Raw genomic sequence first — 57423 nt, forward strand, 5'->3', positions numbered from 1 at the left:
CGCGTTCATGTCCGACTCCGGCGCCGGCTCCATCGGCGACATGATGCGCGCGGTCCGTGACTCGTCGGCGATTCCCGCCCTCATCGACCTCTCTCTCAAAAACCCCGTCGGCTTCGGCTACGCCATCGCCCTCGGCGAACTCGCGGTGGGCATCGGCACCCTGATCGGCCTGCTCGCCCGCCTCGCCGCGCTCGGCGGGGCACTGATCTCGCTCAGCCTCTGGCTGACGATGAGCTGGGCCGCGGACCCGTACTACTACGGCAACGATCTTCCTTACCTGATGGCCTGGCTGCCCCTGGTACTCGCCGGGGCGGGCGTCTTCTCCGTCGACGCGACACTCCGCTCCCGCCGAAGGCGCAGGGCGAGCTCCGCCTACTAGACGCGCCTGCGGGCGGGCTTGCGTGCCGTCGGGTCTGCGGCCCGCCGGGCCGACACGGTTGGCCCGGCTGGCCTGAGCTGGGGCCTGGTCGGTGCGGTCTGCCGGGGCTTACCTGGTCGGTGCTGCCTTCACGAGGCTGTCGATTCGAGCCGACCGTTTGAGTCGGGTGTTCTCCCTGGCCTGCCGGCCCGGCGTGTTCGTGTTGACCTCCCCTCTCGGACTTGCGCTCTCAGACCTGCCCGGGTTCGGCGTGCCTGCCGGCTGTTCGGGCTTGGCCTCACCGGCTCGGCCCGGCCGCCCGCTCGACGCCCGGTTCCGGCGCCGAACTCCGTACGGGTCCGGTACGGGCTGGTTCTCGGGCCGACCCGCGCCTCGGACCGACGCAGGGGCCAGTCCCAGGATCGCCGAGCCTGAGGTCGGGCCCAGCCGGGCGCCGCGCTCAGCCCGGCGTACCCGCGCTGTCTCGTGCGGGCGGCGTACGGCGGCGGTGGCGGCGTCGGATTCCGTGGGCCACGCTGCCCGTGACAGCCGCCAGGCACAGGCCTCCCGTGACTAGCGGGATCACCGCGAACCACGGGGTCTCCCAGAGGCCGCCCGCGTCGCCCGCGTAGATGACTCCCGTGAGGGTGAGGAAGAGACCCGCTATGAGCCGGCCGGGCTTGAACTCATGACGTCGCACGGGCCACCTCCGCCTGTCCGAGGCCGACCTGGAGAGTGAGGTCCAGCGTGCCGCCGTCCTTGCTCCCGTCCGCGGGCGCCAGTATCAGTTCCTTGTGCTTGCCGGGAGCCACGTCCACATCCTGCGTGTCGTCACCCGGCAACTGGATGTCCCCGACGCCCACATCGATGTTCAGTCTCACCGTCACACCCTTCGGTACGACGACCTTGAGCTGGCCCATGCCCACCTCGGCGTTCGTCGTCACGGTCCCGCCCTTGCCGAGGTCGATGCGGCTGAGATCGAGCGTGCCGACGCCCGTACCGAGGTCGTACTGCTCCCGTACGGCGGTCGCCGTGGCCGGTGTCCAGTCCACTCGCTCCCACTGGGTGGTGATGTCCGCCGGCAGCGCCGCCGAGCAGGCCAGCAGCCCCGCCGTGACGATCGCGAGGAAGACCGAGCCCGCTCCCGTACGCCCGCGGATCGAGCTGACCGTGATGCCCAGACCGAACACGACGAGCGCACAGGCCAGGCCGGCTTGCAGACTGGTGCCGAGAGTGTGGTCGTCCCAGGTCAGACGCGTACCGAGCGCGCCCGCGACGAGGGCGAGCAGGAATATGCGGCCACCGATCCCGCGGGGACCGCGCGGCTTGACGTCCCGCGTCCGTATGTCCCGGTCGGAGCCGCCGCCGTGCGCGATGGTGATCGCCGCCGCGATGTCCCGGTCCCACGTGCCCCTGGGACCCCACAGATACCCCGTGCCGCCCTCGTACGTACCGTCCTTGACGATGGGCTCCCGCCACCAGGAGGGGAAGGCGCCGGGCACGGGCGGTGCCTGCGCCTCGGGCGGAGCGTCGGCGACGGCCTGCGCGGCTATGGGCCCACCCCTGCCCGAGCGCGCCCGGGAGCTGGGGGACGGGTCGGGGACGTCGGTGCCGCGCTGCCGCGACCAGTATCCGGCGCCCGCGAGGAGCAGCGAGAGCGTCGCCGCGAAGGTGAGCACGCTCGCGTTGTTCAGCATGGAGAGGAACACGCCGCAGCCGACCAGGGCGAACAGCACGCCCGCCAGCGCCTGGCCGTCGACGCGGCCGGTGAGGAGCTTGCGCACCTCGTTCTCCTCCTCGTTGTCGTACGGGACGAAGAGCCAGGCGAAGCCGTAGAAGATGAGGCCGAGGCCGCCGGTCGCGGAGAGCACCGCGAGCACGATCCGGAAGATCACCGGGTCCATGTCGCACTGCCGCCCGAGCCCCGCGCACACACCGCCCAGCATCCGGTGCCGCCGGTCGCGCCGGAACCTGCGCGGAACCTCGGGCACCACCGGGTCCTCGTACGCGCGCCTCTCCCCGGGCGCACGCGGCTCCTCACCGGCGGTGGGTGCGGTGGGCGCCGCTGCGTCCGGTCGGGCGTCCGGCCGGGCGTCCGCCGCCGGCACGGAGTCCTGCGGCCCGCTGCCCGGACCCGGGGCCGCACTCGCGCCGGGGCCGGGGCCCGGCCCGGGCCCCGGATGCGCCGCGGCGTGCTGCTGATCGCTCATACGTCCATGGTGACGGCCAGGACGGCCCGACGGCAGTCGGAACAACCCTGGCCGAACCCTGAATTCGACCCCGGGACGACCCGCAGAGCCGCTCGGACACCGGCGCCCGGGCCGTTCGGACACCGGCGCCCAGGCCGCTCGGACACGGGTGGCGGCGCCACGCGGCTCCGGTCGCCGCGGCCCCGCGGACACCCGCCGGGATCGGATTCGAAGATCAGGGGAGTCTCGGGGGTCGACCCTGATGCCCGGTGGCGCCCGGCGTGTGAACATCGATGGCATGCCGGACGCCGCAGCCTTGACCATCGAGGACCTACGGCCTCCGCGCAAGCTCTACCGCAGCAGCGACGGACGCTGGCTCGGGGGCGTGGCGCGGGGGCTCGCTGGGCATCTCGGCCTGCCCGTGATCTGGGTCCGGCTGGTCTTCGCGGGCCTGTTCATGGCGGACGGCCTGGGAGCCTTGCTGTACGCGGCGTTCTGGTTCTTCGTCCCCCTCGGCGTCGGCGGCGTGGACGCCGAAAGGCCCCCCGCCCTCGCCACCGAGACCGCCCCCGACGGCCGCCGCAGGCTCGTGGCCCGCAAGCCCGACAAGGGCCAGATCGTCGCACTGCTCGCCATGGTCGTGGTGGCCATGATCTTCGTGGGGAACGTGGACCTGAGCGGCGGCGCCAAGGCCTACCTCTGGCCCACCGTCCTCGTCGGCGCGGGCGTGGCCCTGGTCTGGCGCCAGGCGGACAATGCCCGCCGGGCCCGCTGGATGGAGGTGGGCCGCCGCAAGCGCACGATCAGCCTGCTCCGCTCCGCGGCCGGTGTCCTGCTCGTCGCCGCGGGAGTCTCCGGGATATTCGTTCTGCAGGGCTCCGCCGCCCACCTCGGTTCGGTCCTGCAGGCCGCACTCGCCGTCCTCGTCGGGATAGCGCTGCTGGCCGGCCCATATCTCGTGCGCATGACCCAGGACCTCTCCGAGGAGCGCCTGATGCGCATCCGCGCCCAGGAGCGGGCCGAAGTCGCCGCGCACGTCCACGACTCGGTGCTGCACACCCTCACACTGATACAGCGCAACGCGGAGAACGCGAGCGAGGTCCGGCGCCTCGCCCGCGCCCAGGAGCGCGACCTGCGCAACTGGCTCTACAAACCGGAGGGCACCGGCAAGGACGAGGCGGACGAGCCCGACACCCTCGCCGAGGCCGTCAAGCGCAGCGCTGCGGAGGTCGAGGACAAGCACGGGGTTCCCATAGAGGTCGTGGTCGTCGGCGACTGCCCGCTGGACGACAGGATCGGCGCCCAGATGCAGGCCGCGAGGGAGGCCATGGTGAACGCGGCCAAGTACGGTGGCGAGGGCGGCGCGGTGCAGGTCTTCGCCGAGGTCGAGGGAAGGACCGTCTTCGTGTCGGTCCGGGACCGCGGTCCCGGATTCGACCTGGACTCGATACCCACCGACCGCATGGGCGTCAGAGAATCGATCATCGGCCGCATGGAGCGCAACGGCGGTACCGCCAGGCTGCGCGCGGTGCCGGACGGCGGCACGGAGGTCGAGCTGGAGATGGAGAGGGCGGAGACATGAGCGACGCGAACGAACCGACCGGAGCGGCCGGAGCAGTCGGGCCGAACGCCGGCGTGGCCGGTGCGGGTGCGGCCGGCGCGGGCTCGGCGGAGGACCCGGCGGCTTCCGCGCCCGGGCGGCGGGTGCGCGTGGTGCTCGTCGACGACCACCGCATGTTCCGTACCGGAGTCCAGGCGGAGATCGGGCAGACCGAGCGGACCGGCGTCGAGGTCGTCGGCGAGGCCGCGGACGTCGACCAGGCGGTCACGGTCATCACGGCGACCCGTCCCGAAGTGGTCCTCCTCGACGTGCACCTGCCGGGCGGGGGCGGGGTCGAAGTGCTGCGCCGCTGCTCGCCGTTGATGGCCGACCCCGAACAGCCGGTGCGCTTCCTCGCGCTGTCCGTGTCGGACGCGGCGGAGGACGTCATCGGCGTGATCCGCGGCGGCGCCCGCGGCTACGTGACGAAGACGATCACCGGCACGGATCTCGTCGACTCCGTCTTCCGTGTCCAGGACGGCGACGCCGTCTTCTCGCCCCGTCTCGCCGGTTTCGTCCTCGACGCCTTCGCCTCCACCGACGCCCCGCCGGTCGACGAGGACCTCGACCGCCTCACCCAGCGCGAGCGCGAGGTCCTGCGCCTGATCGCCCGCGGGTACGCGTACAAGGAGATCGCGAAGCAGCTCTTCATCTCGGTCAAGACGGTCGAGTCCCATGTCTCGGCGGTCCTGCGGAAGCTCCAGCTCTCCAACCGCCACGAGCTGACCCGGTGGGCGACGGCACGACGACTGGTGTAAAACCAGCCGCCAGCCGCCAGCCGCCAGCCGCCAGCCGCCAGCCGCCAGCCGCCAGCCGCCAGCCGCCAGCCGCCTGCCGCCAGCCGCCGGGCGAGTGGCCGGGCGCCCGCTCAGGGCGGCGGGGGATGGCCGGGGGCCGGGGAGCCTCGGACAGATCGTCGCGGTGTCAGGGGTTCACGGCCACGGCCTTGAAGAACGTGTAGTGGAACGTGCCGTCCTCATCGGCCGTGCGTTTCAGGTCTGCGACGCCGCGGTCGAAGGCCTCCGGGGTCGTCAGGCCCGCGGCCACGGCGTCCTCCCGCACGGACTCGATCATGGAGACGAAGGTGTTGCGGGTGAAGCCCTCGACCAGGGCAGGGCAGGGCGGGAGCGGTCGGCGTAGACGGGGCAGGGGCGCACGTCGATGCCCGCGTACCCGGCGGCGGTGAGGAGCGGGTGGAGACGGCGGCCCAGCAGGGCGTCCCCGCCCGCCGTGTGCTGGAGTCGGATCAGGCAGTCGACGGCGGCACGCCGCTAGCGTGGCCCCCTCACGCCACCCGTGTCGCCCCCGCGAACGGCATCTCGTCGATGGGCGCGACCCGTACCGGGGCTGACGGGTTGGGTGCGTGGACCATCTGGCCGTTGCCCACGTACAGCCCCACATGGCTGATGCCCGAGTAGAAGAACACCAGGTCACCGGGCTGGAGTTCGGAACGGGAGACGCGTTGGCCCGCGTTGATCTGCGCGTACGTCGTCCGGGGCAGCGAGATGCCCGCGGAGCGGTACGCGGCCTGCATCAGACCCGAGCAGTCGAAGGCGTCGGGGCCGGTGGCACCCCACACGTACGGGCTGCCGAGCTTTCCGTAGGCGTACGAGACCGCTGCCCCGGCGCGGGAGTTGGGGGAGGCCGTGGAGGACGAGCCCGCGCCGAGGCCTCGGAGGGCCTGCCCGGAACGTGAGGCGCGTGCGGTGTCCGGGTCGTCCGCTCCGATGCGGGCCCGGTCCGCGTCCGGCAGCCGTGACAGCAGTCGGCGTGCCTCGCCGAGCTTGCCGGTGACGGCCTTCTTGTGACGTTTCAGGTCCGCCTGTCGTGCTGTGAGCGAGGTGAGTTCGATGTGTGCGGCGCCGCGCAACTGCTCGATGTCGCGCAGCTGTGCGCGTACGCGGGAGACGGCCGAGGCCTGCCTGTGGCCGGCCCGCTCGGCGAACGCGACCCCGTCCAGATACTGATCGGGGTCCGAGGAGAGCATCAGGCCCAGCGCGGCATCGACGCCGCCGTCCCGGTACTGGGCGGTCGCCAGCGAACCGAGTGCGGCCCGTTCGGAGTTGAGCCGTTCCGTCTTGCGCGCCGCCTCGTCCTGCAGCGTGCCGAGCCGGTCGGCCGCCTTCGTGGACTTCTCCTTCGCGCCGTTGTACTTCTCGGTGGCGACCTCCGCCTCCTGGTACAGCTTGTCGACTTTCGCCTTCACCTGGGCCGGCGTCAGCTCGGGTGCGGCGACCCCCGTCCCGTCGAACCCGGTCGCGCTCGCCGCGCCCGCGAGGGCGAGGGTGAAGGCGGTGCGGGCCGTACCGCCGCCGAGTGAGCGCTGTCTGGGCTTGCGGTGCGCTGCCACGTGCGATCCACGTTCCTTCCGTACGGCCGCCGGGGCACTGGAACGTCCACGGCGGTGGCCCTCGGGGGCTGATTGCACGTCCGGCGGCAGCCCGCACAGGGGGAGCGGGCCGCCGCCGGACCTCTTGGCGGTGGTACCGACTGCCGCCCTGGCCAGGGCGGCTGTGGTGGGGAGCCGGTCACCTGGGGAAGGACGCTAAACCTCGCGACGCGCCGGTGGTAACGGCATGTACGGAAGTGGTGGCACTCGGCCACGAGCTGACCGGGTGCGACCGTGATCCGGACCCGGTGCCACCGACTTGGCGTGATGGGGTGACCGATGGGCGCGTTGCGGGGGAGCGGCACGCGCGACGGTGCTATGGACTCCGCCTGGGTCCGCACGAGGCTCGGGGCGCGGGCCGGTGCGAGGCGGCATGCGGGCGTCCCGTTAGGGTCCGGGCTCATGGACGTACTCATTCATGTCTTCGTCGCCCTGCACATCATCGGCATCGCCTCGCTGCTGGGCGGCTTCCTCACCCAGATGAAGGCCATGGGCGACGGCACGGCCCGCTTCACCCCCGCCATGCTCCACGGCGCGCTGACCATGCTGGTCACCGGCGCGGTCCTCGTCGGCCTCAACCAGGCCGACGACCAGACCGTCAACAACATCAAGATCGGTGTGAAGCTGGCACTACTGGTCGTGATCCTCGGCCTCGTCTACGTGAAGCGCGACGACGAGAAGGTGGAGAAGGGCCTGTTCGCCCTGGTGGGCGGGCTGACCACGGTGAACGTCTTCATCGCGGTCCTCTGGATCTGAGCGACCCCAGCCCCCAGACCCCCCTCAGAAACCGCCCCGGAAACCGCCCCGGAACGCGACCGGGGTACGGCACGCACGCGCCGTACCCCGTCCCGATGGAGGCGGGCTCTTAGCCCGGCCGCACCACGCTGTGGATCGGCATGTAGTAGATCGACTCTTCGCGGACGTACGCGCCCGGCTTCGGAGCGTGGATCATCATGCCGTCGCCGATGTAGATGCCGACGTGGCTGATGTCGTCGTAGAAGAAGACCAGGTCGCCGGGCTGGGCGTTGTCCACGGAGACCGTCGTGCCGGCCTCGACCTGGTCCCAGGTGGTGCGCGGCAGGGTCACACCGGCGGCCTTCCAGGCGGCCTGGGTCAGACCGGAGCAGTCGTACGAACCGGGCCCGCTGGCGCCCCAGACGTACGGCTTGCCGATCTGGGCGCGGGCGAAGGCGAGCGCCTTGGCCGCCTTGGTGGAGGAGGCGGAGTCGGAGCCCGGCACGCTCCCGGTGCCCGTATCGGTACCCGTGGCGGCTCCCGTGCCCTGCGTCGCCGCCTCCTGGCGCCGGCGCTCCGCGTCGGCCGCCTGCCGCCGCGCCAGCTCGTCCGCCTTGCGCCGGGCCTCTTCCTGCTTCTTCCGCTCGATCGCGGCGAGGCGGGCCTTCTCCTCGGCGGTCAGCTTCGAGAGGAGCTCGCGCGCCTGGGCGAGCTTGCGCTGGACGTCCGCCTTGGACGTCTTCAGCGTGCTCTGCGTCGTGGTGAGCGTCTCCAGGCCCTCGGACGCCGCCTGCCGCTTCTTCGACGTCGTGGTCCGCTGGGTGACGTACTCGTCGACGGCCTGCTTCTGGCGGGCGGTCAGCCGGTTCATCAGCTGGGTCTGGTCGAAGTAGTCCTGCGGGTTGTCCGCGAGGAGGAGAGAGGCCGTGTCCGGGGCGGAGGCTCCCGTGCGGTACTGCGCTGCGGCGAACGTCCCGAGCGCCTCGCGCGCGGTGTTGAGCTTCTCCGTACGCTGCGCCACGTCGTCGAGGAGCGTGGCGACGCGCTTGCGCTGCTTGGTCGTCTTCTCCTTGGCGGCGTTGTACTTCTCGGTGGCCGTACCCGCCTGCTGGTAGAGGTCGTCGATCTTCTTCTGGACTTCCTCCGCGCTCGGCTGCGCTTCCTCCGTGCTCGGCCTGGGCTCCGCGGCCGGCGAGGCGTCCGCCGTCTGGGAGAGCAGGGCCACCGAGGTCAGGGCCGCGGTGGCAAGGGCCGGCGTCCGGATGCCGAGGGGGCTGGGGGGCCGCGACTTGCGGTGTGGCGCCACGAGGGCGTCTCCTTCCGTCATCCGCCTACCGAGTTAGCTGTCGGGTTCGGGCGAATGCTTCGGAAGGTTTGCCCTACGGTCCTTGTTCCCGCGAGGGAGGGCGGACCGATTCACCCCAGGATCGGTTGGGTCCCCGGTTCCGGAGGCCGCGAGGGCATGCCGGATTCGGCGGAGCCCGCTCGGCCCGGCGTTGTTCGCCGGTGCGGGTCGAGCGGCCTACGCGAAAGTTAGCCAATACGTGTGGCGCCTGTGAAGTTTGATGTGCGATATGCCCGATACATTTTCGTGACCTGGGCCACGAATGCCATCCACTGACGTCAATTGGTCGTGATCTGCTCCGAGTTGTCCCGGAGGGGGCGCGGGAGCGGAGTGGCCGAGGCGCGGAGCGGCGCCCGCGCCGACGGGCCGGTTCCGGTCGGCTCGGCAATTACCTCCGGCAGGTGGTGTGCAGGTGCGCCCTGTCTCCGCACGGTTGTACGGAGGTCGTCCACGCGCGGTTCAGATGCGGGGCGAAGTCGGCGCCCCGTGGCGGTATCGCCACGCGCCGTATCGCCACCGCGACGGCCACCGTGTGTAGTGACGTGCTCATCGCGGGTGAGGGCCCGCCTCGGTCGCCCGGCCGGTAATCCGCCGGCAATCCGCCGGGAGCCCGTCGGCAATCCGCCGGGAAGCCGCCGGCAACCCGCCGGGATTCCGTCGAGTTTCCGGGGTGGCGGCCGGGTGTCAGTGGGGGCGCCTAGACTCGGAGAGCAATGAGCAGCCTCTTTGATGACAGCTTCCTGGCGGACCTCAAGCCCTCCCGGGCCCACGAGGAAGAGCCCCCGCCGCCGCCCGAGGACGAGGCGCCGGACCACGGTCCGGACGACCTGTTCGGCGGGCGCTTCGACGTGCCCCCGAGCAGAGGGGGATCCCCCGGGGCGGGCGGAGCCGGGACTGGGGGAGGCTACTACCGCGACGGCGCCCCCCGGCCGCTCGTGGACCCGGCCGCGCTCCTGGACGGGCTGAACGAGAACCAGCGCGCGGCGGTGGTCCACCACGGCTCACCCCTGCTCATCGTGGCCGGCGCCGGCTCCGGCAAGACCCGTGTGCTCACCCACCGCATCGCGCACCTGCTGGGCGAGCGCAAGGTGCACCCCGGCCAGATCCTCGCGATCACCTTCACGAACAAGGCCGCGGGCGAGATGAAGGAGCGCGTCGAGCAGCTCGTGGGCCCGCGGGCGAACGCCATGTGGGTGATGACCTTCCACAGCGCCTGCGTGCGGATCCTGCGCAGGGAGAGCAAGAAGCTCGGCTTCACGTCGTCCTTCTCGATCTACGACGCCGCCGACAGCAAGCGGCTCATGGCCCTGGTCTGCCGTGACCTGGACCTCGATCCCAAGCGCTTCCCGCCGAAGTCCTTCAGCGCCAAGATCTCGAACCTGAAGAACGAGCTGATCGACGAGGAGGACTTCGCCGCCCAGGCCTCCGACGGCTTCGAGAAGACCGCCGCCCAGGCCTACGCGATGTACCAGTCGCGGCTGCGCGAGGCGAACGCGCTGGACTTCGACGACCTGATCATGACGACGGTCAACCTCCTCCGCGCCTTCCCGGACGTCGCCGAGCACTACCGCCGCCGCTTCCGGCACGTCCTCGTGGACGAGTACCAGGACACGAACCACGCGCAGTACTCCCTCGTCAGGGAGCTCGTCGGCAGCGCCACGGACCCCGTGGCGCACCCCGAGGACGTACCGCCGGGGGAGGGCGACCTCCCGCCGGCCGAGCTGTGCGTCGTCGGTGACGCCGACCAGTCGATCTACGCCTTCCGTGGCGCGACCATCCGCAACATCCTCCAGTTCGAGGAGGACTACCCGAACGCGACGACGATCCTGCTGGAGCAGAACTACCGCTCCACGCAGACGATCCTGACCGCCGCCAACGCGGTCATCGAGCGCAACGAATCGCGCCGCCCGAAGAACCTGTGGACGAACGCGGGCGCGGGCGCGCGCATCACCGGCTATGTCGCCGACACCGAGCACGACGAGGCGCAGTTCGTCGCCGAGGAGATAGACCGCCTCACCGACGCGGGCGACGCGAAGGCAGGCGACGTCGCCGTCTTCTACCGTACGAACGCCCAGTCCCGTGTCTTCGAAGAGATCTTCATCCGGGTCGGCCTGCCCTACAAGGTCGTCGGCGGCGTCCGCTTCTACGAGCGCAAGGAGGTCAGGGACGTCCTCGCGTACCTGCGGGTGCTCGCGAACCCGGAGGACTCCGTACCGCTGCGCCGCATTCTGAACGTGCCCAAGCGCGGCATCGGCGACCGCGCCGAGGCGATGATCGACGCGCTCTCCCAGCGCGAGAAGATCAGTTTCCCGCAGGCGCTGCGCCGCGTCGACGAGGCGTACGGCATGGCCGCCCGCTCGACGAACGCCGTCAAGCGGTTCAACACGCTGATGGAGGACCTCCGGACGATCGTCGAGTCCGGCGCGGGCCCCGCGACCGTCGTGGAGGCGATCCTCGAACGCACCGGCTATCTCGCGGAGTTGCAGGCCTCCACCGACCCCCAGGACGAGACCCGCATCGAGAACCTCCAGGAACTCGCCTCCGTGGCGCTGGAGTTCGAGCAGGAGGCGGCCGGCGTCGAGGGCGCGGGTACGGGCGCGGACACGGGTACGGGCGCGAACGAGGGCGAGGGTGAGGGTGAGGGTGAGGGTGAAGCCGAGGGTGAGGGCGAGGGCGGTACGCCGACCGGGCTCGCAGCCTTCCTGGAGCGGGTGGCCCTGGTCGCCGACTCCGACCAGATCCCCGACGAGGACGAGGACGGCTCCGGGGTCATCACCCTCATGACCCTGCACACCGCCAAGGGCCTGGAATTCCCGGTCGTCTTCCTGACCGGCATGGAGGACGGCGTGTTCCCGCACATGCGCGCCCTCGGCCAGACCAAGGAGCTGGAGGAGGAGCGGCGCCTCGCGTACGTCGGCATCACCCGCGCGCGAGAGCGGCTCTACCTGACGCGGGCGTCGATGCGCAGCGCGTGGGGGCAGCCCTCGTACAACCCGCCGTCCCGCTTCCTGGAGGAGATCCCCGAGGCGCATCTGGACTGGAAGCGCACGGGTTCGATGGGGGCGGTCGCCTCCGGTCCGGTCGGCGGCGTGGCGGCCTCCCTGTCCTCCTCCCGTTCGCGCTCGGCGGCGTCGGGCGCGTCCGGCTTCGCGACGCGGCGTGGTGCCGCGGAGAAGCCGGTGGTGTCGCTGGCGGTCGGAGACCGGGTCACCCATGACCAGTTCGGCCTCGGCACGGTGGTCGGAGTGAAGGGCATGGGGGCGAACTCGGAGGCGACGGTCGACTTCGGCGGAGAGAAGCCGAAGCGCCTGCTGCTGCGGTACGCGCCGGTGGAGAAGCTGTAGGCAGCGGGACTGGGAGCAGGGGTGGGGCCGCCGACCGGGTGGCTTCCGCCGGTCCCGGACCCCTTTGAGCAGGTGCTCGCAGGCCCTAGGTGGGGTCGATGCCGTGGCTGCGCAGCCACGGGAGCGGGTCGATCGCCGAACCGCCGCCGGGGCGCACCTCGAAGTGGAGGTGCGGGCCGGTGGAGTTGCCGGAGTTGCCGGAGTACGCGATCGGGTCGCCGGCCTTGACCACCGCTCCCGAGGCGACCTTGTACGTGGAGAGATGGCAGTACCAGGTCTCCGTACCGTCCTTGGCCGTCACGATGATCATGTTTCCGTAGGCGCTGTTCCACTGCGTACGGACGGTTCCGTCCGTCGCGGCCATCACCGTCGTGCCGTACGAGACCGGGAAGTCGATACCGGTGTGCACGGACATCCAGTTGATACCGGCCTGACCGTAGTAAGCGCTGAGCCCGTGCCGCGCGACCGGCAGCGCGAACTTCGGACGCAGCCGCTCCTTGCGGGCCGCGTCGGCCGCCGCCTTCTGCTTCTCGGCGGCCTGCTCGGCCTTCAAGTCGATACGTTCCTGCGTGCGGCTCGCCCGGTCCGCGAAGTCGTCCGCGTCGGCGGAAAGGCTTTCGAGCTGGGCGTCCAGCTTGTTGTTCGCGACCGACGGTTTCACGACGCTCGTATCGGGCGCGGCGGCCGTCGTCTGGACATCGTCTCCGCCGTCGCCACCGGTCACGGACGCGGCGGCGATGCCGGCGACACCCATCACACACGCCGACGGTACGGCGATCGTCAGCAGCGCGGAGCGCTTGGGCGGTGTGCGGCGACGCGACCGGGAAGCGGAACGGCCCGCCGCGCGGGACCCGGGCGGGGTGGCCGGCGCGCCGGCGGCGACGGGAGTGATCTCCTCGACGCCGTCGAGCAGTTCGGGCTCGTCGTCGGCGTGATCGTGATCATGGGTACGAGCGTGAGAGTCGGGGTCCGCGTCGGCGAGGGCGTCGGCATCGGTATGGCCGGAGTGTTCGAACTCGCTCTGCGCGGTGACCTGTTCCTCGAACGGCACCTGCTCGAACGTGGCGGTGGCCTGCTGGTGGAACGCTTCCCGCTGGTCGTACGCGTCCTGCTGGTCGTACGACTCGTGCTGCGCCTGCGGGTGGAGCTGGGTGTGGGACTGGGGCTGCTCGCCGCCGTCCGAGTTCCACGCCGTGGCGTCGTACGTGCCCGTCTCGAAGGTCGGCGCCGTCCACTGCTGGGTGGGGTCGGCCTGTTCGGCCTGGTGCCAGGCGTTCGCGTCCCACTGCCCGGTGCCGTCGGGGCTCGCGGCCTGCGGGGGGATCTCGCCGAGCTGCTGATAACCGGCATCCGGCCAGACACCGCCCGTGTCGTAGCTGCCGGTCTCGTAGGCGGCGTGGTGCCGGGCCGCGTACGGGTCGTAGTTCAGTGCCTGCTGACTGCCGGTGGAATCAGTCCAGTTACCGCTGTGGGACGCCCCGGCCGTGGTGCCGTACGAACCCGTTCCGCCGCCGCTCCCGTCGGTTCCGCTTCCGTTGCCGGGCAGATCGCCGAAGAGGGGGTCGGTGTCGAATGTGGTCGTCGCGTAGGCGCCCGTCATGTCGTAACCACCTGTCGTGCCGTACGAGCCGGTGGCGACCGGGTCGAAACCGGTGGCGGGATATCCGTCGTACGTGGTGAAGTCGCCGTGCTGGGCCCCTTGCTGGCCATGGGACGCGTAATGCGCCGCGGCGGCCTCGGGAGCCGGAGCCGGGGGAGTTACGGTCCCCGACGGGTGACGGTCGTTCACCAACTTCTCTTTCGCCTCGACAACAGGGGCTGGCAGAGCAGTGCGGCGACTGTACCCGGCGGTATGCGGGCGCGACAATCTTCAGCAGGTTTCCTCCTCGCGGGAAAGGGGCATTCGGATGCCTTTCGGCGGAGGATGGGCAGAGCTTTGGCCTTGCGTTCGATGAACGTTCGAATAAACGACGTCTCCGAAGCCGAACTCGGCTTCCGCTTAGGCGGCTTTCCGTTGCTCTGAGCGGGTCCGGGCCCACGGGCAGGCCCTCTCCGTTACGCCACCGTCAGGCCGCCGGTGTGGGCGGTGGCGCGGGCGGTTTCCTCCTCGACATCCAGGGCCTCGCGTATGCCGGCCGCGACCGCCGGGTGCACCGGCAGGGCGAGATGTCCGATTCCGCTCACGCGAACGTTCTGCGCGAGCAGATCCGGGTGCTCGATGCACGCCGTCTCCAGCGGGTCCATCAGCTGGTCTAGGTCGCTCCAGAAACTCACGAAGCGCGTACGGCAGTGCGGGGCAGGCTCGCGCAGCTCTTCCAGTACCCCGGAGCCCGGGCGCATCTGCCGGATGATCGGGTGCGCGTTCATCAGCGGCACGACGCGGGTGCCCGCGTGCGGTGTGCCGAGGGTGACCAGCGTCCGGACGCGGACGTCACCGCCCAGGCGCTGCACGTAATAGCGTGCGATCAGCCCGCCGAGGCTGTGCCCGACGATGTCCACCTGCCGGCGGCCGGTGCGCTCGCAGATCTCCTCGATGTGCCGGCCGAGCAACTCGGCGGCGGCCCGTATGTCACAGGTCAGCGGAGAGTAGTTGAGCGACTCGATCTGCTGTCGGCCGTGCTGGGCCAGGGAGCGGCGCAGCAGCACGAAGACCGAGCGGTTGTCTATGAAGCCGTGCAGCAGGACGACCGGGGGCTTGTCAGGGGTGGGCAGCCGGGCGGTGTCGGCGGTGCCGTCCGTGCCGAGGTCGGGGTCGGGCAGGTCGGCCAGGGATCGGGTCGGGATCGGGGACCGGCGGCGCTCCGGGGTGATGCCGGAGGGGTAGAGGACGAAATGCCCGGCGAGGATCGCGATCTCCAGGGCCGTCGCCTTCAGCAGGGTCAGTGAGAGCCCGGCCAGTCTGGTGGGAAGCAGGCGTTGGCACAGTGGAAGAAGGGGCAGCAGTGCCCTGGTGACCTTCATGGCCGACCTCCCGTCGGCGCACGGCAGGACCCCTCTGTCCCCCGTGTGCCCTCGTGGGAAGCCGATGGGTGAGGACGGCGCCGGCGCACGTGCGGCGTGGGTGACGCCGGTGGAGCGACGGGGTGCCCCGTCGCCGTGCGATCGCCGATGCGCCGCACCACCCCGTCGCGCGGCTGACGGCGCGGAGGTGCGGAGCCCTCGTAGCGGTTTCCCTTGCGCCCGTCCCGGGTGCGAACCGTGTGTCGCGGTGTGCGGGATCGATGCGCTGCGAACTTGTCCCACCGTGTGATTTCCCCCTCGGTCTGCACCGCGAAACTGCCGGTTGCGGGATGGTGGAGATAACGTTCGTTCACATCCCCGGACCGTGCGGTGCGGGGCGGCTGTGCCGGGCATGTCTGAGATGCGTGCTTGGGATGGGCGCGGTGGTGACAGGTCGCCGTCGCGGTCGGCTGGTGCTGTCAGTCGGTACGGGTACCGAGACCGGTAGCCGTGCAGGTGCAGGTATGGCGACCGTCGCTGGTCGAAACAGATCTCTGCAGATCGGTGTAGTCGGTTCATGGAGGCAGTGATGGGTGTGGCAACCGGTCCGATCCGCGTGGTGGTGGCCAAACCGGGGCTCGACGGACACGATCGCGGGGCGAAGGTGATCGCGCGGGCGCTGCGGGACGCTGGTATGGAGGTCATCTATACCGGCCTCCACCAGACGCCCGAGCAAATCGTGGGCACGGCGATCCAGGAGGATGCCGACGCCATCGGGCTGTCCATCCTGTCCGGCGCGCACAACACGCTGTTCGCCGCGGTCATCGAGCTCCTGAAGGAGCGCGACGCCGCGGACATCAAGGTGTTCGGCGGCGGGATCATCCCCGAGGCGGACATCGCGCCGCTCAAGGAGAAGGGCGTCGCGGAGATCTTCACGCCCGGGGCCACGACTACGGCGATCGTGGACTGGGTGCGGGCCAACGTGCGCCAGCCCGTTTAGGGCTCCGCCGGGTTGGCAGGGGGTCGGGGGGCTCAGTGTACGTGGCTGGGTGCGGGTCGGTTGTGGCTTGTTGCGCAGTTCCCCGCGCCCCTTGGTAGTGGGGGTGTGGGTGAGTGGGTTTGGTGCGGGTTCGGGTGCGTGGTGGCTGGTCGCGCGGTTCCCCGCGAGCCTGGGGGCGGGGTTTACGGGTGGGTGAGTTCCGTTTGGATTGCTGCTCGTAGGCGCAGTGTGGTGACCAGGCGTTGGAAGGACTCGGCCCAGTAGCCTCCGGCGCCCGGAGCCGCGTTCTCCGATTCGTCGGGGACGGCTGTGAGCGCTTCCAGGCGGCCCGCCTCCGCCGGGTCCAGACAGCGTTCGGCCAGCCCCATGACCCCGCTGAAACTCCATGGATAACTCCCCGCGTCCCGCGCGATGTTGAGCGCGTCCACCACCGCCCGCCCCAATGGGCCGGCCCAGGGCACCGCGCACACCCCGAGCAGCTGAAACGCCTCCGACAGTCCGTGCACGGAGATGAATCCCGCCACCCATTCGGCCCGCTCCTCGGCACCCAGGACGCCGAGCAGCTTCGCCCGCTCGGCCAGGGAGACCGCCCCCGGCCCGCCCGCCTCCGGCGCCGCCGGTGTCCCCAGCAGCGCTCTGGACCAGGAAGGATCGCGCTGCCGCACCGCCGCCCGGCACCACGCGGCATGCAGTTCGTCCTGCCAGTCGTCGGCCACGGGCAGCGCCACGATCTCCTCCGGCGTGCGTCCCCCGAGCCGCCGCGACCAGGTGCCGAGCGGGGCGGCCTCCACCAACTGTCCGAGCCACCACGACCGTTCGCCCCGGCCGGCCGGAGCCTTGGACACCACGCCGTCGCGCTCCATGCCGGCATCGCACTCGTGCGGCGCCTCCACCACCGTCGTCGGCGCGCCGAGCGTATGGTCGACCGCGACGCAGGACCCGGCCCGCTCCGCCATCCGCCCGGCGAGCGCCGAGTCGGGCAGCGCGGACAGCAGCTCCGCCGCGGTGGCCCGCACATTGCGGCTCCGGTCGGCCAACGCCCGCTCCAGGAAAGGCTCGTCCGCCGCGCACAGCCCCGTCCGCAACGAGTCGAGGAACATCAACCGGTCTTCGGCCCGCTCCGACGCCCACGTCCCGGCGAGCAGGTCCCGCGCGGCCCCCGCGTCCCGCGCCCGGACCGCCGACAGGAGCGCGACCCGCTCCGCGAACAGCCCCTCCTCCCACAACGCGCGCACCCGCTCCGGCTCCCCGGGCCCGGGCAGTACGGCACCGCCGCCCGGCGCCGCCCGCAGCGCGAACCGCCAGTCCGCGTTCAGCCGGGCCAGCCACAGTGCGCGCGGCCCCGCGAACGCCAGCACCGCCGGCCGGATGTCCGTACGCCCCCGGGCCGCGTCCAGCAGAGCGGGCAGTGCCTGGGGAGGAGCCGTGAAACCCTGCCGGTTCGCCGTGGCGAGCCACTGCGGCAGCAGCTCCATGAGGTCGGGGGCCGTTCCCCGGCGGCCACCGCTCCCCGCCCCCGGCCGGTCGGCGAGCAGCATCGTCAGCCGGCGCGCCGCCGCCGGCGGCAGCGCGGGACGGGAATCCTCCGCTGCGGGCTCGACCCGGGCCGCCGCCCGGCCCGGCCGCATCCCGGCCCGTCTCCGCACGGTCTCCACGGCCGCCGCGTCCAGCAATGCCGTCGGTGCGTCGCGCCGGGACGTGACCCCCGACGGCGTACGCCGCGTGGTCCCCAGCAGCGCCACGGTCACGAGCTCCTCCCAGTGGCTCCCGGTGGACGCGCCCGTTGAAACGGGAGTGGGGGAAGGGCCAGAGACAGGTACAGGTACAGAGGTGCTGGTCATGGGTGTCCCTTTCGGAGGGAGCGAGTCGTAAGGGAGGGGGGAAGACTGGAGCGCGGTGCCGTCAGCAGCGGTGCCGTCAGCACAGGGTCACCGCCTCGCCCGGACCCTCCGGCCAGGCCGTGAGAGGGGAGAAGCCGCGGTGGCCGCACTCTCCGAAGACCGTCACCGGAGCGCCGCCGGAGAGGGCGACCAGGCGCCACAGACCGGAACGGGACCGAGCGGCCGGAGTGAGCGGCAGGGCGAGCTCTCCGTCGGCGTCCGCCAGCTGCCAGTCGTCGCCGTCCGGAGTCGGTATGACGCGGGCGAGTGTCACGGGCCGCGATTCGAGCCACGGGTCGTCCCGCAGTGCCTCGCCGTACTGGGCAACGGCCCGAGCCACATCCACCCCGGGCGGCCGGAACTCCGTGGGCGCCGGAGCGGCGAACCGCTCGCCCAGCGCCGCCCGCAACTGCCCCGCACCCGGATACGCGGACAGCTCCGCGTCCAGCGTCAGCCCGACGGGCAACGTCAGCTCCGGTGCGCGCCCGGCGGCCCCGTAGGAAAGGAGCAGGGCCGTGCGCCCCGACCCGGCCCCGTACAGCCAGACGCGGCGGGTGGTGAGGCGGCTGTCCGCGGTGTCGTACTGGGACAGGACCAGCCACCGGTCACGCACCGGCGGGCCGTCCGCCGAGCCGGGCAGCCCGATCCGGGAACGGACCGTCGCGGCCAGCCCGTTGGGCAGCGCGGCACGGCGCAGCCACCCCTGGTCGAGGAGGTGGAGCAGCGCGCACTCCTCCAGCAGCCGCACCGGCCAACCGGGCCCCGACGACGGTATCGCCCCCAACTCCCGCACACGCGCGGCGAGTCCCGGCGCCTGCGCGTCGACCATGCGGGCCGCGGTCTCCTCCCACAGCCCGTATCCCCGCTGTTCCGCCGAGGCCAGACCGCCCCGCAGCAGATCGGTCAGCCGCTGCTCCAGCTCCGAGGCCCCCGCGGTGATCCACTCGGCCCGCCGCTCCGCCCTGCGCCGCGCCGCCTCCGGATCACCCGCGGACGGCGAACCGGCCGCGCCCTCCGCCCGCTTGTCGTCCGCGCGTTTCCTCCTGCCCTCGATCCACTCGTCCGCCCAGTCCGGCGCCTGCCCCCGCGGCGCCGCGCCGTCCTCGCCGGCCCAGAGCAGCAGCAGCCCCAGCGCGTGCTTGCACGGGAACTTCCGGCTCGGACAACTGCACTTGTACGCGGGCCCGGTGGCGTCCGCGACGTCGATCACCGTCCGGTACGGCTTGCTGCCGCTTCCCCTGCACAGGCCCCATACCGTCCCCTCCTCGGAACTGCCCGCCTCCGACCACGGCCCGGCCACGCCGAGCTTGCTGCCCGCCTTGCGTGACGCGGTGTCAGGCGCCAGTGCCAGCACCTGATCCGCAGTCCAGCGCACCCCCTGCTGAGTCATGTGAACGAAGGTAGATCCCGCCACTGACAATCGCCTGTGACGGATGCGTTTGCGCAGGTCAGAGTCGATTGTCAGTGGCGTGGTGCACGGTGGTACCAGATCCGAACCGGCCGAGCCGCAAGGGGGACCGCTCCATGTCCGTGTCCGTCGACCCGACGTTCGTCGACCCGAACCACCACCCGTCCCTGTCCGCGCCGGACAGGGGTGAGGAGTTGCGGCCGCACGCCGAGGACGCGTTCGCCTCCGAGCTGGCCGCGCTGGCCGCGCAGGACGACCGCCCGCGGCCCGCCCGCTGGCGGATGTCACCGTGGGCCGTCGCGACGTATCTGCTGGGCGGCACGCTGCCGGACGGCACGGTGATCACGCCGAAGTACGTGGGGCCGCGGCGCATCGTCGAAGTGGCCGTGACCACCCTCGCCACCGACCGGGCGCTGCTCCTGCTCGGCGTACCCGGCACGGCGAAGACGTGGGTGTCCGAGCATCTGGCCGCGGCGGTCAGCGGCGACTCCACCCTTCTCGTGCAGGGCACGGCCGGCACACCGGAGGAGGCGATCCGCTACGGCTGGAACTACGCGCAACTGCTCGCGCACGGCCCGAGCCGGGACGCCCTGGTGCCCAGCCCGGTCATGCGGGCCATGGCCGAGGGGATGACGGCACGGGTCGAGGAACTGACCCGCATCCCCGCCGACGTACAGGACACACTCATCACGATCCTGTCGGAGAAGAACCTGCCCATCCCGGAGCTGGGCTCGGAGGTTCAGGCCGTCCGGGGCTTCAACCTCATCGCGACGGCCAACGACCGCGACCGCGGGGTGAACGACCTGTCGAGCGCCCTGCGCCGCCGCTTCAACACGGTGGTCCTGCCCCTGCCCGAGAGCGCCGACGCCGAGGTCGACATCGTCTCGCGCCGCGTCGACCAGATCGGCCGCTCCCTGGACCTGCCCGCCGTGCCCGACGGCATCGACGAGATCCGCCGCGTCGTCACCGTCTTCCGCGAGCTGCGCGACGGCGTCACGGCCGACGGGCGTACGAAGCTCAAGTCGCCCAGCGGCACGCTGTCCACCGCCGAGGCGATCTCCGTCGTCACCAGCGGCCTCGCCCTGGCCGCCCACTTCGGGGACGGCGTCCTGCGCGCGGGCGATGTGGCGGCGGGCATCCTCGGCGCCGTCGTCCGCGACCCGGCGGCCGACCGTGTCATCTGGCAGGAGTACCTGGAGGCGGTCGTCCGCGAGCGCGACGGCTGGAAGGACTTCTACCGGGCGTGCCGGGAGGTGAGCGCGTGAGCGGATACGCCGCGGGGAGCGAGGCCGGGGTCCGCCGGCCGCCCGGGCCTCTGCTGCTCGGGGTGCGCCACCACGGGCCCGGTTCGGCGCGGGCCGTACGGGCGGCACTCGACGCGGCGCGCCCGCGCGTGGTGCTCCTCGAAGGGCCGCCGGAGGCCGACGCGTTGATCGCGCTCGCCGCCGACGAGGACATGCGGCCGCCCGTCGCGCTCCTAGCGCATGTCGTGGACGAGCCGGGACGGTCGGCGTTCTGGCCGCTCGCCGAGTTCTCGCCGGAGTGGGTGGCCATCCGCTGGGCCCTGGAGCACGAGGTGCCGGCCCGCTTCATCGACCTCCCGGCCACCCACACGCTCGCCCGGGAGAAGAGGGAAGAGGGGGAGGGGGTCGAGGAGGGGGAGCCGGACGGGGCCCGTTCCGAACCCGGCCGGGCCGTGCGGGTCGACCCGCTCGCCGTGCTCGCCGAGACCGCCGGATACGACGACCCCGAGCGCTGGTGGGAGGACGTGATCGAGCACCGCGGGGCGCGCGAAGGGGACGCGTTCGCACCGTTCGAGGTGCTCGGCGAGGCCATGGAGGCGCTGCGGGAGGTCTACGGGACGGGGGGACACGACCGGGATCTCGTGCGCGAGGCGTACATGCGGCTGCAGGTGCGGGCGGCCCAGCGGGAGTTCGAGGACGACGTGGCCGTGGTGTGCGGCGCCTGGCACGTTCCCGCGCTGCGGCAGCGGACCACCGTCGCCGCCGACCGGGCCCTGCTCAAGGGACTGCCCAAGGTGAAGGCCGACATGACCTGGGTGCCCTGGACCCACCGGCGGCTCTCGCGGAGAAGTGGATACGGAGCGGGCATCGACTCGCCCGGCTGGTACGGGCATCTGTTCACCGCCGCCGACCGTCCCATAGAGCGCTGGATGACGAAGGTGGCCCGGCTGCTGCGGGACGAGGACCAACCCGTGTCCCCCGCGCACGTCATCGAGGCGGTGCGGCTCGCCGACACACTCGCGGCCATGCGGGGCCGCCCCCTGCCGGGCCTCACCGAGACCACCGACGCCGTACGGGCCGTGATGTGCGAGGGCTCGGACGCCCCGCTCGCGCTCGTGCACGACCGGCTCGTCGTCGGCGACGTACTGGGAGAGGTACCCGCGACGGCGCCCGCCGTCCCGCTCCAGCGCGACCTCGCACGGCTCCAGCGACGGCTGCGGCTCAAGCCGGAGGCGCAGGACAGAGAGCTGGAGCTCGACCTGCGCAAGGAGACCGACGGCGGACGCAGCAGACTGCTGCACCGGCTGCGCCTCCTCGGCGTCGGGTGGGGAGAGCCGGTCGCGTCACGCGGCAGCACGGGTACGTTCCGGGAGACATGGCGGCTGCACTGGGAGCCGGAGCTCGCGGTGCGCGTCGCCGAGGCGGGGGTGTGGGGTACGACGGTGATCGCCGCCGCGACCGCCAAGGCCGAGACGGACGCGGTGGGCGCCCGGTCCCTGGCCGAGGTCACGGGCCTCGCCGAGCGCTGCCTCCTCGCCGAACTCCCGGACGCCCTCCCCGTGGTCATGCGGATCCTCGCCGACCGGGCCGCCCTGGACGCCGACGTCGGCCACCTCGCCCAGGCGCTGCCCGCCCTCGTCCGTTCCCTGCGCTACGGGGACGTACGCGGCACGGGCACCCAGGCCCTGGCCGAGGTCGCCGCCGGGCTCGCGGAGCGGGTCTTCGTCGGGCTGCCCCCGGCCTGCGCCGCCCTCGACGCGGACGCCGCCGAGGAGATGCGAGGCCACGTCGACGCGGTGCACGGCGCGGTGGGACTGCTGGCCGAGGGGGCCGAGGGGGCCGAGGAAGGCACGGACGACTCCCGGGCCGGCATACGCGGCCGGTGGCACTCCGTACTGGGCACGCTCTGCGCGCGGGACACCGTTCCGGGGGTCGTGCGGGGGCGGGCCGTCCGGTTGCTGCTGGACGACGGGGAGCTGGGGCAGGAGGAGGCGGCCCGGCTCATGGGACTCGTCCTGTCACCGGGGACCGCACCCGGTGACGCGGCGGCATGGATCGAGGGGTTCGTCGGCGGCGGCTCGGGGGGCGGCATGCTGCTCGTGCACGACGAGCGGCTGCTCGGCCTGGTCGACTCCTGGCTGACCGGTGTGCCGGGGGACGCGTTCACGGACGTACTCCCGCTGCTGCGGCGCACGTTCTCGGAGTACGAGCCCGGAGTGCGCCGCACCCTCGGCGAACTGGTCCGGCGCGGGCCGGGTCCGCGCGGCGGTGTCGCGGACACCGTCGCCGGGACACCCGGCTTCGGACCCGACCTGGACGAGGCCCGCGCCGGCGCCGTACTGCCGGTGCTGCGCCTGCTGCTGGGGCTGGACGAGGTCGACGGCGATGTCAGTGATCGCGCTGATCGCAGTGATCGCAGTGATCTCGGGGACAACGACCTTGTGGAGGCGGGCCGATGAGTACGGGAGCTGTGAACGCGGGAACGGCGGACCAGACCGACCGGACCGGGGTGACCGACCGGGCCGAGGTAACCGACCGGACCGGGGCGACCGATCAGGACGGTGCCACCGACGAGCGGCTCCGGCGCTGGCGGCTCGTGCTCGGCGGAGAGGACGCGGACGGTACGGGCTGCGCGCTCGCTGGGCAGGACGCCGCGATGGACGGGGCACTCGGTGCGCTGTACGGGAGGGGGAAGGGCGGCAGGCCGCGGGCGGGACAGGAGCGTTCGGCGGGGCTCGGGGCGTCCGCGCCGTCCGTCGCCCGGTGGCTGGGCGACATCCGGACGTACTTCCCGTCCTCCGTCGTCCAGGTCATGCAGCGGGACGCCATCGACCGCCTCGGCCTGTCCACCCTGCTCCTGGAACCGGAGATGCTGGAGGCCGTGGAGGCCGACGTCCATCTGGTCGGCACCCTGCTGTCCCTGAACAAGGTGATGCCCGAGACGACCAAGGAAACGGCACGGGCGGTCGTACGCAAAGTGGTCGAGGACCTGGAGAAGCGGCTCGCGACCCGCATCCGGGCGACCCTCACGGGGGCCCTGGACCGCAGTGCGCGTATCAGCCGGCCGCGCCACCACGACATCGACTGGAACCGCACCATCGCGGCCAACCTCAAGCACTATCTGCCCGAGTACCGCACGATCGTGCCCGAGCGGCTCATCGGCTACGGACGTGCCTCGCAGTCGGTGAAGAAGGAGGTCGTCCTCTGTATCGACCAGTCGGGTTCGATGGCGGCGTCGGTCGTGTACGCGTCGGTGTTCGGCGCGGTCCTCGCCTCGATGCGGTCGATCGACACCCGGCTCGTCGTCTTCGACACGGCGGTCGTCGATCTCACCGACCAGCTCGACGACCCGGTCGACGTCCTCTTCGGCACGCAGCTCGGCGGCGGCACGGACATCAACAGGGCCCTCGCGTACTGCCAGTCGCAGATCACGCGTCCCGCCGACACCGTGGTCGTGCTCATCAGCGACCTCTACGAAGGGGGCATCCGGAACGAGATGCTGAAGCGGGTCGCCGCGATGAAGGCGTCGGGGGTGCAGTTCGTGACGTTGCTCGCGCTGTCCGACGAGGGGGCCCCGGCGTACGACCGTGAACACGCGGCGGCCTTGGCGGGGCTGGGCGCGCCGGCGTTCGCCTGTACGCCCGACCTCTTTCCGGAGGTGATGGCGGCGGCGATCGAGAAGCGCCCGCTGCCGATACCGGACACCGGCAGTCCGGCGCGGTAGGGACGGCGGAGAAAGGAGACGGCGGAGGGAAGGCGGGGGAGGAGGGCGATGGAAAAAGCGGACATGAGTATCCATCGGTAACAGAGGACTTGCGCTACCTCGGGAGTCCCGTGCGAGGATCGGCGGGCCTTGGGGGCGTGCAGCCTTGCGGCCGCGCCCCACGCCGCTTCACCCCACGCCGCTTCACACCATGACGTCGGCGCACCCGCTCCGTCCTGTCCCTCCGCACGGGAGGCTCTGCCCGCCTTGGCCCTGTCAGTCGTACTGCCCGGTACCGATCTGCGTGTGACGCGTGGAGCGGCGGGGCGGCGTGCGCTGCGAGTGGTGCTGCTGGTGGGCGGGTTGTTCGTGCTGGGGCTTCTCTGCGGGGAGCGGGCGCACGCCGCGGACGGTGTCGGACCGGCCAAGAAGCCTGCTGAGCTGGTCCGTTCGGTGACGAGTTCGGCCGAGCGGTTGACGGCGGGTACGCCGCGAAAGGGGACCGGCGAGCAGTCGCCGGACCCGGACTCGCGGCCCCTGACCGACGAAGTCCAAGGCGTCGCACGGCCGGCGACCGAGAAGGCCCTTGTCACCGAGCACGTCGTACGGCCGGTCACCGAGCTCGTCATACCGCCGGTCACCGAGCACGTCGTCCAGCCCGTCGGGGATCTGGTGGATCAGATCACCGACGGAATAGCCGACGAGGTAGCTGACGAGATAGTCGACGGGATGGGCGGGCGAGTCGTCGAGCGGCCGGCGCCGCCGCAGTGGTGGCCGTCGGTGCCGCAACTGCCCACGCTGCCCGGTGTTCCCGGGCTGCCGGAGTCGCCGGTGCTGCCGTTGCCCGCGGTTCCCGGCCAGACCCTCCCGACCGGTTCGGCGGCGGAGCCGCAGCAGCCAGGCAGGGCTTCGGGCCGGCCCGGCGGGGCTTCGGACCAGCAGCAGGCAGCCGAGAAGCAGTCGAGCGGCGAAAGCGGCGAGAGCGGCGCGACGGTGTACGGGCCGCGGTTCGCCGGTGGCCTCGCGGCGGCCGGTGACGGCGTGCGCCCCCAGAAGCACGCCGGGAGCGCCCGCACCACCCAGGTGACGGGTGCCGTGCAGGCGCCCGTGCACCAGGTGCCCGACGGTGGCCCCACGGGTGCGCTGGCACATCATTCCGCGGTCGACAACGGGTCGCCGCGGCACGGCGACGCGCAGGCCGTCACTCTGGACGAGAGGGCCCGGCCGACGCTGGTGCCCGGCGCCGCCGCGGACGTCACCGCCGCCGGGCCGCGGGACCGGCACCGGGACATTCCGGCGTTCCCCGGCTAGAGCCGGCCTTTCCCTCCGCCGAACAGGTCTGTCCGCCTGCCCGAAGAGTGCGCCCGTCCCGGGCGTAGATGTCGGTGCGGCAACCCTCCCGGCAGTACAGCCCCCCGGACCAGACGTCCCGCAGACGTCCCGCGCCCCGCAGCCCTCCCGAACTCTCGGTATCCGAAGGATCTGACGTACGCATGCGCAAGCAAACCCTGGCCGAGGTACCGCCGACCGCGTACGGAGTGGCGGCCGGGTCGGCCCGTTCACCGAGGGCGCCGGTGATGCGGTGCGGCCGGTCGTGGAGACCGCCGTGCGGTACGTCCACTCCGTCGTGGACGGAGTGGGCGGCAGCGCCACGACGCTCGCGTACGGCGTGACGGGCGACATCCGGCCGTTCGCGTACGGCGTGGGCGGCGAGGCCGGAGAGGCGGCCCCGGTCGCGACCGAGGCGGCCGGCCGGACCGGTTCCGTCGCCCGTCACCTGACCGGAGCCGCCGGGCCCACCGCCGTCCAGGACATGGCCGAGTCCGTCACGCCGAGCCGTCCGCCGCCCGGGCGAGGCGGTTCCTCGTACGGCATCTGACCACCCCCGTCGTACGGCCGGGCCCGAAGGCCCGCCGTACGGCAGCCCTCCGAAAGGCCTCCGCACCGCATCCGACTCCGCAGGGCGCAGGCCCGTACGGCCGAAATCCGTTCGGTCCGTCCGGGCACGACCCCGCGGTCCGGGCCGGTGGTCCTCATTGGGGTGAGGACCGCCGGCTCACGCCCCTGGAACCGGATCCAGGGGCTGTTCGCGGGGCCTCACCAGGCAAACCCCAGCCTGGTGAGGCCCTTTACTCTGGCAATCTGTGACCGTAATCACCGCCCAGGTGTGATCTGCGATTTACGACCCCACGGTCGGCGGAGATAACCTGCGAGACGGACATGCCGCGTGTCGGCCACCGTGCTCACGCCCTCCTTGTGACCGCGCAGTCACGTTGCCCTCGCGGCACGCCCACGCAGACAACGAACCGCGAATTACCTGATAGGGACGGACGCGCGTGGACCTGTTCGAGTACCAGGCGAGGGACCTCTTCGCCAAGCACGGTGTACCGGTGCTGGCCGGTGAAGTCATCGACACGCCTGAAGGGGCGCGCGCGGCGACCGAGCGACTTGGCGGCAAGTCCGTCGTCAAGGCGCAGGTCAAGGTCGGTGGCCGCGGCAAGGCCGGCGGCGTGAAGCTGGCCGGCACCCCGGACGAGGCCGTCGCTCGTGCGACGGACATTCTCGGCATGGACATCAAGGGCCACACGGTCCACAAGGTGATGATCGCCGAGACGGCCCCGGAGATTCTTGAGGAGTACTACGTCTCGTACCTCCTCGACCGCACGAACCGCACCTTCCTCGCCATGGCGTCCGTACAGGGCGGCATGGACATCGAGGAGGTCGCGGAGAAGACCCCCGAGGCCCTCGCGAAGGTCCCGGTCGACGCCGTCGAGGGCGTTTCGATCGAGAAGGCCCGCGAGATCGTGGCCCTGGCGAAGTTCCCGGCCGAGGTGGCCGAGAAGGTCGCCGAGATCCTCGTGACCCTGTGGGAGACCTTCGTCGCGGAGGACGCGCTCCTCCTGGAGGTCAACCCCCTCGCCAAGGTCGCCTCCGGCGCCGTGCTGGCGCTGGACGGGAAGGTCTCCCTGGACGAGAACGCCGAGTTCCGCCAGGCGGACCACGCCGCTCTTGAGGACAAGGAGTCGGCCAACCCGCTGGAGGCCGCCGCCAAGGCGAAGAACCTCAACTACGTCAAGCTCGACGGCGAGGTCGGCATCATCGGCAACGGCGCGGGTCTCGTCATGAGCACCCTCGACGTCGTCGCGTACGCCGGTGAGGCCCACGGCGGCGTGAAGCCGGCCAACTTCCTCGACATCGGCGGCGGCGCCTCCGCCGCGGTCATGGCGAACGGCCTGGAGATCATCCTCGGCGACCCGGACGTCAAGTCCGTCTTCGTCAACGTCTTCGGTGGCATCACCGCCTGTGACGAGGTCGCCAACGGCATCGTCCAGGCGCTGCAGCTGCTCGCCGACAAGGGCGAGGAGGTCAGCAAGCCGCTGGTCGTGCGTCTCGACGGCAACAACGCCGAGCTGGGTCGCAAGATCCTCTCCGACGCCAACCACCCGCTGGTGCAGCGCGTGGACACCATGGACGGCGCGGCCGACAAGGCCGCCGAGCTCGCGGCCGCGAAGTAAGGGACGAGGGACAGAACAGCCATGGCTATCTTCCTCAACAAGGACAGCAAGGTCATCGTCCAGGGCATGACCGGTGCCACGGGCATGAAGCACACCAAGCTGATGCTCGCCGACGGTACGAACATCGTCGGCGGTGTGAACCCGCGCAAGGCCGGCACGTCGGTCGACTTCGACGGCACCGACATCCCCGTCTTCGGCACGGTCGCCGAGGCCATCGAGAAGACGGGCGCCAACGTGTCCGTCCTCTTCGTGCCGCCGGCCTTCTCCAAGGCCGCCGTCGTCGAGGCCATCGACGCCGAGATCCCCCTCGCGGTCGTCATCACCGAGGGCATCGCCGTCCACGACTCCGCCGCCTTCTGGGCGTACGCGAAGTCGAAGGGCAACAAAACCCGCATCATCGGCCCGAACTGCCCCGGTCTCATCACCCCGGGCCAGTCCAACGCCGGCATCATCCCGGGCGACATCACGAAGCCGGGCCGCATCGGCCTGGTCTCGAAGTCCGGCACGCTGACGTACCAGATGATGTACGAGCTGCGTGACATCGGCTTCTCGTCGGCCGTCGGCATCGGTGGCGACCCGGTCATCGGTACGACGCACATCGACGCGCTCGCCGCGTTCGAGGCCGACCCCGACACCGACCTGATCGTCATGATCGGTGAGATCGGCGGCGACGCCGAGGAGCGTGCGGCGGACTACATCGCGAAGAACGTGACGAAGCCGGTCGTCGGCTACGTCGCGGGCTTCACCGCGCCCGAGGGCAAGACCATGGGCCATGCCGGCGCCATCGTCTCCGGCTCCTCCGGCACGGCCGCCGCCAAGAAGGAGGCCCTTGAGGCCGCCGGTGTCAAGGTCGGCAAGACGCCGACCGAGACGGCGAAGCTGGCCCGCGCCATCCTGGCCGGCTGACCCGCCGGTTCACTGTTCGCCGGTACGCCGACGGGCCCGCACCCCCACCCGGGGTGCGGGCCCGTCCGCGTTGCCGGGTGGCCCGGCAGTTCAGCGGAGCTGCGGCAGCAGCCTCTCCGGGCCCTCGCCGAACATGCCGCGCAGCTTGGCGCGCAGCTCCAGGTCCCGCGCCGACAGCGGGGCGGGGCCGGAACGCGGCGGAACTCCGGGCACCTTCGTGGCCGGGGCCTGCGGTGCCTCGTAGTGGTCGGGGGCCGTGTGCAGCGTGAACGCGGTGGAACCGACGATCAGGACCGTGAAGGCGATGGCCGCGCGGGTCCAGCGGCGGGCCCGGCGCTCGCTGCCCGAGCGCACGACGACGGGCTTCGGGGTGGTCCGCAGCCGTTCCGTGCCGCCGAGCTCCTTGAGCCGCCGTCGCAGTTCCCCCTTCTCCGCCAGTTCGGGGAGGCGCCGGGCGACGGTCGCGCGCGCGTACAGCAGCCGGTTCGCCGCCGCCGGAGTGCTCGCCTCCGTCTCGGCCGCGGTCTCCGCCAGCCCGATCCCGACACCGTCGTAGAGGAGCAGGGTCCGCCGGTACACGGGCGGCAGGTTCAGCAGTGTCGACAACAGCCGGCGGTCGTCCAGGGCGGCCGGCGGCGGCTCCGGGGCCCGGTGGCGCAGTCGCAGCCGGTGCCAGGGGGACATCGCGTACTCGTACGCCGCCGCCCGCACCCAGCCCGCCGGATCCCGGTCGACCGCCACCTCGGGCCAACGCTGCCACGCCAGTTGGAAGGCCCGCTCGACGGACTCCCGCGCCAGCTCACGCCGTCCGGTGAGCAGATACGCCTGCCGTACGAGGGCGGGGGCGGCGTACGCGTAGAGGGCGTCGAAGGCCTGATCGGGCGTCAGGTCGGTGGCGGCGGGGGCAGCGGTCTGCGTCACCGGGCACCCTTTCGTACGTAAAAGTACATAAAACATATATTGGGCGACACATCCGAGGTTCGCCTGTTACGACGGGAAAGCGCGTGTCGTTGGGAGCATGGCGGGCGTGACCCAGATGACCGACCGCAGCCCCGATCGCAGCCCGGACCGCAGCCCGTCGTTGCCGCCGCCGCTCGCCCGGCTGCGCGAACGGTCGCCCGGACTGGCCGCGGGCCTGGCCGGCGGCGTGCTCGCCGCCGGCCTTGGGCTGGCGGCGCTCGCCGTCCTCGTGACGGTCCTGTGGATCAGTTCGCCCTACCCGGACAGCGGTCCCGACGGGGCCCTGCACGTCGCCGCCGCGCTGTGGCTGCTGGCGCACGGTGCCGAACTCGTCCGCACGGACACGCTGTCCGGCGTACCCGCACCCATTGGTGTGACTCCCCTGCTCCTGGTCGCGCTGCCCGTGTGGCTGCTGCACCGCGCGGCGCGCGACGCGGCGGACGGCAAGCCGGCCGACGGCGACGGGTCCGGGGGTTCGTCGTCCGCCGTTCGCGCGGCGTGGGCGGGAACCGTCACGGGCTATCTGACGGTCGGCGCCGCCGCCGCGGTGTACGCCTCGGGCGGCGAACCGGGCCCGTCGTGGACGTCCGTCGTCCTGTGGCCGCCGCTGCTCGCGGTGACCGCGGCGGGCGCGGGCGTCTGGACGGCGTACGGGCGACCGCTCGGGCCGCTGCCACGGTCTCTGCGCCACGCTCTCGACACCCTTCGCCTGGCGTCCGTCACGTCTTTCGAAGCCGGGTCGCGGCTCCTGGCCGCCGTACGTGCCGCCGCCGCCGGGGCCGCGGTGCTCGTCGGCGGCGGGGCGGTGCTCGTCGGGGTCTCGCTGGTGTGGCACGGAGGGCCGGCGCGACTGTCGTTCCTGCAGCTCACGGACAGTTGGTCGGGCCGGTTCGCGGTGCTGCTCCTGGCACTGGCCCTCGTCCCGAACGCGGCGGTGTGGGGGGCCGCGTACGCGCTCGGTCCCGGGTTCGCGCTCGGGACCGGGCATGCGGCGGGGCCGTTGCTGTCGGACCCCGGCTCGCGGCTGCCGCCCTTCCCCCTGCTGGCGGCTCTTCCGGACGCTGGCCCCGGGACGGCGCCGAACTGGGCGGCGGGAGCCGTGCCCCTGGTGGCCGGCGTGGTGGTGGCGTGGTTCACGGTCGGGGCGGGGGTGCCGGCCCGCAAGGGTGCGGGCGGGGGAGAGGACGCTGCTTCGGCTGCCGCCCGGCGCGCGGCGGCCTGGTCGGCCGGACGTACCGCCGGGGCACTGGCGCTCGCGGCGGCCCTGTGCGGCCTGGCCCTCGCGGTGCTCGCGGCCCTGGCGGGCGGGCCCCTCGGGGTGGCCGCGCTCGCCGACTTCGGCCCTGTCTGGTGGCAGACGGGGCCGGCCGCGGCGTTCTGGATCGCGGTGGTGGGCCTGCCGACGGGCCTGGCCCTGCGCTCCTGGCGCCTGCGCGAGCCCCGGACCCGGGCACCGCGTGTACGCGCCGCGGACCCGGGTGGCCTGCGAGGCCGGGCGCTCCGGGTACGGGGCTTCCGCGTACGCGGACGTGGGGTACGCGGACCTCGGGTACGGAACCTCCGCGTGCGGGGCCTCCGCGTACGGGGCCTCTGGGCTCTGCGCGCACGAGACCATGGGCAGTCCAAGGAGGGGCAGTCCACCGATGTGCAGCCCGCCGACGGGCAGGCGTCCGAGGGGCAGGCGTCCGAGGGACAGTCGGTCGAGGGACAGTCGGTCGAGGGACAGCCGGCCGGGGAGCGGGCGACCGGGGAGCACTCGATCTACGAGTTCCTGGTCCACGAGCCTCCGGCGGCTCCGGCGAACGGGTCTCCGAGCCCGGCGGCCCAGGTGCCGTCCGGCCAGGTGCCGTCCGGCCAGGCGCCGCCCGTTCAAGAGCCGCAGAGCCCTCCGACCTCGCCCGTACCTCCGGTGGAGCCCACGCCTACGCCCAAATCCACGCCCGTGCCCCCACCCTCGCTCAGGGATCCCTCCGGCTCCGCCGAACCGGAGTCGTCCTCGCGAACCCGCTGGTTCTCGCGGTTCCGGCGCGGGCGGCGGGCGGCGGGGGAGCCCGGTACGACCACCGGCACCCGTACGGGCCGTACGGCCCCCGATCCCGACTTCGAGCCCTACGACTTCCTGCCGCCCCCCGACCCCTACGGGTCCCTCTGGCAAGACGACCGGCAAGACGGCTGGCACGACGACGTCTCACGCGAGACCCGCTGGGCGGCGCTGAAGCAGGCGTCCACCCCCGTCGACCGGGTCGACCCCCCGGACTGACGGCCGACTGTCGGCCGACCGGGGGCCGACTGAACCCGGCCCGGCCCCCGGGTCAGTCGCGGGTGCCCAGGAACCCCTGCAGCTCGTCCGGCAGCAGGGTGTCGCAGGACTTCTCCGCCGTGTTGGTGAGGGAGTCGTTCACACAGGTGTAGTAGTCGCGGTACACGAGCTGTGCCGTGAACGTCATCGCGACCATGGCGAGCGCCAGGGACGCCGTGACGAGGCCGCTGATCGCCGCGGTCTTCTGGGGCTTGGAGCCCTGGCCGACCGGCGCCGGGGTGTCCGGGTCCGCCGAGCGCGGCTCGGCGCGCAGGGCGCTGATCGACCAGTACAGGGCCAGCGCGCCGAGCAGCAACGCCATGTACGGCCAGCTGAAGAGGGCGAAGAAGAACGCCCACATGCCGGACAGCAGCGCGTACCGGGCGCGCCGTTGCGCGGGGTCGGTCGGGTCCCAGCGCGTCCCCGCGCCCGGCCCGCCGGACCCTTCGGGACCGCCCTGGCCGCCACCGGGACCGCCCGAGTTGCCGGAGCCCGGTTTGTCACCGAAACGGCCGCCCTGCGCGGGCCCCGGCTGCCGGTCGCTCCACTGGCTGCCCCAGGGGGAGCTGCCGTCGTCCTGGCCGCCCCTGCCGTCCTGACTACGGCCGCCCGCGGGCCGCCGCGGCTGCCACGGCCGGTCGGGGGTGCCCTCCGGCGGCGGGGCGAAGGGGTTGTCGTCCGAGGGGCTTCCCGGCGCACTGGGCGGCTCGGGCCGCTGCCCGGAGTCCGGGGTGCCGGAGCCCTGCCCGTTCTCGGGCACGTCGTCGCTCTCCCGCGGTGGAGTGGGAGAGGAGCGCCGCTCGCGCAGCAGGAGCGGAGGGCGTCGGAGACTTCGGTCCGGCATCAGGTGTGCGTCTTCCCCTTGGTGGTGTCGGGCGGTGGTGTTCGGCGCTGGTGACCGGCGGGCAGCTGTCCACAGAGTCGGCTACGCCTCCGGGGCTCACTTCCCGGACATTCGTACCTGTACCTGTCCCTGGTCAACGTCCCGTGCGCGAAAGGCGTTCCCCTGCGCGGACCGTCTTCCGGGGGTGGTTCCTCCCCAGACGCTACCTTCCGGCCGCGCCCCCGTCCCGTGGGGGCCGCCCGGTGTGCCGGTATCGTTGCTGGCGGTCGGCCGCTTCGTAGACTTCCCCGTATCCGGGGGCGCGAAGCATTCGTACGACCATACAAAGGCACTCCCCGAGAAAGGGCCCCGCCGTGGCCAAGGCCAAGCGCCTCGTCGTGCTGGTCTCCGGATCAGGTACGAATCTGCAGGCCCTCCTCGACGCGATCGCGTCGCGTGGAGTGGCCGGCTACGGAGCCGAGATCGTCGCGGTCGGCGCGGACCGCGAGAACATCGCGGGGCTTGAGCGCGCCGAGCGTGCCGGGCTGCCGACCTTCGTCCGCCGGGTGAAGGACTACGGGACCCGTGACGAGTGGGACGCGGCACTGGCCGAGGCCACCGGGTCGTACGCACCGGATCTCGTCGTCTCGGCCGGGTTCATGAAGATCGTGGGCAAGGAGTTCCTGGCCCGCTTCGGCGGCCGGTGCGTGAACACCCACCCCGCCCTGCTGCCCAGCTTCCCGGGGGCGCACGGCGTCCGTGACGCCCTCGCCTACGGCGCGAAGGTCACCGGGTGCACCGTCCACTTCGTCGACGACGGCGTCGACACCGGCCCGATCATCGCCCAGGGCGTGGTCGAGGTCCGGAACGAGGACTACGAAGACGATGGGTCCGCTCTCCATGAGCGCATCAAGGAAGTCGAGCGAAGGCTGCTCGTCGATGTCGTGGGGCGGCTCGCCCGCAACGGCTATCGCATCGAGGGACGAAAGGTAGTTATCCAGTGACCGCCGAGAGCACAGGCAGCGCAGGCAGCGCCGGCAGCACAGACACGGCCGAGAGCGGCAAGCGGGTCATCCGGCGCGCGCTCGTCAGCGTCTACGACAAGACCGGACTCGAAGAGCTCGCCCGTGGCCTGCACGCGGCGGGCGTGGAGCTGGTCTCCACCGGTTCGACCGCCGCGAAGATCGCCGCCGCCGGGGTCCCCGTCACCAAGGTCGAGGAGCTCACCGGCTTCCCCGAGTGCCTGGACGGCCGGGTCAAGACGCTGCACCCCCGCGTGCACGCGGGCATCCTCGCCGACTTGCGTCTTGAGTCCCACCGGCAGCAGCTCGGCGAGCTGGGCGTCGAGCCGTTCCAGCTGGTCGTCGTGAACCTCTACCCGTTCCGGGAGACCGTCGCCTCGGGCGCCACCCCCGACGAGTGCGTCGAGCAGATCGACATCGGCGGCCCCTCGATGGTCCGTGCCGCCGCCAAGAACCACCCGTCCGTCTCCGTGGTGACCAGCCCCGAGCGGTACGCCGACGTGCTGTCCGCGGTCCGCGACGGCGGCTTCGACCTGCGCGCCCGCAAGCGGCTCGCCGCCGAGGCCTTCCAGCACACGGCCGCGTACGACGTCACCGTCGCCTCCTGGTTCGCGAGCGAGTACGCGCCCGCCGACGACTCGGGCTTCCCCGAGTTCATCGGCTCGACCTTCGAGAAGCGCAACACCCTGCGCTACGGGGAGAACCCGCACCAGGGTGCCGCCCTCTACGTCGACGGGACGGGCGGTCTGGCCGACGCCGAGCAGCTGCACGGCAAGGAGATGTCCTTCAACAACTACACGGACACGGATGCCGCGCGCCGTGCCGCGTACGACCACGACGACCCGTGCGTCGCGATCATCAAGCACGCCAACCCGTGCGGCATCGCGATCGGCGCGAACGTCGCCGAGGCGCACCGCAAGGCGCACGCCTGCGACCCGCTCTCCGCGTTCGGCGGCGTCATCGCCGTCAACCGTCCCGTCTCCAAGGAGATGGCGGAGCAGGTCGCCGAGATCTTCACCGAAGTCATCGTCGCGCCCGAGTACGAGGACGGCGCGCTGGAGGCCCTCGCCAAGAAGAAGAACATCCGCGTGCTCCGCGCCCACCAGGGTCCGGCCGCGCAGGTCGAGGTCAAGCAGATCGACGGCGGCCGGCTCCTCCAGGTCACCGACCGCCTCCAGGCCGACGGCGACGACCCGTCCTCCTGGACCCTGGCGACCGGCGACGCCCTCTCGCCCGGCGAGCTGGACGAGCTGGCCTTCGCCTGGCGCGCCTGCCGGGCCGTCAAGTCCAACGCGATCCTCCTCGCCAAGGACGGCGCCTCCGTCGGCGTCGGCATGGGCCAGGTCAACCGTGTCGACTCCGCCAAGCTCGCGGTCGAGCGCGCGGGCGCCGAGCGTGCCCGGGGCTCCTTCGCCGCCTCGGACGCCTTCTTCCCCTTCCCCGACGGCCTGGAGATCCTGACCGCGGCCGGCGTCAGGGCAGTGGTCCAGCCCGGCGGTTCGGTCCGTGACGAACTGGTCGTCGAGGCGGCCAGGAAGGCCGGCGTCACCATGTACTTCACGGGGACGCGGCACTTCTTCCACTGAGTCACGTGAGTCACGCGTGGGGCGGCCCGCCGGCAGTACCTTCCGGTACACCGGCGGGCCGTTGTCGTCGAAGTCCGGCCCCTCGCCGCCGGAGGCCTTCGACCGTCGCCGAGGTGTCCTCAGCAGTTCTTGCTGACGACGTCCTTCCACGTCTTGTTCTTCCCCGTGTAGCTCTTGCCGTTGAAGTGCACGGCCTTGCGGTTGGCCTCCGTGGGGATGCCGCCGGTCTTGTAGCGCTGCTCGTAGTGCAGGTGCGCCCAGTTGCCGCTGTTGCTGCCGGTCGCGCCGACGCGGCCGATCCTGGTCTTCGCGTTGACGCGGTCGCCCTTCTGGACGTACCTGCTGTGCTTGTCCTTGAGGTGGTAGTACGCCGTGTACCAGCCGCTGCCGTGGTGGACGATGATGACGTTGCCGGCGCCCCGGTCCCAGAACGTGCGGGCCACCTTGCCCTTGAAGCCGGGGTACACCGCCTTGCCCGACGATCCCGAGTTGTTCTTCACCACGATGTCCAGGGCCGGGTTGTGGCCGCTGCCGTAGGTGTCGAGCCGCCAGTGCGTGTTGCAGGCGAACGGCATCTGGAACTTGGGCTTGGCCGCCGCGACCAGGTCGGACGCCTTGGCCGGTGCCGGTGCCGCCGTGGCCGTACCGGCGGACTCAAGGCCGAACGAGAGCGCGAGCGCGCCCGCCGCGAGTGCCACGGCCGTCCTGCGGCCCCGGACTGTGACTGCTGTCTTCATCTGCATCTCCCCGCTGTCGTGCTTCCGTCGTCGTCCCGCTGTTCTCCTTTGCGGACACGTGAAGCATCTGGTGACAGCCGTCGACGCGGAACCTCGAAAGTTGTAGGGCGACCGGTACGGCAGCCGCCGGTTCAGCAGCTCCGCACCCATGCGTGGGAGCGGATCACCAGGCCGCCGGGGTCGGGGAAGTCGACCTTCTGGAGGGACTGGACACAGCCGAACGGCTTCTTCCTTCCGGGCTCGCGGAAGAGCTGGACGTCGTCGTGCGGGTCCCCGGTGTAGCCGTTGTTGAAGGCCGACCTCGGTTTGGTGGTCTTCGCCCAGTCGCAGGTGACGATGCCGCCGATCCAGTCGTCGTCGTACTCGTACCAGGCGCACATCTCGCCCTGTCCGTCCGGCTCCGTGAAGAAGCAGACGTCGCCCTGGTCGCAGCGCGCGTACCCCTGGGGCGCCGGTTCGCGCAGGGCGAGGAGGCCGGCGGTGGCCAGCGACACCGTCGTGATCGCCGCGAGCGAGCCGAGGACGGCCGGATGCGGGCCGCGCCTCGGCCTCAGCCGGGGCAGCCGCGGGGAACGGGCCGCCCCCGCCGCGGCCTCGACCCGGCGGAGCAGGGTCTGTGCGGAGTGCGGGGCCCGGTCGGCGTGGGTGGGGGCGAGGCAGTCGGTGACGATCTGCCGCCAGGCGTCCGGGAGTTCGGGCGAGAGGCGGAGCTCGTCACGGCCCTTGGCATAGCGCTGGACCGCTTCCCGGCGGGCGACCGGGTTCGTCCCGGGGAAGGGCAGGCCGCCGGTGAGTACCAGGTGGGCGACGATGCCGAAGGCCCAGATGTCGGCGGTGGGACGGGTCTGGTGGCCGCGGTCGCCGACCTCGGCCCACAGGAGTTCGGGCGGGGTGTAGTCGGTGGTCGTGAACGCGGGGGAGTACGCGTGGGTGCCGTCCAGTTCGGCGGCCAGGTTGAAGTCCGCGAGCCGGACCGAACCGTCCGCCATCAGCAGCACGTTGGCGGGTTTGAGGTCGCCGTGCACCCAGCCCGCGTGGTGCAGGTGGGCCACCCCCTCGCAGATCTGGGCAACCAGTGAGGGCCCTCCGGGGACGGCGACAGCGCGGCCGGCCGGAGCGTCCCCTCGACCCCGTGACCGGGTCGGCAGCCGGTCGAGCAGTTGGTCGAGGGAGCCCTCGGCGCGTTCCAGGACGAGGACGGTGGCGCCGTCGAGGCCGGGGCGAGCGGGGTCGTCCACGGTCAGGGTCTCGTACATGCGGACGAGACGTGGGCGCTGCAGTCTGCGCAGCAGATCGGTCTCCCGCTCGGCGAGTTCCCGAAGGTGGCGCAGTTGGCGTGGCGTCTGGGTGCCCGTGGGCAGGAACTTCAGCGCGGCCTCGGCCGGCAGGCCCTCGGCGGGCTCGGCGCACCGGGCGTCGTACACGCTGCCGAAGGCCCCGGACGCGATGGGGTCGCGTACCTCCCAGGCGCCGACGCGGTAACCGCGCGGGACCTGCACGGTGTGCGACGGCTCGACGCTCATCGGGTGGCCTCCGCCTTCCCGCTCAGCAGCGCCAGGTCGGCCTCCCGTACGAGGTCGAAGCGCAGGGCCAGTGAGGCCAGGCGCTCCTTCTTGCCGTTGAGGCGGGGGCCGCCGCACGGTGCCGTGTCCGGAGCCGGTTTGAGACGCAGCTTGACCGCCAGGTAGTCGATGTTCCACGCCACCGACGCACGGGAGACGGACGGCCACAGCGGGCGGAGCCGCTCGACCAGCTCCTCGGCCGTGGGCAGGGGGGCGTGCGGCTCGCCGCGCAGGCGTGCGGCGCACAGCGCGACCAGGACCTGGAAGTACCGCTTGTCGCGGTCGAGGGGGAAGGCGGACGCGGTGGGCGCCCCGTGGCTCGGGCCGGTGCGGTCCAGATGGTCGTGGCGTGGGGCCCAGACGTCGAAGCTCAACAGCTCGCTCCGGGCGGGCAGGACCACACGCGAGAACTCGAAGGGTATCGGGGCGTCGAGCCGGCCCGGCGGGACCTTGATGTGCTCGCCCGCGCCTTCGGGGTTCTCGACGACGTACGTCTGCGCGCCGCTCAGATTGCTGAGCCTCCAGTAGCTGCCCACGGCCGCGATCTCCCCGGCCTCCCTGGAGACGCCCTCGTGCGGGATGGCCAGGTACGGGCCGTGCTGACCGTGCTGGCCGGGCGGGCCGTGCGGGCGTTCGGTGCGGCCGAAGGCCAGGCACTCGCCGGGTTCGAGATGGATGTGATCGTCCGGGTGCGCGCTGTGCATGGGCACGACAATGATGCTGTGCATGGCTGCTTCCTCCCCCGACAGAAACTGCGGCCAGGGTAGGGAGGGAGGGTGCGGATGCCTCAAGGGCACGCAAATGTGGAGCGTCGCGAAGAAATCGCATGATCTACGGCAGTAAAGGCAAACCCTGTCAGCGGGTGAACGGGCCCGGGGGCGATCCGCTGCCGCGCTCGCGATACGGGTTCACAGTGGAGCCGTCGACGCACCAGGGCCGTGTCTCCCGGGCGGGCGGGACGGAACACGGCCCTCGGCGTGGAGGTGTCGTCCCGAGGTCAGTACCGCGGGCGCTTGAACCAGGCGGAGGCGGCGCCGTTCACCATCGAGGCGAGGATGATGCCGGCCATGGCGAGGGAGATGATCCCGCCGAAGGTGACGGAACCGCCGCCTCCTTGCAGGGTGTTGTTGAGACCGCCGAGGATCATCAGTGACGCGTACACGATCGTCGTGACGCGGATGCCGGTGCCGCCGTTCTTGAACTTGACGCCCAGGAAGATCGACAGGGCGCCGAGGCCGACCAGGAGTGCCGCGAACAGGAAACCGAGGCCCGCGAAGGTGTCGGTGTCGTCACCGCTGCCGAAGCCGTTCGACGCGTCCTGCGCGGCGCCGACCACTATGCCGGCGATGATCCCGACCAGGATCTGCAGGCCCGCCAGGATGAACAGCAGGACGCGCGCGGTCTTCATCAGACCCGGCATCTCCATGGGCAGGTGGTTCCCGCCCGGGTAACCGGGATACGCCGGCTGCTGCGGGTAGCCGTAGCCGTAGCCGGGCTGCTGCGGCGGAGCGCCCTGCGGGTAGCCGTAACCGGGCTGGCCCTGGGGAGGCTGGGGCGGGTAACCGGGCTGGCCCTGCGGCTGCTGCGGCGGATATCCGGGCTGCTGGCCCTGGGGAGGCGGGCCGTAGGGGTTGTTCGGATCGCCGAAACTCATGGCGTCTTTCCTCCGTCGTTGCGTCAAGTGCGGGGACGACGCGGCACATTTCGGAGGAAAGTTCTACAGATGCGGTTCGTCCCCCCGGTACTGTCCGCGGCACTGTGTCATTCATCGTCGTTAACGCGTCACTTATTTGTCCAGCCGGATACCGGCTGCGTTGTGCAAGTGCAACCTCGCCGATCATGGGGCGAAGCGGGACAGGTGCGGGGCGGGGCGGGGCGTCGGGGGAGGCCGGGGGCCGTGGGCGGGGGGCCGGATTGGAACCGGGGCCCCGTCATCCGCGAGGATGGGCACATGACCGCCCAGATTCTCGATGGCAAGGCCACCGCAGCCGCGATCAAGTCCGATCTGACCGTCCGCGTGGCGGCCCTGAAGGAGAGGGGCATCACGCCCGGACTCGGGACCGTCCTGGTAGGTGAGGACCCCGGCAGCCAGAAGTACGTCGCGGGCAAGCACCGCGACTGCGCGCAGGTCGGTATCGCCTCCATCCAGCGCGAACTGCCCGCGACCGCCACGCAGGAGGAGATCGAGGCGGTTGTCCGCGAGCTCAACGAGGACCCGTCCTGCACCGGGTACATCGTCCAGCTGCCGCTTCCCAAGGGCATCGACGAGAACCGCATCCTCGAACTGATGGACCCGGACAAGGACGCGGACGGGCTCCATCCGATGAACCTCGGCCGTCTCGTCCTGAACGAGCCCGCCCCGCTGCCCTGCACCCCGAACGGCGTCCTCACGCTGCTCCGGCGGTACGGAGTGGAGATCAAGGGTGCCGAGGTCGTGGTCGTCGGCCGTGGTGTGACCATCGGCCGGTCGATGCCGCTGCTGCTCACGCGGCGCTCGGAGAACGCGACGGTCACGCAGTGCCACACCGGTACGCGTGATCTGGCCGCGCATCTGCGCCGGGCCGACATCATCGTGGCCGCGGCGGGTTCCGCGCACCTGATCCGCCCCGAGGACGTGAAGCCGGGGGCGGCCGTCCTCGACGTCGGCGTCTCCCGCAACGCCGAGGGCAAGATCGTGGGCGACGTCCACCCCGGGGTGGCCGAGGTCGCCGCGTGGATCTCGCCGAACCCGGGCGGAGTGGGTCCGATGACCCGCGCCCAGCTTCTCGTCAACGTGGTCGAGGCGGCGGAACGCAGTGCCGGCTGACCGCGAGCCGGCGGCCCCGGCGGAGGAGGATGCCGTGACGTCACCGGAGAGCGGGGCCCGGGCCACGACTGACGCACGGCCCCGGGCTTCCGCACCGACCCCGGCCACTGCACCGACCCCGGCTTCTGCGCAGGCCCCGGTCTCTGCGCAGGCCACGACGTCGGACTCGGCCACGACGTCGGACTCGGCCACGACGTCGGACTCGGCCACGACGTCGGACTCGGCCACGGCCACGGCCTCGGCCTCGGCCTCGGCCTCGGCCGGGAGCGAAGCCCCGGCTGGGCAGGGTGCCGTCCGATCGGGGTCCGGCCCGGCAGCGGCGTCGGACCCGGCATCGGCTTCGGGCCCGGAATCGGCTTCGGGCCCGGAATCGGCCGCCGGTCCAACTTCGGACTCGGCGTCCGGCCAGGCTCCGGCTCTGGACCCGGCTTCGGGCTCGGCCTCGGCTCCGGACCTGGCCTCGGTTTCGGACCCGGGCTCCGACCCGGGCTCCGACCCGGGTTCGGAGTCGGCCTCGGACCCGGGCCCGATCCCGGAATCGGCGGCTGAGGCGGATGCGGGAGTCGGCTCGGCTTCGGAGGGTGGAGCGGAAGTGGGGGCCGGATCCGGTCAGGGTGAGGAGCTGACCGTTCGTGACGCCGTCAGTGCGCCCGGGCCCGACGGGGAGCCCCGGCGTGTCACGCGGCGGTTCCCGCTGTTCACCCGGGACACCGCGCGGCCCGAGGACGGCGGCAGGGCGGCCCCCCGCGGCGCGCCCGCGCCCGCACGGCAGTGGCCGATCCTCGCGGTCACCGGCCTGGTCGGACTCGGCCTGTTGCTGACCGCGCTCGACGCGTTCAAGGCGGGAACCCTGCTGATCGGCGTGGCACTGCTCGCGGGCGCCGCCATGCGCTGGGTGCTGCCCGACGTGGGCATGCTCGCCGTCCGCTCCCGGTTCACGGACCTCGTCACGTACGGCGTCCTGGGGGCGACCATCGCGCTGCTCGCGATGATGGCGCAGCCGAACCCCTGGCTGGAGCTTCCGTTCCTGGACGACACGCTGCACTTCACGATCAGGACGTAACAGGACGTAACAGGACGTGAGCGGCGGCGCCCGTCCACTCCCCCGAAGCGCGGAGGGGCGCCGCCTGGAACAAGGGTCATGGACGTGCCGACGGCCGTTCAATACCTGTCAGCCGCCTGTGGCAGGGAGGTGACGGTTCCGGCACCTCCCGCGCTCGGGGCGCGCAAAACGTGTCCGCGCCGGTACCGGTCGCCCCGGACGCCGTACGCGCCACCGTTTCCGTCGATAGCCTGGCGGACCGACCGCGGCCGTCGCCCCATCGTGACGGCGGCGAACGGTCGACGATCCGATCTGCCCCTGGTGTACGTGTGATCCCCCTGAAGCCGCGAGTGACGCACGAGGTCGTGCATGTGTTCCCCGCATGTCGATATGTTGACAAGTTCGAGGATGGGCCGCGATCACCCCCCAGGCCGTGGATAACGTGGACACCGTGGGCAACCGAGACGCTCCGGGACGTCGACGCGCACAGCCCCGTGCACACCCGCGTGCACAGCTCCGTGCACGGACCCGCCCACGTTCCCGCGCACGGGCCCGCCCGTCGGCCCGGCCGCCTCGTCAGCCGAGAGGCAAGTCGGTGGGACACTGGACCGCAGACCAGGGGGCATGCGACGGTGCATGCCCACAGGCCCGAATGCTCCCGTGCGCCCCCATCCCGGGAACTGAGTTCCTGACCGAACGCATCCCTGTGGGTAGCCGGCACGGGGACTCGGCAAGGGCTTCACACGCGGGAAAAGACCAGCACGTACCGGGGGGAAGAGGGGGGTACCAATGCCTCGTTGGAGGCCCTTGCCGGATGAACTCGATCCGCAGGTAAGGGAGTTCGCCAGCCAGTTGCGCCGACTGGTCGACCGCGGCGGGCTGAGCATCGCCGCCGTGGCCGACCGCACGGGATACAGCAAGACGTCCTGGGAGCGGTATCTGAACGGCCGCCTGCTCGCGCCCAAGGGCGCGATCGTGGCGTTGGCCGAGGTGACCGGGACCAATCCCGTCCATCTGACGACCATGTGGGAGCTCGCCGAGCGCGCCTGGAGCCGTTCGGAGATGCGCCACGACATGACCATGGAGGCGATCCGGATCTCCCAGGCGCGCGCGGCGCTGGGAGAGTTCGGGCCGACTCCTGCCAAGGGGGGAAAGAGCGGGAAGCAGGCGCGCGCCGGGGGAAGCGCGACCGCGCCCAAGCCGGGTATCGCGGGCCCTGCCGGGGTGGCACCCACCGTGCCCCCGCAGAGCCCGGCGCAGAACCCGGCGCAGAACCCGGCCCAGGGGGACGAGCGCAGGCAGCCGTACGGGGCCGGCGCGGATGCCCGCAGTGGCGGCGAGGGTGCCGGCGCGAGGACCGGCGCGGATGCGCGGGGTGGCGGTTGGGGAGTCGTCGCCTCGCCCCCGGGAGCGTCCGGAGTCTCCGGACCCAGGGGCGCCGGTGGGCCCGGTGGTCCCGGCGGGCCTGGTGGTCCCGGCACGTCCGGTGCCTCCGGCTTCGGTCCGCCGGGAGCCTACGGGCCGTCCGGTCCGGCCGGTACGCCCCAGGACGCACGGCCGAGAGCCGGCGGTTCGCCCGACGGGCAGCGGCCCAAGCGGCGGCTCACCATGCTCCTTGTCGGAGTCGTGGGTGCGCTCGTGGTGATAGCCGGGGCCGTGTACCTCATGAGCGCCGGTGGTGACGGCGACGGCGGGAACGAGGCCAAGCCGTCCCCGAGTCCGACGGTGAGCAAGGAACTGCCGGCCGGTGTCGAGTGCAGCGGGGCGGACTGCGCGGGCAAGGACCCGGAGAACATGGGCTGCGGCGGGACGCTGGCGCAGACCGTGGAGAAGGCCGTTGTCGGCACCGCGCAGGTCGAGGTCCGGTACAGCGAGACGTGCGGTGCCGCCTGGGCCCGTATCACCGCGGCCGGAGCGGGGGACACGGTCCGGATATCGGCCGGCTCGGCCGCCGCGCAGACCGCCGAGGTCGAGACGGACACCGACGCCTACACCCCGATGGTCGCGGTGAAGAGCGCCACCGGGGCGAAGGCCTGCGCGACGCTCGCGTCGGGCGTGGAGGGCTGCACGAAGTAGGCGACCGCGTCACCGGGTGCGACCCGCACGGGCGCCCGACTCCTCTGAGTCGGGCGCCCGTTGACGTCACGGCGCGTGCGCACGTCGAACCTCGCGGGGGAGGAATGGCAGGCGTACTTCGGGGCAGGCGGACCGTACCCCCACGGGAGTCCGGCGTTGTTTCGGCAGGACGAGCAGCTTCCGCGCTGCCGACCGGCACCCCCACCCGGCGGCCGTCGGCCCACTCTCCCGGCCCGACGGCCGCCCCCCCCGTACCAACGACGCGGTCTCCCGCCCCTCAGGAGCACGGGCAACGGCGCAGTCCCTCGCCCCTCAGGGGCACGGGCAACGGCGCAGTCTTTCGCCCTTCAGGGGCGCGGGGAACGGCGCAATCTTTTGTCTTTAAGGGGCGCGGGGAACGGCGCAATCTCGTCGCATTCAGGGGCGCGGGGAACTGCGCGACCAGCCCCCCCGGTGGCCCCCACCGCCCCCGCCCCCCCACAACGCCCCCAACCCAAACCGCCCCACCACCCGCCGGGCACGGCCTTGTGGGGCGGGCCACATCGGACCCGGACGTCCGGGATCCCGGATGCGCGATAGCCTGACCGCTGGATCTCTCTTGACGCCGAGAGATCGATCATCGGCACCGGTGATCGATCATCGCGGCGACAGGGCCGGGATCCCGTACCCCGGGGCAGGGACGCCCCACCGTCAGCTGCCCTACGGAGAACGCCATGACCCGCACTCCCGTGAACGTCACCGTCACCGGCGCGGCCGGCCAGATCGGTTACGCCCTCCTCTTCCGCATCGCCTCCGGCCAGCTGCTCGGCGCGGACGTGCCGGTCAAGCTGCGTCTGCTGGAGATCACGCCGGCGCTGAAGGCCGCCGAGGGCACCGCCATGGAGCTCGACGACTGCGCCTTCCCGCTCCTTCAGGGCATCGACATCACCGACGACCCGAACGTGGCCTTCGACGGCACGAACGTCGGTCTGCTCGTCGGCGCCCGCCCCCGCACCAAGGGCATGGAGCGCGGTGACCTCCTGGAGGCCAACGGCGGCATCTTCAAGCCCCAGGGCAAGGCCATCAACGACAATGCCGCGGACGACGTCAAGATCCTCGTCGTCGGCAACCCGGCCAACACCAACGCCCTCATCGCCCAGGCCGCCGCCCCGGACGTACCGGCGGAGCGCTTCACGGCGATGACCCGCCTGGACCACAACCGAGCGCTGACGCAGCTCGCCAAGAAGACCGGCTCCACGGTCGCGGACATCCAGCGCCTCACCATCTGGGGCAACCACTCCGCCACCCAGTACCCCGACATCTTCCACGCCACGATCGCCGGCAAGAACGCCGCCGAGACCGTGAACGACGAGAAGTGGCTGGCCGAGGAGTTCATCCCGACCGTCGCCAAGCGCGGGGCGGCCATCATCGAGGCCCGTGGCGCCTCCTCCGCCGCCTCGGCCGCGAACGCCGCCATCGACCACGTGTACACCTGGGTCAACGGCACGGCGGACGGCGACTGGACCTCCATGGGCATCCCGTCCGACGGCTCGTACGGTGTCGCGGAGGGCCTCATCTCCTCCTTCCCCGTCACCACGAAGGACGGCTCGTACGAGATCGTCCAGGGTCTCGACATCAACGAGTTCTCCCGCGCGCGTATCGACGCGTCGGTGCAGGAACTGACGGAGGAGCGCGAGGCGGTCCGCGCCCTCGGCCTCATCTAGGCACCGCCGTCCAGGCACTGCCGTCCAGGCACTGCTCGTCCTTCCACCGATCCCCGGGCGCCCGGGGATCAGTGCGTTCCGCGCCCCTTCCCGGCGGGGGCGAGCGGTTTCTCGAACCAGTACCCGGCGTGCGGGTTGTCGTCGTACGCCGGGATCTCGGTGTATCCGCCGGTCCGGTACATGGCCGCCGCCTCCTTGAGGACCTTGTGCGTGTCCAGGCGTACGGTCCGGTGGCCGCGTCCGGCGGCCGTCCGCTCCAACTCGGTGAGCAGTCGGCGTCCCAGGCCCAGGCCCCGGGCGTCCGGGCGCACCCACAGGTGCCGGATCTCGGCCGTCTCCGCGTCGAGCGCGCACAGCGCCCCGCAGCCGACGGCACGCTCCTCCTCGTACGCGACGAGGAGCGCGGCGATCCGTTCCGGCGGTACGAGGTCGGACGTGGCGTATCCCTCGGGGAAGCGTCCGTCGAGCTCGGCGGCGTAACCGGCGAGGCAGGCACGTGCGTCGGGCGAAGCCGCGTCGGCGGGCCGTACCGTGATCGCGGCCAGCCGCAGCAGCCGCTCGGTGACCGCGACCGCCTCGGTCAGCCGCCCCCGCTGGGCCTCGCTCAGCCCGCGCAGCAGTCCTTCGGCGAGGTCGTCCGCGCGGCGGTTCTGCTCCGCCAGTTCGGCGCGCCCGGCCGGTGTGGGCTCCGCGAGACGCAGTCTGCTGTCCCTCGGGTGCACGGTGACCCGCACGAGCCCCTGCTTCTCCAGCGCGCGCACCATCCGGCTCAGGTATCCGGCGTCGAGACCGAGCCGGGTCCGCAGTTCCCGCAGGGACGCGCCGACTCCGATCTCGTACAGCAGCCGGGCCTCGCCGAGGGGCCGGTCCTGCCCGAGGTAGTGGTCGTCGAGCACGCCGATCCGGCGTGTGAAGTAGCGGTTGAAGCGGCGCAGGGTCGTCACGTGCGCCGCGGGGACTGACACCGGCTCCATAATCTTTGACTTTAGTCAAAGAGCGATGAGGGTGTCCATGTTTCGGGCGGCTTGTCAGTGACCCCGCGCACTTCGGCGGCGGAGCGCGCATGACATCCGGGCCGAGGGGCAGGTGCTCCCGGCCCCGAGAGTGACGTGCGTGTGACGCGAGGGCTGATGACACAGGGGCACGGAACAGGAACGGAAGGCAGCACCGGAACATGTCGGGACACCAGGCGCAGCAGACGATTCATGTGGACGGCGAGTGGCGCGCGGCCGCCTCGGGTGCCACCCGGGACATCCTCGACCCGGCGGACGCGAAGCCGTTCGCCGAGGTCGCCGAGGGCGGGGTGCCGGACACGGACGCCGCCGTCGAGGCCGCCCGGCGCGCCTTCGACCACGGAGCGTGGCCCCGCACGCCCGTCACCGAGCGGGCCGCCCTCCTGCGCCGCGTCGCCGACCTCCTCGTCCGCGACCGCGAGAAGCTCGGGCTCCTGGAGAGCCGGGACGCGGGCAAGACGCTGGAGGAGGGGCGGGTCGACATCGACTGCGTCGCCGACGCCTTCCGGTACTTCGCCGATCTCGTCGTCGGAGAGGGCGGCGGGCGGGTCGTCGACGCCGGCTCGGACGACATCCACAGCGTCGTCGTGCACGAGCCCGTCGGCGTCTGCGCGATGATCACGCCCTGGAACTACCCGCTGCTGCAAGCCAGTTGGAAGGTCGCCCCGGCCCTCGCCGCGGGGAACACCTTCGTCCTCAAGCCCAGCGAGATCACCCCGCTGACCACCGTCGCCCTCATCGAGCTGCTCGTCGAGGCCGGACTGCCCGCCGGAGTGGCCAACCTCGTCACCGGCCCCGGGCACAGCGTCGGTGCCCGGCTCGCCGAGCACCCCGGCGTCGACCTCGTCTCCTTCACGGGCGGTCTGGCCAGCGGTACGAAGGTCGCGCAGGCCGCCGCCGTCACCGTCAAGAAGGTCGCCCTCGAACTCGGCGGCAAGAACCCCAACGTCGTCTTCGCCGACTCCTGCGCCACCGAGGAGGGTTTCGACACCGCCGTCGACCAGGCCCTGAACGCCGCGTTCATCCACAGCGGGCAGGTCTGCTCGGCGGGCTCCCGGCTGATCATCGAGGAGTCGGTACGCGACCGGTTCGTCGCCGAACTGGTGCGCCGGGCCGGGCTGATCCGGCTCGGCCGCGGCACCGAGGAGGGCGTCGAGTGCGGCCCGCTGGTCTCCGCCGAACAGCGCGAGAAGACCGAGGGGTACGTGGCCGCCGCCCTGGCGGAGGGCGCGGTGCTGCGGACCGGCGGCGCCCGCCCCGACCCGTCCGACCGGCTGCCCGCCACCGGCTACTTCTACGAGCCGACCGTCCTCGACCAGTGCCACCGCGAGATGCGCGTCGTACGGGAAGAGGTCTTCGGGCCCGTCCTGACGGTGGAGACCTTCCGTACGGAGGACGAGGCCGTGGCGCTCGCCAACGACACGGAGTACGGACTCGCGGGCGGCGTCTGGACCGCCGACGCGGGGCGCGCCCGGCGGGTGGCCGGACGGCTGCGGCACGGCACCGTCTGGATCAACGACTTCCACCCCTACCTTCCGCAGGCGGAGTGGGGCGGTTTCGGCAAGAGCGGCGTCGGCCGCGAGCTGGGCCCCGCGGGCCTCGCCGAGTACCGCGAGACGAAGCACGTGTACCAGAACCTCGCGCCGAAGCCGGTCCGCTGGTTCGCGGGCTGACGCCCGGCCCCCCTCAACGGCCGCCCCCTGAACGGCCCCTCAACGGCACCCTCGACGGCCCCATCGGCGGCCGTCACGCCACCCCCTTCACCTCACAAGGCCCCCTGGAGCGCCACCGCATGCCCGAAGACAAGCGCGAGCCCGAAAGCATGTACGAGCCCGAGCACACGTACGACTACGTCGTCATCGGCGGCGGCACCGCGGGATCCGTCATCGCCTCCCGCCTCACCGAGAACCCCGATGTCACCGTCGCCGTCATCGAGGGCGGCCCCAGTGACGTCGGCCGCGACGACGTCCTGACCCTGCGCCGCTGGATGGGCCTGCTCGGCGGGGAACTCGACTACGACTACCCGACGACCGAGCAGCCGCGCGGCAACTCGCACATCCGGCACAGCCGCGCCCGGGTCCTCGGCGGCTGCTCCTCGCACAACACCCTCATCGCGTTCAAGCCGCTGCCGTCCGACTGGGACGAGTGGGAGGCGGCGGGCGCCGAGGGCTGGGGTGCGGTCCCGATGGAGCCGTACTTCCCGCGCCTGCGCAACAACATCGTCCCGGTCGACGAGAAGGACCGGAACGCCATCGCCCGCGACTTCGTGGACGCGGCGCAGTCGACGCTCGGTGTGCCGCGTGTGGAGGGGTTCAACAAGAAGCCGTTCACCGAGGGCGTCGGCTTCTTCGACCTCGCGTACCACCCGGAGACCAACAAGCGCTCCAGCGCGTCCGTCGCGTATCTGCACCCCGTCATGGACGAGCGGCCCAACCTCCACCTGTACCTGGAGACCTGGGCGAACAAGCTGGAGCTGGACGGCACGCGGGCCCGCGGGGTCCGTGTGACGACGAAGGACGGCGACGAACTCCTCGTACGGGCCCGGCGCGAGGTCCTGCTGTGCGCCGGCGCCGTCGACTCGCCCCGGCTGCTGCTGCACTCCGGCATCGGGCCGCGCGAGGACCTCGAACAGCTCGGCATACCCGTGGCCCACGACCTGCCGGGTGTCGGCGAGAACCTGCTCGACCACCCCGAGTCGGTCATCGTCTGGGAGACGGACGGGCCGATCCCCGAGAACTCCGCGATGGACTCCGACGCGGGTCTGTTCGTACGGCGGGACCCCGAACGGGCGGGCCCCGACCTGATGTTCCACTTCTACCAGATCCCGTTCACGGACAATCCGGAGCGCCTCGGCTACGAACGCCCCGAGCACGGCGTCTCGATGACCCCGAACATCCCCAAGCCGCGCAGCCGCGGCCGTCTCTACCTGACCAGCGCGGACCCTGCCGAGAAGCCCGCCCTCGACTTCCGCTACTTCACGGACGAGGACGACTACGACGGCCGCACCCTCGTCGACGGCATCAGGATCGCCCGCGAGATCGCGAAGGCAGAGCCGCTCGCGCACTGGCTCAGGCGCGAGGTCTGCCCCGGCCCCGAGGTCACCGGCGACGAGGAACTGGGCGAGTACGCGCGCAAGGTCGCCCACACCGTGTACCACCCGGCGGGCACCTGCCGGATGGGCGCGACGGACGACCGGCTCGCCGTCGTGGACCCCGAGTTGCGCGTCCGCGGCCTCGACGGCATCAGGATCGCCGACGCGTCCGTCTTTCCGACCATGCCCGCCGTGAACCCGATGATCGGGGTCCTCATGGTCGGCGAGAAGTGTGCGGACCTGCTGGGAGGCGGTGCGTGATGAGTACGACGACTGCTGGAACGACCGCCGCTGTGACCGCCGGGACCGGCGCCGGCGAAGGCACGGCCGCCGAACCCGTCTTCTCCGTCGACGGCCTGTGGAAGGTCTTCGGCCCAAAGTCCGACCGGGTCCCCGCCGACCCAGAACTCGCCGCCCTCTCCGCCGCCGAACTCCGGACCCGTACCGGCTGTACGGCCGCCGTCCGGGACGTGAGCTTCGAGGTGCGCAAGGGTGAGGTCTTCGTCGTCATGGGCCTGTCCGGCTCGGGCAAGTCCACCCTCGTGCGCTGTCTGACCCGCCTCATCGAGCCGACCGCCGGCACGATCGCCATCGACGGCGAGGACGTGCGCGCGATGGACCGGGCGCGGCTGCGCGAACTGCGCCGCCACCGTGCCGCCATGGTCTTCCAGCACTTCGGCCTGCTCCCGCACCGTTCCGTGCTCGACAACGTCGCGTACGGCCTTGAGGTCCAGGGGGTGCCGAAGCGCGAGCGGCGGGCGAAGGCGCAGGAGGTCGTCGCGAAGGTCGGCCTCGAAGGCATGGAGCAGCGCCGGCCCGGTCAGCTCTCCGGTGGCCAGCAGCAGCGTGTGGGACTCGCGCGGGCGCTGGCGGTGGATCCAGAAGTCCTGCTCTTCGATGAACCGTTCAGTGCTCTCGATCCGATGATTCGACGAGACATGCAGGAGGAGGTGATCCGGTTGCACGGCGAGGAGGGCCGCACGATGGTGTTCATCACGCACGACCTGAACGAGGCGCTGCGCCTGGGCGACCGGATCGCCCTCATGCGCGACGGCCGGATCGTCCAGCTGGGCACGCCCGAGGAGATCGTGGGCTCGCCCGCCGACGACTACGTACGAGAGTTCGTCCGGGACGTGCCGCGCGAGCAGGTCATGACGGTCCGCGGAGCCATGCGGGCGGCGTCGGCGCAGGAGGCCGGCGAGGGTCCGGCCCTGTCGCCCGAGGCCACGGTCTCGCAGGCCATCGAGGCGGTCGCGCGCTCGGGCCAGACGGCCCGCGTGGTGGATCAGGGACGCTGCCTCGGAGTCGTGGACTCGGACGCGCTGCTGGAGGTGGTGGCGGGGACGGCCACCCGGTCCGCCGGGCCGGCGCGCGAGGGGGTGTCCTGATGGCCACCTTCACCGCGTCCGCTCCCCGTACGGCCCTGCCCGGCTTCCTCGGCTTCCTCGGACGTCCGGCCGTCGGCAAGCTCGTCCTGCTCGCCGTCGTCGCGGCCGTCCTCGTTCCGCTGGCCGACTCCCGTTGGTCGAGCGGCAGTTGGCCGGGCGCCCTCACCGTCGACCTCACCGAACCTCTCGGCAGGGCCAGCACCTGGATCATCGACAACCGCGACAGCCACCCGCTGTTCCTCTACTTCTTCGGGCACGTCTCGAACGCGGTCGTCCTTGCCGTACGCGCCGTCTACCTCGTCCTGCTCGCCGCGGGCTGGGCGGGCGTCACGGCCGCGGCGGCACTGGTCGCCTGGCGGGTCGCCGGGGTGCGCCTCGCGCTCGGCACGGCCGCCGCGGTCCTGACCTGCGGGCTGCTCGGTATGTGGGTGCCCACCATGCAGACCCTCGCGCTCATGGTCGTCGCGGTCCTCGCGTCCGTCGCCCTGGGTGCGCTGCTGGGCCTCGCCGCCGGGCTCTCCGACCGTACGTACCGCGCGCTGCGACCCGTCCTCGACACCATGCAGGTGCTCCCGGCCTTCGCGTACCTCCTGCCGGTCGTCCTCGTCTTCGGCATCGGCGTCCCGGCCGCGGTGCTCGCCACCGTCGTGTACGCGGCCCCGCCCATGGCGCGCCTCACCGCGCTCGGTCTGCGCGGCGCGGACGCCGGGGTGATGGAGGCCGTCGAGTCCCTGGGCACCACCGCGCGGCAGCGGCTCTTCACGGCCCGGCTGCCACTCGCCCGCAAGGAACTTCTGCTCGGCCTCAACCAGACCATCATGATGGCCCTGTCGATGGCCGTCATCGCGTCCGTCATCGGCGCGGGCGGCCTCGGTGACCGCGTCTACCAGGCGCTGGCCTCGGTCGACGTGGGCGCCGCGCTCGCCGCCGGCATCCCGATCGTGCTGCTCGCGGTCGTCCTGGACCGGGTGACGGCGGCGGCGGGAGCCGAGGCGGAGGGGTTCGAAGAGGCCGGCTCCCGCCGGACCGGCCGGACCGGCCTGCTGTGCGCCGTCGCCGCCGCACCGGCCGTCGCGGTCGCCGGGCGCCTGGCCGGCCGGCTCGACTGGCCCGGGACCTGGATCGTGAACATCGCCGAGCCGGTGAACCGCGCCGTCGACTGGATGACCGACCACCTCTACTCCGGGGTCCCCTACGTGGGCGGCACCGCCGACTGGGCGGCCCACTTCACCACCGGCGTCCTGAACCCGGTGCGCGACGGCCTGCAGTGGCTGCCCTGGTGGGCGGTCCTGCTGACCGTCGCCGCGCTCGCCTGGCTGATCGGCACCTGGCGCACCGCCCTGACCGCCGTCCTCGCGATGGCCGCGATCGGTGTGCTCGGCGTGTGGCAGCCCTCCCTCGACACGCTGTCGCAGGTCCTCGCGGCCGTGGCGGTCACGCTGGTCCTGGGCTTCGGCACCGCCGTCGCGGCGGCCCGGAGCGAGCGCTGCGAACGCCTCCTGCGCCCCGTCCTTGACGTCTTCCAGACGATGCCGCAGTTCGTCTACCTCATACCCGTCGTGGCGCTCTTCGGCGTCGGCCGTGCCCCCGCGGTCGCCGCCGCGGTCGTCTACGCGCTGCCCGCCGTCGTCCGCATCACCACGCAGGGCCTGCGCAACGTGGACCCGGCGGCCATGGAGTCCTCGCGCTCCATGGGCGCGACCGGCTGGCAGCAACTCCGCCAGGTGCAGCTGCCGCTGGCCCGCCCGGCCCTGCTGCTCGCCGTGAACCAGGGCGTCGTCCTCGTCCTCGCCGTCGTCATCATCGGCGGCCTGGTCGGCGGTGGCGCGCTCGGCTACGACGTCGTGTTCGGGCTCGCCCAGGGCGACCTGGCCACGGGTCTGGTGGCCGGCGCGGCGATCGTCTGCCTCGGCCTGATGCTCGACCGGGTCACGCAACCGACGCGGGGCCGTACGAAGAAGGGAGCCTGAGATGCGTACGCGTACGACCGGCACGCTGGCCGTCGGCTGCTCCCTGCTGGTGCTGACGACCGGCTGCGGAGCCGCCGACATGACCAAGCAGGCCTCGCCCTTCGCCAACGCGCGGGGCGCGAGGACCGTGACCCTCTCCACGCAGTCCTGGGTCGGCGCGCAGGCCAACGTGGCCGTCGCGCAGTACCTGCTGGAGCACGAACTCGGCTATCGCGTCGACACCGTCCAGGTCGACGAGGTGCCCGCGTGGGACGCGCTCAGCCAGGGCCGCGTCGACGCGATCCTGGAGGACTGGGGCCACCCCGAGCAGGAACAGCGGTACGTCGAGGACAAGAGGACGATCGTGGACGGCGGCGGTCTCGGCGTCACCGGGCACATCGGTTGGTTCGTACCGACGTACTTCGCGAAGCAGCACCCCGACGTGACCCATTGGAAGAACCTGGACAAGTACGCCGACCGGTTGCGCACCGCCGAGAGCGGCGGCAAGGGCCAACTGCTCGACGGCTCACCCTCGTACGTCACGAACGACAAGGCGCTGGTGAAGAACCTGGACCTCGACTTCCAGGTGGTGTTCGCCGGTTCCGAGGCGGCCCAGATCACCCAGATGCGGCAGTTCGCCAAGGAGAAGAAGCCGTTCCTCACGTACTGGTACTCACCGCAGTGGCTCTTCGAGAAGGTGCCGATGACAGAGGTGAAGCTGCCCGCGTACAAGGAGGGCTGCGACGCGGATCCGGAGGCGGTCGCCTGCGCGTACCCGCACACGCCGCTCCGCAAGTACCTCAACGCGGACTTCGCGAAGTCGGGCGGCGGGGCCGCCGCGTTCCTGAAGAAGTTCAAGTGGACGACCGAGGACCAGAACGAGGTCTCCCTCCTGATCGCCGACCGGAAACTGTCTCCGGAGGAGGCGGCGAGGAAGTGGGTACGGGGCCATGAGCGCACGTGGAGGGCGTGGCTGAACAAGTAGTGGCGTCCGGTGTGTCCCTGGCTGCGGGCCGGTGGGGGCGTGCCGCGCAGTTCCCCGCGCCCCTAAAAGATTGCGCAGTTCCCCGCGCCCCTTGCCCTTCAGGGGCGCGGGGAACTGCGCGACCGGCCCCCACCGGCCCGCAGCCGAAGCAGACACGTGGACCCGTCCGGAAAAACGGGTCCGAGAAGTCACCCGTGCTGCCCGGCCGTGTAATGCCCCGGCGCGAGGCGGCAGGTCACGCCGAAGCGGTTCCACGCGTTGATCACCGTGATCGAGGCGAGCAGCTGGGACAGCTCGGTCTCGTCGAAGTGCCGGGCGGCGGTCTCGAACACCTCGTCCGGCACGAAGCCGTCCGTCAGGACCGTCACGGCCTCGGTCAGCGCGAGCGCCGCGAGCTCCTTCTCCGTGTAGAAGTGCCGGGACTCCTCCCAGGCGCTGAGCTGGACGATCCGCTCGACGCTCTCGCCCGCCGCGAACGCGTCCTTCGTGTGCATGTCGAGGCAGAACGCGCAGTGGTTGAGCTGCGAGGCGCGGATCTTCACCAGCTCCAGCAGCACGGGGTCGACGCCCTGCCGGGCCGCCGCGTCCAGCCGGACCATGGCCTTGTAGACCTCGTGGGCGAACTTCACCCACTGGAGTCGGGGGGTGTCCTCGGGGGCGTACGAGGTGTCCTTCGCGGTGCTGTTCTCCGTCGTCGTCATGCTGTCGACCCTACGAACGAAACAGCCCAGGAGTATGGTCCATTTCCATGGCTGGACCTTGGGCCACTTTCGGGGTGGATCTGCATGTCGACGTGGCGCGTACCGGCTCCGGCCTGCGCAGAGGCCTCACGGACGCGCTGCGGGAGGCGGTGCGGGGCGGACGGCTCGCCCCGGGCGTCCGGTTGCCGTCCTCACGCTCCCTCGCCGCCGACCTCGGCATCGCCCGCAACACGGTCGCCGACGCGTACGCCGACCTCGTCGCCGAGGGCTGGCTCACCGCACGCCAGGGCTCGGGCACGCGCGTGGCGCAGCGGGACGTGCCGGTCCCGGCCTCTCCCGCGCGCAGGGCCCGGGCACGCCGGGGACCCGCGTACGACCTGGTCCCCGGCACCCCGGACCTCGCCTCCTTCCCGCGCGCCGAGTGGCTCAAGGCATACCGACGGGCTCTCGCGGCGGCACCGAACGACGCCCTCGGTTACGGGGATCCGCGCGGCCGGGTCGAACTGCGCACCGCCCTCGCCGGCTACCTCGCCCGCGCCCGTGGCGTACGCGCCGACCCCGACCACATCGTCATCTGCTCGGGTTTCGTCCACGGGCTGATGCTGCTCGGGGAGGTGCTGCGACGGCGGGGCGCACGGACGCTCGCGGTGGAGTCGTACGGCCTCGATGTGCACTGGGACCTGATCGAACGGGCGGGGCTGGGGTCGGTGCCGCTGCCGTTCGACGAACTGGGCACGCGGACGGACGACCTGGCGGAGCGCGGGAGCGGCAAGGGCGGCGGGGGCGGCGGCCTGGGCGGGGTGCTTCTCACACCCGCCCACCAGTTCCCCATGGGGGTGCCGCTGCGCCCCGACCGCCGTGCCGCCGCCGTCGACTGGGCGCGGCGCACGGGCGGGCTGATCCTGGAGGACGACTACGACGGCGAGTTCCGCTACGACCGCCAGCCCGTGGGCGCGCTCCAGGGCCTCGACCCGGACCGCGTGGTGTACTTCGGCACCGCCAGCAAGGCTCTCGCGCCCGGCCTGCGCCTCGGCTGGCTGGTCCTGCCGCCGGACGTGGCGCCCGAGGTCATGGCGGCGAAGGGTGGCGCGGACTGGTCGTGCGGGGTCCTGGACCAGCTGACACTGGCGGAGTTCATCACCTCGGGCGCGTACGACCGTCATGTACGCGCCTCCCGCCTCCGTTACCGGCGCCGCCGCGACCAGCTCGTCGCGGCCCTGGCGGCCCGTGCCCCGTCGGTCACCGCCACCGGTATCGCGGCCGGATTCCACGCCGTGCTGCGCCTGCCGCCCGGCACCGAGCAGTCGGTGGTCCGCGCGGCCGCCTGGCACGGCCTGGCCGTCCACGGCCTGACCGGCTACCGCCACCCCGCCGCCACGCCCCCTCCGGCGGACGCCCTGGTCGTCGGCTACGGAACCCCGTCGGACAGCGGCTGGCCGGGAGCACTCGAAACACTGTGCGGGGCGCTGCCCTAGGGCCTGCCCGTGCGGCGATCGCCCCCAGCACCGTCGTCGTCCCGGAACACACCGCCGCACCGAGGGCACACAGCATTCCAAAAAGCGCAAAATGACCGTGGAACAGGGAGAGTTGGGGGAGCCGCTTGTACAACCGGGCCGCGTGATCTTTACGCTGTCGGACTGACGAGCCCGGCGGACGGGCCGGACGGGGGAGAGACATGGCGGAGCAGCGCAGAAGACTTCGGTCCAGCACGGTCGTACTCGGTGGCATGGGCATTCTCGCAACGGCCCTCACCTCGTGCGGTTCCGATCCCGACCGCCGCTGTGTGGATCGCGACAGCTACGACTACGCGGGCGGCTACAAGGTCGTCGCCGACAAGAACTGCGCCTCCGGCTCCACCTCGGCGGGCAGGAAACGCGGGACGAGCGGGAGCGGCACGGTCGACGCCGCCTGGTACTACGACGCCGACGTCGCCGCAGGCCGCGCCGAGGACGGCACCTTCAGCCGCAGCGAGGCCGTCGACCGGGACGGCTTCGGCTGCTCGGACTCGGGCAGCGGCGGCGGCTGACCAGGACGCGGAACGCACCGACGGATCTACGGACACGCGACGGTGGAACGCCGAACCATGGAACCCCGCCCCGGCTGGCAGCGAACAGTCGAGGACCAGGGCCTCATCTACCCCCTCACCCGCCACCCGGACGACTCCCTGCGCCCGTACTGGGACGAGTCCGCCCACTACGTCTTCTCCCTGCCCGAGATCGAGGCCCTGGAGCAGGTCGTCGAGGAACTCCACACGATGTGCCTGGCCGCGGCCGAGTACCTCGTCACCGAGAACCGCCTCGCCGACCTCGGGATCACCGACCCGCGCGTGGCGGAGCCGGTCGCCGAGGCCTGGCGCCGCCGCGCCGAACTCCCCTCCCTGTACGGGCGTTTCGATCTCCGCTACGACGGCACGGGCCCGGCGAAGCTCCTGGAGTACAACGCCGACACCCCGACCTCGCTCGTCGAGGCCGCGAGCCCCCAGTGGTTCTGGATGGAGGAACGCTTCCCCGGCGCCGACCAGTGGAACTCCCTCCACGAACGGCTCGTCGAAGCCTGGCGGAAGCAGGCCCCCCTCCTTCCGCCCGGCAGCCCTCTCTACTTCGCGCACTCCGCCGCCGACGAACTCGGCGAGGACCTCATGACGGTCGGATATCTGAAGGAGACCGCGGAACAGGCCGGCCTCGACACCGCCTGGATCGCGATGGAGGAGATCGGCTGGGACCGTCTCTCCGGACGCTTCGTCGACAAGCAGCTCCGCTTCATCCGCAGCTGCTTCAAGCTCTATCCCTGGGAATGGCTCACCACCGACCGCTTCGCCCCGCATGTCCTGGCCACCCTCGACAACGGCGGTGGCACGGGCACGACGATGTGGATCGAACCCGCCTGGAAGATGCTGCTCAGCAACAAGGCCCTCCTCGCGATCCTCTGGGAGCTGTACCCGGACCACCCGAACCTCCTCCCCGCCTACCTCGACGGCCCTCGCGAACTGGCCACCACCGCCGGATACGTGGCCAAGCCCCTCCTCGGCCGCGAGGGCGCCGGCGTCACCGTCCACGAACCGGGCCCCGGACCCGTGGTCCTCCGCGAGGAGGCCTGCTGCTATCAGGAGCTGGCGCCTCTGCCG

Annotated in this window: 45 protein-coding genes and 1 riboswitch (2 of these 46 only partly in view); of the genes, 28 read left to right on the top strand and 17 right to left on the bottom strand. The window is 72.0% G+C overall.

Going from position 1 to position 57423, the window contains the following annotated elements; all coding sequences use genetic code 11:
• Nucleotides 1–379, top strand: partial view of a DoxX family protein gene (locus ACH4DZ_RS09665; RefSeq protein WP_398286444.1) — the 3' portion only. The gene continues 158 nt to the left of window position 1, outside the view; only the last 379 of its 537 coding nucleotides appear in the window; the start codon falls outside the window, past its left edge; the stop codon is at nt 377–379.
• A 439-nt stretch (nt 380–818) separates the two neighbouring features.
• On the opposite strand, the gene ACH4DZ_RS09670 is transcribed toward ACH4DZ_RS09665, so the two are convergent.
• Together ACH4DZ_RS09670 and ACH4DZ_RS09675 are read right to left on the bottom strand one after the other, a co-directional pair.
• Entirely contained in the window at nt 819–1058 is a 240-nt protein-coding gene (locus ACH4DZ_RS09670) for a hypothetical protein (protein ID WP_398286445.1), read from the bottom strand.
• Nucleotides 1045–2568, bottom strand: coding sequence for a PspC domain-containing protein (locus ACH4DZ_RS09675; RefSeq protein WP_398286446.1), 1524 nt, complete (start codon nt 2566–2568; stop codon nt 1045–1047). The genes ACH4DZ_RS09670 and ACH4DZ_RS09675 overlap by 14 nt, the downstream gene beginning before the upstream one ends.
• Nucleotides 2569–2845: 277 nt before the next feature.
• Here ACH4DZ_RS09675 and ACH4DZ_RS09680 point away from each other — a divergent pair, with 277 nt between their 5' ends.
• Together ACH4DZ_RS09680 and ACH4DZ_RS09685 are read left to right on the top strand one after the other, a co-directional pair.
• Nucleotides 2846–4129: a PspC domain-containing protein gene (locus ACH4DZ_RS09680; RefSeq protein ID WP_398286447.1), complete on the top strand. Its 1284-nt coding sequence runs from the start codon at nt 2846–2848 to the stop codon at nt 4127–4129.
• Nucleotides 4126–4905, top strand: a complete 780-nt coding sequence (locus tag ACH4DZ_RS09685) for a LuxR C-terminal-related transcriptional regulator (RefSeq protein ID WP_398286448.1) — start codon at nt 4126–4128, stop codon at nt 4903–4905. Before ACH4DZ_RS09680 ends, ACH4DZ_RS09685 begins: the two co-directional genes overlap by 4 nt.
• A 166-nt stretch (nt 4906–5071) precedes the next feature.
• Here ACH4DZ_RS09685 and ACH4DZ_RS09690 read toward each other — a convergent pair whose 3' ends face one another.
• Entirely contained in the window at nt 5072–5221 is a 150-nt protein-coding gene (locus tag ACH4DZ_RS09690) for a hypothetical protein (protein ID WP_398286449.1), read from the bottom strand.
• Between the two features lie 211 nt (nt 5222–5432).
• Nucleotides 5433–6497: an NlpC/P60 family protein gene (locus tag ACH4DZ_RS09695; RefSeq protein ID WP_398286451.1), complete on the bottom strand. Its 1065-nt coding sequence runs from the start codon at nt 6495–6497 to the stop codon at nt 5433–5435.
• A 441-nt stretch (nt 6498–6938) separates the two neighbouring features.
• On the opposite strand from ACH4DZ_RS09695, the gene ACH4DZ_RS09700 reads away from it, so the two are divergent.
• Complete coding sequence (locus ACH4DZ_RS09700; protein WP_398286453.1) at nt 6939–7292, top strand: hypothetical protein; 354 nt, start codon at nt 6939–6941, stop codon at nt 7290–7292.
• A gap of 109 nt (nt 7293–7401) precedes the next feature.
• Here ACH4DZ_RS09700 and ACH4DZ_RS09705 read toward each other — a convergent pair whose 3' ends face one another.
• The gene (locus ACH4DZ_RS09705) at nt 7402–8577 is read right to left on the bottom strand and encodes an NlpC/P60 family protein (RefSeq protein ID WP_398286455.1); all 1176 of its coding nucleotides are present in this window, start codon (nt 8575–8577) and stop codon (nt 7402–7404) included.
• 6 nt (nt 8578–8583) lie between these two features.
• Nucleotides 8584–8758: riboswitch (cyclic di-AMP (ydaO/yuaA leader) on the bottom strand.
• Nucleotides 8759–9329: 571 nt separating this feature from the next.
• On the opposite strand from ACH4DZ_RS09705, the gene ACH4DZ_RS09710 reads away from it, so the two are divergent.
• Nucleotides 9330–11960 (top strand): ATP-dependent DNA helicase, encoded by a 2631-nt coding sequence (locus ACH4DZ_RS09710; protein WP_398286457.1) that lies wholly within the window; start codon nt 9330–9332, stop codon nt 11958–11960.
• An 85-nt stretch (nt 11961–12045) separates the two neighbouring features.
• Here ACH4DZ_RS09710 and ACH4DZ_RS09715 read toward each other — a convergent pair whose 3' ends face one another.
• Both ACH4DZ_RS09715 and ACH4DZ_RS09720 read right to left on the bottom strand, forming a co-directional pair.
• Nucleotides 12046–13749 carry a M23 family metallopeptidase gene (locus tag ACH4DZ_RS09715; protein WP_398286459.1) on the bottom strand — a complete coding sequence of 568 codons (1704 nt, stop codon included), beginning with the start codon at nt 13747–13749 and terminating at the stop codon, nt 12046–12048.
• A gap of 266 nt (nt 13750–14015) precedes the next feature.
• Nucleotides 14016–14921: a lipase family alpha/beta hydrolase gene (locus ACH4DZ_RS09720; protein WP_398286460.1), complete on the bottom strand. Its 906-nt coding sequence runs from the start codon at nt 14919–14921 to the stop codon at nt 14016–14018.
• Nucleotides 14922–15489: 568 nt separating this feature from the next.
• Here ACH4DZ_RS09720 and ACH4DZ_RS09725 point away from each other — a divergent pair.
• Nucleotides 15490–15900, top strand: coding sequence for a cobalamin B12-binding domain-containing protein (locus ACH4DZ_RS09725; protein WP_189769631.1), 411 nt, complete (start codon nt 15490–15492; stop codon nt 15898–15900).
• Nucleotides 15901–16082: 182 nt separating this feature from the next.
• Here ACH4DZ_RS09725 and ACH4DZ_RS09730 read toward each other — a convergent pair whose 3' ends face one another.
• Both ACH4DZ_RS09730 and ACH4DZ_RS09735 read right to left on the bottom strand, forming a co-directional pair.
• Nucleotides 16083–17741, bottom strand: coding sequence for a DUF5691 domain-containing protein (locus ACH4DZ_RS09730; RefSeq protein WP_398286461.1), 1659 nt, complete (start codon nt 17739–17741; stop codon nt 16083–16085).
• A gap of 76 nt (nt 17742–17817) precedes the next feature.
• On the bottom strand, nt 17818–19170 hold the full coding sequence (locus ACH4DZ_RS09735) for an SWIM zinc finger family protein (RefSeq protein WP_398286462.1): 1353 nt from the start codon (nt 19168–19170) through the stop codon (nt 17818–17820).
• A gap of 134 nt (nt 19171–19304) precedes the next feature.
• Between ACH4DZ_RS09735 and ACH4DZ_RS09740 the strand changes: the two genes are divergently transcribed.
• The 7 genes from ACH4DZ_RS09740 (at nt 19305) to sucD (ending at nt 28556) form a co-directional block, all read left to right on the top strand.
• Nucleotides 19305–20453, top strand: coding sequence for an AAA family ATPase (locus ACH4DZ_RS09740; protein WP_398286463.1), 1149 nt, complete (start codon nt 19305–19307; stop codon nt 20451–20453).
• Nucleotides 20450–22891, top strand: coding sequence for a DUF5682 family protein (locus ACH4DZ_RS09745; RefSeq protein WP_398286465.1), 2442 nt, complete (start codon nt 20450–20452; stop codon nt 22889–22891). Before ACH4DZ_RS09740 ends, ACH4DZ_RS09745 begins: the two co-directional genes overlap by 4 nt.
• The gene (locus ACH4DZ_RS09750) at nt 22888–24156 is read left to right on the top strand and encodes a vWA domain-containing protein (RefSeq protein WP_398286467.1); all 1269 of its coding nucleotides are present in this window, start codon (nt 22888–22890) and stop codon (nt 24154–24156) included. Before ACH4DZ_RS09745 ends, ACH4DZ_RS09750 begins: the two co-directional genes overlap by 4 nt.
• Before the next feature lie 285 nt (nt 24157–24441).
• The gene (locus tag ACH4DZ_RS09755) at nt 24442–25446 is read left to right on the top strand and encodes a hypothetical protein (RefSeq protein ID WP_398286468.1); all 1005 of its coding nucleotides are present in this window, start codon (nt 24442–24444) and stop codon (nt 25444–25446) included.
• Between the two features lie 283 nt (nt 25447–25729).
• Nucleotides 25730–26014 (top strand): hypothetical protein, encoded by a 285-nt coding sequence (locus ACH4DZ_RS09760; RefSeq protein WP_398286469.1) that lies wholly within the window; start codon nt 25730–25732, stop codon nt 26012–26014.
• Nucleotides 26015–26471: 457 nt separating this feature from the next.
• On the top strand, nt 26472–27650 hold the full coding sequence (gene sucC, locus ACH4DZ_RS09765) for an ADP-forming succinate--CoA ligase subunit beta (RefSeq protein WP_398286470.1): 1179 nt from the start codon (nt 26472–26474) through the stop codon (nt 27648–27650).
• Between the two features lie 21 nt (nt 27651–27671).
• Nucleotides 27672–28556, top strand: a complete 885-nt coding sequence (gene sucD / locus ACH4DZ_RS09770; protein ID WP_107015729.1) for a succinate--CoA ligase subunit alpha — start codon at nt 27672–27674, stop codon at nt 28554–28556.
• Between the two features lie 90 nt (nt 28557–28646).
• Here sucD and ACH4DZ_RS09775 read toward each other — a convergent pair whose 3' ends face one another.
• Nucleotides 28647–29477, bottom strand: a complete 831-nt coding sequence (locus ACH4DZ_RS09775; RefSeq protein ID WP_398286471.1) for an RNA polymerase subunit sigma-70 — start codon at nt 29475–29477, stop codon at nt 28647–28649.
• A 97-nt stretch (nt 29478–29574) separates the two neighbouring features.
• On the opposite strand from ACH4DZ_RS09775, the gene ACH4DZ_RS09780 reads away from it, so the two are divergent.
• Nucleotides 29575–31776 (top strand): DUF6350 family protein, encoded by a 2202-nt coding sequence (locus tag ACH4DZ_RS09780; protein WP_398286472.1) that lies wholly within the window; start codon nt 29575–29577, stop codon nt 31774–31776.
• Between the two features lie 52 nt (nt 31777–31828).
• Here the strand turns inward: ACH4DZ_RS09780 and ACH4DZ_RS09785 are convergent, their stop codons facing one another.
• A complete protein-coding gene (locus tag ACH4DZ_RS09785; RefSeq protein WP_398286473.1) occupies nt 31829–32659 on the bottom strand; it encodes a hypothetical protein in 831 nt (276 codons plus the stop codon).
• A 353-nt stretch (nt 32660–33012) separates the two neighbouring features.
• On the opposite strand from ACH4DZ_RS09785, the gene purN reads away from it, so the two are divergent.
• Complete coding sequence (purN, locus tag ACH4DZ_RS09790) at nt 33013–33642, top strand: phosphoribosylglycinamide formyltransferase (RefSeq protein WP_398286474.1); 630 nt, start codon at nt 33013–33015, stop codon at nt 33640–33642.
• Nucleotides 33639–35246 (top strand): bifunctional phosphoribosylaminoimidazolecarboxamide formyltransferase/IMP cyclohydrolase, encoded by a 1608-nt coding sequence (purH, locus tag ACH4DZ_RS09795; RefSeq protein WP_398286476.1) that lies wholly within the window; start codon nt 33639–33641, stop codon nt 35244–35246. Before purN ends, purH begins: the two co-directional genes overlap by 4 nt.
• Before the next feature lie 119 nt (nt 35247–35365).
• Here purH and ACH4DZ_RS09800 read toward each other — a convergent pair whose 3' ends face one another.
• From ACH4DZ_RS09800 to ACH4DZ_RS09815, 4 genes are all read right to left on the bottom strand, one after another.
• Entirely contained in the window at nt 35366–35983 is a 618-nt protein-coding gene (locus ACH4DZ_RS09800) for a M23 family metallopeptidase (RefSeq protein ID WP_398286478.1), read from the bottom strand.
• Nucleotides 35984–36114: 131 nt separating this feature from the next.
• Entirely contained in the window at nt 36115–37506 is a 1392-nt protein-coding gene (locus ACH4DZ_RS09805) for a protein kinase (RefSeq protein ID WP_398286479.1), read from the bottom strand.
• Nucleotides 37503–38273 carry an FHA domain-containing protein gene (locus tag ACH4DZ_RS09810; RefSeq protein ID WP_398286480.1) on the bottom strand — a complete coding sequence of 257 codons (771 nt, stop codon included), beginning with the start codon at nt 38271–38273 and terminating at the stop codon, nt 37503–37505. The genes ACH4DZ_RS09805 and ACH4DZ_RS09810 overlap by 4 nt, the downstream gene beginning before the upstream one ends.
• 269 nt (nt 38274–38542) lie before the next feature.
• On the bottom strand, nt 38543–39199 hold the full coding sequence (locus ACH4DZ_RS09815) for a hypothetical protein (protein WP_398286481.1): 657 nt from the start codon (nt 39197–39199) through the stop codon (nt 38543–38545).
• A 297-nt stretch (nt 39200–39496) separates the two neighbouring features.
• Here ACH4DZ_RS09815 and ACH4DZ_RS09820 point away from each other — a divergent pair, with 297 nt between their 5' ends.
• From ACH4DZ_RS09820 to ACH4DZ_RS09835, 4 genes are all read left to right on the top strand, one after another.
• The gene (locus ACH4DZ_RS09820) at nt 39497–40351 is read left to right on the top strand and encodes a bifunctional methylenetetrahydrofolate dehydrogenase/methenyltetrahydrofolate cyclohydrolase (protein WP_398286482.1); all 855 of its coding nucleotides are present in this window, start codon (nt 39497–39499) and stop codon (nt 40349–40351) included.
• Between the two features lie 592 nt (nt 40352–40943).
• Nucleotides 40944–41414 (top strand): DUF3017 domain-containing protein, encoded by a 471-nt coding sequence (locus ACH4DZ_RS09825; protein WP_398286483.1) that lies wholly within the window; start codon nt 40944–40946, stop codon nt 41412–41414.
• Between the two features lie 768 nt (nt 41415–42182).
• Nucleotides 42183–43469: a DUF2690 domain-containing protein gene (locus tag ACH4DZ_RS09830; protein ID WP_398286484.1), complete on the top strand. Its 1287-nt coding sequence runs from the start codon at nt 42183–42185 to the stop codon at nt 43467–43469.
• A 713-nt stretch (nt 43470–44182) separates the two neighbouring features.
• Entirely contained in the window at nt 44183–45172 is a 990-nt protein-coding gene (locus ACH4DZ_RS09835; RefSeq protein WP_398286486.1) for a malate dehydrogenase, read from the top strand.
• Nucleotides 45173–45240: 68 nt separating this feature from the next.
• On the opposite strand, the gene ACH4DZ_RS09840 is transcribed toward ACH4DZ_RS09835, so the two are convergent.
• Nucleotides 45241–46146, bottom strand: a complete 906-nt coding sequence (locus ACH4DZ_RS09840) for a GNAT family N-acetyltransferase (protein ID WP_398286488.1) — start codon at nt 46144–46146, stop codon at nt 45241–45243.
• A 200-nt stretch (nt 46147–46346) separates the two neighbouring features.
• Between ACH4DZ_RS09840 and ACH4DZ_RS09845 the strand changes: the two genes are divergently transcribed.
• From ACH4DZ_RS09845 to ACH4DZ_RS09865, 5 genes are all read left to right on the top strand, one after another.
• Nucleotides 46347–47858, top strand: a complete 1512-nt coding sequence (locus tag ACH4DZ_RS09845) for an aldehyde dehydrogenase family protein (protein ID WP_398286489.1) — start codon at nt 46347–46349, stop codon at nt 47856–47858.
• Nucleotides 47859–48007: 149 nt separating this feature from the next.
• Nucleotides 48008–49537, top strand: a complete 1530-nt coding sequence (locus ACH4DZ_RS09850) for a GMC family oxidoreductase (RefSeq protein ID WP_398287056.1) — start codon at nt 48008–48010, stop codon at nt 49535–49537.
• Nucleotides 49537–50664 carry a glycine betaine/L-proline ABC transporter ATP-binding protein gene (locus ACH4DZ_RS09855; RefSeq protein ID WP_398286490.1) on the top strand — a complete coding sequence of 376 codons (1128 nt, stop codon included), beginning with the start codon at nt 49537–49539 and terminating at the stop codon, nt 50662–50664. Before ACH4DZ_RS09850 ends, ACH4DZ_RS09855 begins: the two co-directional genes overlap by 1 nt.
• Complete coding sequence (locus tag ACH4DZ_RS09860; RefSeq protein WP_398286491.1) at nt 50664–52634, top strand: ABC transporter permease; 1971 nt, start codon at nt 50664–50666, stop codon at nt 52632–52634. Before ACH4DZ_RS09855 ends, ACH4DZ_RS09860 begins: the two co-directional genes overlap by 1 nt.
• Nucleotide 52635: 1 nt before the next feature.
• A complete protein-coding gene (locus tag ACH4DZ_RS09865; protein ID WP_398286492.1) occupies nt 52636–53598 on the top strand; it encodes an ABC transporter substrate-binding protein in 963 nt (320 codons plus the stop codon).
• Nucleotides 53599–53786: 188 nt separating this feature from the next.
• Here ACH4DZ_RS09865 and ACH4DZ_RS09870 read toward each other — a convergent pair whose 3' ends face one another.
• A complete protein-coding gene (locus ACH4DZ_RS09870) occupies nt 53787–54299 on the bottom strand; it encodes a carboxymuconolactone decarboxylase family protein (RefSeq protein ID WP_398286493.1) in 513 nt (170 codons plus the stop codon).
• Nucleotides 54300–54346: 47 nt separating this feature from the next.
• On the opposite strand from ACH4DZ_RS09870, the gene ACH4DZ_RS09875 reads away from it, so the two are divergent.
• The 3 genes from ACH4DZ_RS09875 to ACH4DZ_RS09885 all read left to right on the top strand — a co-directional run.
• Nucleotides 54347–55774: a PLP-dependent aminotransferase family protein gene (locus ACH4DZ_RS09875; RefSeq protein WP_398286494.1), complete on the top strand. Its 1428-nt coding sequence runs from the start codon at nt 54347–54349 to the stop codon at nt 55772–55774.
• 200 nt (nt 55775–55974) lie between these two features.
• The gene (locus tag ACH4DZ_RS09880) at nt 55975–56325 is read left to right on the top strand and encodes a hypothetical protein (RefSeq protein WP_398286495.1); all 351 of its coding nucleotides are present in this window, start codon (nt 55975–55977) and stop codon (nt 56323–56325) included.
• 42 nt (nt 56326–56367) lie between these two features.
• Nucleotides 56368–57423 carry the 5' portion of a glutathionylspermidine synthase family protein gene (locus ACH4DZ_RS09885; RefSeq protein WP_398286496.1) on the top strand. The gene runs 132 nt beyond the window's last position, so the window shows 1056 of its 1188 coding nt (coding positions 1–1056); it begins with the start codon at nt 56368–56370; the stop codon falls past the right edge of the window.

The organism is Streptomyces sp. NPDC017991 (genome assembly GCF_044328075.1).
Taxonomy (GTDB): domain Bacteria; phylum Actinomycetota; class Actinomycetes; order Streptomycetales; family Streptomycetaceae; genus Streptomyces.

Coding starts and splice junctions, on each gene's coding strand:
- ACH4DZ_RS09845 (WP_398286489.1), top strand. CDS start 46,347: ATGTCGGGACACCAGGCGCAGCAGACGATTCATGTGGACGGCGAGTGG.
- ACH4DZ_RS09685 (WP_398286448.1), top strand. CDS start 4,126: ATGAGCGACGCGAACGAACCGACCGGAGCGGCCGGAGCAGTCGGGCCG.
- ACH4DZ_RS09865 (WP_398286492.1), top strand. CDS start 52,636: ATGCGTACGCGTACGACCGGCACGCTGGCCGTCGGCTGCTCCCTGCTG.
- ACH4DZ_RS09680 (WP_398286447.1), top strand. CDS start 2,846: ATGCCGGACGCCGCAGCCTTGACCATCGAGGACCTACGGCCTCCGCGC.
- ACH4DZ_RS09870 (WP_398286493.1), bottom strand. CDS start 54,299: ATGACGACGACGGAGAACAGCACCGCGAAGGACACCTCGTACGCCCCC.
- ACH4DZ_RS09710 (WP_398286457.1), top strand. CDS start 9,330: ATGAGCAGCCTCTTTGATGACAGCTTCCTGGCGGACCTCAAGCCCTCC.
- ACH4DZ_RS09880 (WP_398286495.1), top strand. CDS start 55,975: ATGGCGGAGCAGCGCAGAAGACTTCGGTCCAGCACGGTCGTACTCGGT.
- ACH4DZ_RS09735 (WP_398286462.1), bottom strand. CDS start 19,170: ATGACTCAGCAGGGGGTGCGCTGGACTGCGGATCAGGTGCTGGCACTG.
- ACH4DZ_RS09800 (WP_398286478.1), bottom strand. CDS start 35,983: ATGAAGACAGCAGTCACAGTCCGGGGCCGCAGGACGGCCGTGGCACTC.
- ACH4DZ_RS09810 (WP_398286480.1), bottom strand. CDS start 38,273: ATGCACAGCATCATTGTCGTGCCCATGCACAGCGCGCACCCGGACGAT.
- ACH4DZ_RS09725 (WP_189769631.1), top strand. CDS start 15,490: ATGGGTGTGGCAACCGGTCCGATCCGCGTGGTGGTGGCCAAACCGGGG.
- ACH4DZ_RS09750 (WP_398286467.1), top strand. CDS start 22,888: ATGAGTACGGGAGCTGTGAACGCGGGAACGGCGGACCAGACCGACCGG.
- ACH4DZ_RS09805 (WP_398286479.1), bottom strand. CDS start 37,506: ATGAGCGTCGAGCCGTCGCACACCGTGCAGGTCCCGCGCGGTTACCGC.
- ACH4DZ_RS09720 (WP_398286460.1), bottom strand. CDS start 14,921: ATGAAGGTCACCAGGGCACTGCTGCCCCTTCTTCCACTGTGCCAACGC.
- ACH4DZ_RS09875 (WP_398286494.1), top strand. CDS start 54,347: ATGGCTGGACCTTGGGCCACTTTCGGGGTGGATCTGCATGTCGACGTG.
- ACH4DZ_RS09675 (WP_398286446.1), bottom strand. CDS start 2,568: ATGAGCGATCAGCAGCACGCCGCGGCGCATCCGGGGCCCGGGCCGGGC.
- ACH4DZ_RS09855 (WP_398286490.1), top strand. CDS start 49,537: ATGAGTACGACGACTGCTGGAACGACCGCCGCTGTGACCGCCGGGACC.
- ACH4DZ_RS09860 (WP_398286491.1), top strand. CDS start 50,664: ATGGCCACCTTCACCGCGTCCGCTCCCCGTACGGCCCTGCCCGGCTTC.
- ACH4DZ_RS09840 (WP_398286488.1), bottom strand. CDS start 46,146: ATGGAGCCGGTGTCAGTCCCCGCGGCGCACGTGACGACCCTGCGCCGC.
- ACH4DZ_RS09730 (WP_398286461.1), bottom strand. CDS start 17,741: ATGACCAGCACCTCTGTACCTGTACCTGTCTCTGGCCCTTCCCCCACT.
- ACH4DZ_RS09690 (WP_398286449.1), bottom strand. CDS start 5,221: ATGATCGAGTCCGTGCGGGAGGACGCCGTGGCCGCGGGCCTGACGACC.
- sucD (WP_107015729.1), top strand. CDS start 27,672: ATGGCTATCTTCCTCAACAAGGACAGCAAGGTCATCGTCCAGGGCATG.
- ACH4DZ_RS09700 (WP_398286453.1), top strand. CDS start 6,939: ATGGACGTACTCATTCATGTCTTCGTCGCCCTGCACATCATCGGCATC.
- ACH4DZ_RS09835 (WP_398286486.1), top strand. CDS start 44,183: ATGACCCGCACTCCCGTGAACGTCACCGTCACCGGCGCGGCCGGCCAG.
- ACH4DZ_RS09785 (WP_398286473.1), bottom strand. CDS start 32,659: ATGCCGGACCGAAGTCTCCGACGCCCTCCGCTCCTGCTGCGCGAGCGG.
- ACH4DZ_RS09815 (WP_398286481.1), bottom strand. CDS start 39,199: ATGAGTTTCGGCGATCCGAACAACCCCTACGGCCCGCCTCCCCAGGGC.
- ACH4DZ_RS09780 (WP_398286472.1), top strand. CDS start 29,575: ATGGCGGGCGTGACCCAGATGACCGACCGCAGCCCCGATCGCAGCCCG.
- ACH4DZ_RS09850 (WP_398287056.1), top strand. CDS start 48,008: ATGTACGAGCCCGAGCACACGTACGACTACGTCGTCATCGGCGGCGGC.
- ACH4DZ_RS09820 (WP_398286482.1), top strand. CDS start 39,497: ATGACCGCCCAGATTCTCGATGGCAAGGCCACCGCAGCCGCGATCAAG.
- ACH4DZ_RS09740 (WP_398286463.1), top strand. CDS start 19,305: ATGTCCGTGTCCGTCGACCCGACGTTCGTCGACCCGAACCACCACCCG.
- ACH4DZ_RS09830 (WP_398286484.1), top strand. CDS start 42,183: ATGCCTCGTTGGAGGCCCTTGCCGGATGAACTCGATCCGCAGGTAAGG.